Source organism: Amycolatopsis pittospori (genome assembly GCF_013870525.1).
In the GTDB taxonomy this organism is placed as follows: Bacteria; Actinomycetota; Actinomycetes; order Mycobacteriales; family Pseudonocardiaceae; genus Amycolatopsis; species Amycolatopsis pittospori.
In genome coordinates this window covers 1-55130 of sequence record NZ_JACBXD010000035.1, presented here as the reverse complement: position 1 = coordinate 55130, position 55130 = coordinate 1, and the positions used below count along the sequence as shown (strand labels likewise).

Annotated in this window: 61 protein-coding genes (1 of these 61 running past the window's edge); 36 read left to right on the top strand and 25 right to left on the bottom strand. The window is 68.5% G+C overall.

The genetic code is table 11. The features are described from left to right. Both H5J31_RS20740 and H5J31_RS20735 read right to left on the bottom strand, forming a co-directional pair. Positions 1–944, bottom strand: partial view of a helix-turn-helix domain-containing protein gene (locus tag H5J31_RS20740; RefSeq protein ID WP_181774269.1) — the 5' portion only. 388 nt of this gene lie to the left of the window's left edge; the window shows 944 of its 1332 coding nt (coding positions 1–944); its start codon is at positions 942–944; its stop codon lies beyond the left edge, outside the window. Positions 945–981: 37 nt separating this feature from the next. Continuing rightward, complete coding sequence (locus H5J31_RS20735) at positions 982–1191, bottom strand: DUF397 domain-containing protein (protein ID WP_181774268.1); 210 nt, start codon at positions 1189–1191, stop codon at positions 982–984. Positions 1192–1379: 188 nt separating this feature from the next. On the opposite strand from H5J31_RS20735, the gene H5J31_RS20730 reads away from it, so the two are divergent. From H5J31_RS20730 to H5J31_RS20720, 3 genes are all read left to right on the top strand, one after another. Beyond that, positions 1380–3242, top strand: coding sequence for a glycoside hydrolase family 9 protein (locus tag H5J31_RS20730; protein WP_181774287.1), 1863 nt, complete (start codon positions 1380–1382; stop codon positions 3240–3242). Positions 3243–3354: 112 nt separating this feature from the next. Continuing rightward, entirely contained in the window at positions 3355–4140 is a 786-nt protein-coding gene (locus tag H5J31_RS20725; RefSeq protein ID WP_181774267.1) for an LOG family protein, read from the top strand. Further along, a complete protein-coding gene (locus H5J31_RS20720; protein WP_181774286.1) occupies positions 4140–4718 on the top strand; it encodes an LOG family protein in 579 nt (192 codons plus the stop codon). The genes H5J31_RS20725 and H5J31_RS20720 overlap by 1 nt, the downstream gene beginning before the upstream one ends. Before the next feature lie 354 nt (positions 4719–5072). Here the strand turns inward: H5J31_RS20720 and H5J31_RS20715 are convergent, their stop codons facing one another. Further along, positions 5073–5747 (bottom strand): lysophospholipid acyltransferase family protein, encoded by a 675-nt coding sequence (locus H5J31_RS20715; protein ID WP_181774266.1) that lies wholly within the window; start codon positions 5745–5747, stop codon positions 5073–5075. Positions 5748–5798: 51 nt separating this feature from the next. On the opposite strand from H5J31_RS20715, the gene H5J31_RS20710 reads away from it, so the two are divergent. After that, the gene (locus H5J31_RS20710) at positions 5799–6743 is read left to right on the top strand and encodes a glucosyl-3-phosphoglycerate synthase (protein WP_181774265.1); all 945 of its coding nucleotides are present in this window, start codon (positions 5799–5801) and stop codon (positions 6741–6743) included. On the opposite strand, the gene cydC is transcribed toward H5J31_RS20710, so the two are convergent. From cydC to H5J31_RS20690, 4 genes are read right to left on the bottom strand one after another with little or no spacing between them, the layout of a single operon-like run. Further along, positions 6729–8282: a thiol reductant ABC exporter subunit CydC gene (cydC, locus tag H5J31_RS20705; RefSeq protein WP_181774264.1), complete on the bottom strand. Its 1554-nt coding sequence runs from the start codon at positions 8280–8282 to the stop codon at positions 6729–6731. The two genes, H5J31_RS20710 and cydC, sit on opposite strands and share 15 nt — an antisense overlap. Then, positions 8279–9838: a thiol reductant ABC exporter subunit CydD gene (cydD, locus tag H5J31_RS20700; protein ID WP_181774263.1), complete on the bottom strand. Its 1560-nt coding sequence runs from the start codon at positions 9836–9838 to the stop codon at positions 8279–8281. The genes cydC and cydD overlap by 4 nt, the downstream gene beginning before the upstream one ends. 9 nt (positions 9839–9847) lie before the next feature. Then, the gene (locus tag H5J31_RS20695) at positions 9848–10840 is read right to left on the bottom strand and encodes a cytochrome d ubiquinol oxidase subunit II (protein WP_181774262.1); all 993 of its coding nucleotides are present in this window, start codon (positions 10838–10840) and stop codon (positions 9848–9850) included. 3 nt (positions 10841–10843) lie between these two features. After that, positions 10844–12022, bottom strand: coding sequence for a cytochrome ubiquinol oxidase subunit I (locus tag H5J31_RS20690; RefSeq protein WP_181774261.1), 1179 nt, complete (start codon positions 12020–12022; stop codon positions 10844–10846). 140 nt (positions 12023–12162) lie between these two features. On the opposite strand from H5J31_RS20690, the gene H5J31_RS20685 reads away from it, so the two are divergent. From H5J31_RS20685 to H5J31_RS20655, 7 genes are read left to right on the top strand one after another with little or no spacing between them, the layout of a single operon-like run. After that, positions 12163–12489, top strand: a complete 327-nt coding sequence (locus H5J31_RS20685) for a helix-turn-helix transcriptional regulator (protein WP_005155407.1) — start codon at positions 12163–12165, stop codon at positions 12487–12489. Then, positions 12486–13160 carry a permease prefix domain 1-containing protein gene (locus H5J31_RS20680; protein ID WP_181774260.1) on the top strand — a complete coding sequence of 225 codons (675 nt, stop codon included), beginning with the start codon at positions 12486–12488 and terminating at the stop codon, positions 13158–13160. The genes H5J31_RS20685 and H5J31_RS20680 overlap by 4 nt, the downstream gene beginning before the upstream one ends. Beyond that, complete coding sequence (locus H5J31_RS20675) at positions 13157–13831, top strand: permease prefix domain 1-containing protein (RefSeq protein ID WP_181774259.1); 675 nt, start codon at positions 13157–13159, stop codon at positions 13829–13831. The genes H5J31_RS20680 and H5J31_RS20675 overlap by 4 nt, the downstream gene beginning before the upstream one ends. Then, entirely contained in the window at positions 13828–14499 is a 672-nt protein-coding gene (locus H5J31_RS20670) for a permease prefix domain 1-containing protein (protein WP_181774258.1), read from the top strand. Before H5J31_RS20675 ends, H5J31_RS20670 begins: the two co-directional genes overlap by 4 nt. Next, entirely contained in the window at positions 14496–14798 is a 303-nt protein-coding gene (locus H5J31_RS20665; RefSeq protein ID WP_181774257.1) for a DivIVA domain-containing protein, read from the top strand. The genes H5J31_RS20670 and H5J31_RS20665 overlap by 4 nt, the downstream gene beginning before the upstream one ends. Next, the gene (locus H5J31_RS20660) at positions 14795–15244 is read left to right on the top strand and encodes an SRPBCC family protein (RefSeq protein ID WP_181774256.1); all 450 of its coding nucleotides are present in this window, start codon (positions 14795–14797) and stop codon (positions 15242–15244) included. The genes H5J31_RS20665 and H5J31_RS20660 overlap by 4 nt, the downstream gene beginning before the upstream one ends. Then, on the top strand, positions 15237–15803 hold the full coding sequence (locus H5J31_RS20655; protein ID WP_181774255.1) for a DNA-3-methyladenine glycosylase I: 567 nt from the start codon (positions 15237–15239) through the stop codon (positions 15801–15803). Before H5J31_RS20660 ends, H5J31_RS20655 begins: the two co-directional genes overlap by 8 nt. Positions 15804–16046: 243 nt before the next feature. Here the strand turns inward: H5J31_RS20655 and H5J31_RS20650 are convergent, their stop codons facing one another. Further along, positions 16047–16841 carry an enoyl-CoA hydratase-related protein gene (locus H5J31_RS20650; protein ID WP_181774254.1) on the bottom strand — a complete coding sequence of 265 codons (795 nt, stop codon included), beginning with the start codon at positions 16839–16841 and terminating at the stop codon, positions 16047–16049. Positions 16842–17036: 195 nt separating this feature from the next. On the opposite strand from H5J31_RS20650, the gene H5J31_RS20645 reads away from it, so the two are divergent. Both H5J31_RS20645 and H5J31_RS20640 read left to right on the top strand, forming a co-directional pair. Further along, positions 17037–17204 (top strand): DUF3117 domain-containing protein, encoded by a 168-nt coding sequence (locus tag H5J31_RS20645; RefSeq protein ID WP_005155393.1) that lies wholly within the window; start codon positions 17037–17039, stop codon positions 17202–17204. Positions 17205–17294: 90 nt separating this feature from the next. Next, the gene (locus tag H5J31_RS20640; RefSeq protein ID WP_181774253.1) at positions 17295–18770 is read left to right on the top strand and encodes a leucyl aminopeptidase family protein; all 1476 of its coding nucleotides are present in this window, start codon (positions 17295–17297) and stop codon (positions 18768–18770) included. Positions 18771–18778: 8 nt separating this feature from the next. On the opposite strand, the gene H5J31_RS20635 is transcribed toward H5J31_RS20640, so the two are convergent. Together H5J31_RS20635 and H5J31_RS20630 are read right to left on the bottom strand one after the other, a co-directional pair. Next, positions 18779–19390, bottom strand: coding sequence for a phosphatase PAP2 family protein (locus H5J31_RS20635; RefSeq protein WP_181774252.1), 612 nt, complete (start codon positions 19388–19390; stop codon positions 18779–18781). A 73-nt stretch (positions 19391–19463) separates the two neighbouring features. Then, on the bottom strand, positions 19464–20345 hold the full coding sequence (locus H5J31_RS20630; RefSeq protein WP_181774251.1) for a LysR family transcriptional regulator: 882 nt from the start codon (positions 20343–20345) through the stop codon (positions 19464–19466). 105 nt (positions 20346–20450) lie between these two features. Here H5J31_RS20630 and H5J31_RS20625 point away from each other — a divergent pair, with 105 nt between their 5' ends. Beyond that, positions 20451–21689: an MFS transporter gene (locus H5J31_RS20625; protein WP_181774285.1), complete on the top strand. Its 1239-nt coding sequence runs from the start codon at positions 20451–20453 to the stop codon at positions 21687–21689. Positions 21690–21721: 32 nt separating this feature from the next. On the opposite strand, the gene H5J31_RS20620 is transcribed toward H5J31_RS20625, so the two are convergent. Continuing rightward, positions 21722–22372, bottom strand: coding sequence for an O-methyltransferase (locus tag H5J31_RS20620; protein WP_181774250.1), 651 nt, complete (start codon positions 22370–22372; stop codon positions 21722–21724). 178 nt (positions 22373–22550) lie between these two features. Here H5J31_RS20620 and sigE point away from each other — a divergent pair, with 178 nt between their 5' ends. Beyond that, the gene (sigE, locus tag H5J31_RS20615) at positions 22551–23174 is read left to right on the top strand and encodes an RNA polymerase sigma factor SigE (RefSeq protein WP_407925053.1); all 624 of its coding nucleotides are present in this window, start codon (positions 22551–22553) and stop codon (positions 23172–23174) included. Then, positions 23171–23851, top strand: coding sequence for an anti-sigma factor family protein (locus H5J31_RS20610; RefSeq protein ID WP_181774249.1), 681 nt, complete (start codon positions 23171–23173; stop codon positions 23849–23851). Before sigE ends, H5J31_RS20610 begins: the two co-directional genes overlap by 4 nt. A gap of 9 nt (positions 23852–23860) precedes the next feature. Here H5J31_RS20610 and H5J31_RS20605 read toward each other — a convergent pair whose 3' ends face one another. After that, complete coding sequence (locus H5J31_RS20605) at positions 23861–24517, bottom strand: LppU/SCO3897 family protein (protein ID WP_181774248.1); 657 nt, start codon at positions 24515–24517, stop codon at positions 23861–23863. A 161-nt stretch (positions 24518–24678) separates the two neighbouring features. Between H5J31_RS20605 and H5J31_RS20600 the strand changes: the two genes are divergently transcribed. After that, entirely contained in the window at positions 24679–26220 is a 1542-nt protein-coding gene (locus tag H5J31_RS20600) for a S1C family serine protease (RefSeq protein ID WP_181774247.1), read from the top strand. A 56-nt stretch (positions 26221–26276) separates the two neighbouring features. Beyond that, positions 26277–26702: a Sec-independent protein translocase protein TatB gene (gene tatB / locus H5J31_RS20595; RefSeq protein ID WP_181774246.1), complete on the top strand. Its 426-nt coding sequence runs from the start codon at positions 26277–26279 to the stop codon at positions 26700–26702. A gap of 124 nt (positions 26703–26826) precedes the next feature. Here tatB and H5J31_RS20590 read toward each other — a convergent pair whose 3' ends face one another. The 4 genes from H5J31_RS20590 to H5J31_RS20575 are packed head-to-tail and all read right to left on the bottom strand — an operon-like array spanning position 26827 to position 30747. Then, positions 26827–27972 (bottom strand): Mrp/NBP35 family ATP-binding protein, encoded by a 1146-nt coding sequence (locus tag H5J31_RS20590; protein ID WP_181774245.1) that lies wholly within the window; start codon positions 27970–27972, stop codon positions 26827–26829. A 9-nt stretch (positions 27973–27981) separates the two neighbouring features. Beyond that, a complete protein-coding gene (locus H5J31_RS20585; protein ID WP_181774244.1) occupies positions 27982–28491 on the bottom strand; it encodes a DUF1003 domain-containing protein in 510 nt (169 codons plus the stop codon). After that, positions 28484–29791 (bottom strand): magnesium transporter MgtE N-terminal domain-containing protein, encoded by a 1308-nt coding sequence (locus tag H5J31_RS20580; protein ID WP_181774243.1) that lies wholly within the window; start codon positions 29789–29791, stop codon positions 28484–28486. Before H5J31_RS20580 ends, H5J31_RS20585 begins: the two co-directional genes overlap by 8 nt. Before the next feature lie 44 nt (positions 29792–29835). Beyond that, positions 29836–30747 (bottom strand): aminoglycoside phosphotransferase family protein, encoded by a 912-nt coding sequence (locus H5J31_RS20575; RefSeq protein WP_181774242.1) that lies wholly within the window; start codon positions 30745–30747, stop codon positions 29836–29838. Positions 30748–30837: 90 nt separating this feature from the next. Between H5J31_RS20575 and H5J31_RS20570 the strand changes: the two genes are divergently transcribed. Next, positions 30838–31683: an SPFH domain-containing protein gene (locus H5J31_RS20570; RefSeq protein ID WP_181774241.1), complete on the top strand. Its 846-nt coding sequence runs from the start codon at positions 30838–30840 to the stop codon at positions 31681–31683. A 176-nt stretch (positions 31684–31859) separates the two neighbouring features. On the opposite strand, the gene H5J31_RS20565 is transcribed toward H5J31_RS20570, so the two are convergent. Further along, a complete protein-coding gene (locus H5J31_RS20565) occupies positions 31860–32573 on the bottom strand; it encodes a DUF4190 domain-containing protein (protein ID WP_181774240.1) in 714 nt (237 codons plus the stop codon). A 48-nt stretch (positions 32574–32621) separates the two neighbouring features. Then, a complete protein-coding gene (locus tag H5J31_RS20560; protein WP_181774239.1) occupies positions 32622–32999 on the bottom strand; it encodes a DUF4190 domain-containing protein in 378 nt (125 codons plus the stop codon). A 198-nt stretch (positions 33000–33197) separates the two neighbouring features. Here H5J31_RS20560 and H5J31_RS20555 point away from each other — a divergent pair, with 198 nt between their 5' ends. From H5J31_RS20555 to H5J31_RS20530, 6 genes are all read left to right on the top strand, one after another. Further along, positions 33198–34394 carry an acyl-CoA dehydrogenase family protein gene (locus H5J31_RS20555; protein ID WP_181774238.1) on the top strand — a complete coding sequence of 399 codons (1197 nt, stop codon included), beginning with the start codon at positions 33198–33200 and terminating at the stop codon, positions 34392–34394. A 65-nt stretch (positions 34395–34459) separates the two neighbouring features. Then, positions 34460–34978: a general stress protein gene (locus H5J31_RS20550; protein ID WP_181774237.1), complete on the top strand. Its 519-nt coding sequence runs from the start codon at positions 34460–34462 to the stop codon at positions 34976–34978. A gap of 259 nt (positions 34979–35237) precedes the next feature. Next, entirely contained in the window at positions 35238–36560 is a 1323-nt protein-coding gene (locus tag H5J31_RS20545) for an ABC transporter substrate-binding protein (RefSeq protein ID WP_181774236.1), read from the top strand. Next, complete coding sequence (locus H5J31_RS20540; RefSeq protein WP_181774235.1) at positions 36557–37507, top strand: carbohydrate ABC transporter permease; 951 nt, start codon at positions 36557–36559, stop codon at positions 37505–37507. The genes H5J31_RS20545 and H5J31_RS20540 overlap by 4 nt, the downstream gene beginning before the upstream one ends. Continuing rightward, positions 37507–38349, top strand: coding sequence for a carbohydrate ABC transporter permease (locus H5J31_RS20535; protein ID WP_181774234.1), 843 nt, complete (start codon positions 37507–37509; stop codon positions 38347–38349). Before H5J31_RS20540 ends, H5J31_RS20535 begins: the two co-directional genes overlap by 1 nt. Before the next feature lie 3 nt (positions 38350–38352). Beyond that, a complete protein-coding gene (locus H5J31_RS20530; RefSeq protein WP_181774233.1) occupies positions 38353–39531 on the top strand; it encodes an ABC transporter ATP-binding protein in 1179 nt (392 codons plus the stop codon). A gap of 77 nt (positions 39532–39608) precedes the next feature. On the opposite strand, the gene H5J31_RS20525 is transcribed toward H5J31_RS20530, so the two are convergent. After that, positions 39609–39809 carry a PspC domain-containing protein gene (locus H5J31_RS20525; RefSeq protein WP_181774232.1) on the bottom strand — a complete coding sequence of 67 codons (201 nt, stop codon included), beginning with the start codon at positions 39807–39809 and terminating at the stop codon, positions 39609–39611. Between the two features lie 228 nt (positions 39810–40037). Here H5J31_RS20525 and H5J31_RS20520 point away from each other — a divergent pair, with 228 nt between their 5' ends. Next, positions 40038–40961, top strand: coding sequence for a hypothetical protein (locus H5J31_RS20520; protein ID WP_181774231.1), 924 nt, complete (start codon positions 40038–40040; stop codon positions 40959–40961). 71 nt (positions 40962–41032) lie between these two features. Here the strand turns inward: H5J31_RS20520 and H5J31_RS20515 are convergent, their stop codons facing one another. Then, the gene (locus tag H5J31_RS20515; protein ID WP_181774230.1) at positions 41033–41710 is read right to left on the bottom strand and encodes a TetR/AcrR family transcriptional regulator; all 678 of its coding nucleotides are present in this window, start codon (positions 41708–41710) and stop codon (positions 41033–41035) included. A 122-nt stretch (positions 41711–41832) separates the two neighbouring features. Here H5J31_RS20515 and H5J31_RS20510 point away from each other — a divergent pair, with 122 nt between their 5' ends. After that, entirely contained in the window at positions 41833–43356 is a 1524-nt protein-coding gene (locus H5J31_RS20510; protein WP_181774229.1) for an MFS transporter, read from the top strand. Between the two features lie 212 nt (positions 43357–43568). Here H5J31_RS20510 and H5J31_RS20505 read toward each other — a convergent pair whose 3' ends face one another. The 3 genes from H5J31_RS20505 to corA form a co-directional block, all read right to left on the bottom strand. After that, entirely contained in the window at positions 43569–44408 is an 840-nt protein-coding gene (locus H5J31_RS20505) for a ParB N-terminal domain-containing protein (protein WP_181774228.1), read from the bottom strand. Next, entirely contained in the window at positions 44405–45052 is a 648-nt protein-coding gene (locus tag H5J31_RS20500) for a metallophosphoesterase family protein (protein WP_181774227.1), read from the bottom strand. Before H5J31_RS20500 ends, H5J31_RS20505 begins: the two co-directional genes overlap by 4 nt. A 177-nt stretch (positions 45053–45229) precedes the next feature. Next, positions 45230–46318 carry a magnesium/cobalt transporter CorA gene (gene corA / locus H5J31_RS20495; protein ID WP_181774226.1) on the bottom strand — a complete coding sequence of 363 codons (1089 nt, stop codon included), beginning with the start codon at positions 46316–46318 and terminating at the stop codon, positions 45230–45232. Between the two features lie 249 nt (positions 46319–46567). Here corA and H5J31_RS20490 point away from each other — a divergent pair, with 249 nt between their 5' ends. After that, positions 46568–47146, top strand: a complete 579-nt coding sequence (locus tag H5J31_RS20490) for a MaoC family dehydratase (protein ID WP_236005303.1) — start codon at positions 46568–46570, stop codon at positions 47144–47146. Between the two features lie 32 nt (positions 47147–47178). Next, a complete protein-coding gene (locus tag H5J31_RS20485; protein WP_181774225.1) occupies positions 47179–48285 on the top strand; it encodes a DUF2332 domain-containing protein in 1107 nt (368 codons plus the stop codon). A gap of 106 nt (positions 48286–48391) precedes the next feature. On the opposite strand, the gene H5J31_RS20480 is transcribed toward H5J31_RS20485, so the two are convergent. After that, complete coding sequence (locus H5J31_RS20480) at positions 48392–48820, bottom strand: NUDIX hydrolase (protein ID WP_181774224.1); 429 nt, start codon at positions 48818–48820, stop codon at positions 48392–48394. A 186-nt stretch (positions 48821–49006) separates the two neighbouring features. Here H5J31_RS20480 and H5J31_RS20475 point away from each other — a divergent pair, with 186 nt between their 5' ends. The 7 genes from H5J31_RS20475 (at position 49007) to H5J31_RS20445 (ending at position 53505) form a co-directional block, all read left to right on the top strand. Then, positions 49007–49168, top strand: a complete 162-nt coding sequence (locus H5J31_RS20475; protein ID WP_005167589.1) for a hypothetical protein — start codon at positions 49007–49009, stop codon at positions 49166–49168. A 23-nt stretch (positions 49169–49191) separates the two neighbouring features. After that, positions 49192–49752, top strand: a complete 561-nt coding sequence (locus tag H5J31_RS20470; protein WP_181774223.1) for a PH domain-containing protein — start codon at positions 49192–49194, stop codon at positions 49750–49752. Positions 49753–49803: 51 nt separating this feature from the next. Next, the gene (locus H5J31_RS20465) at positions 49804–50667 is read left to right on the top strand and encodes a PHP domain-containing protein (RefSeq protein ID WP_181774222.1); all 864 of its coding nucleotides are present in this window, start codon (positions 49804–49806) and stop codon (positions 50665–50667) included. Then, positions 50664–51293, top strand: a complete 630-nt coding sequence (locus tag H5J31_RS20460) for a MarC family protein (RefSeq protein WP_181774221.1) — start codon at positions 50664–50666, stop codon at positions 51291–51293. Before H5J31_RS20465 ends, H5J31_RS20460 begins: the two co-directional genes overlap by 4 nt. A 230-nt stretch (positions 51294–51523) precedes the next feature. Beyond that, positions 51524–52393: a RecB family exonuclease gene (locus H5J31_RS20455; protein ID WP_181774220.1), complete on the top strand. Its 870-nt coding sequence runs from the start codon at positions 51524–51526 to the stop codon at positions 52391–52393. Positions 52394–52419: 26 nt separating this feature from the next. Further along, positions 52420–52764: a hypothetical protein gene (locus tag H5J31_RS20450; RefSeq protein ID WP_181774219.1), complete on the top strand. Its 345-nt coding sequence runs from the start codon at positions 52420–52422 to the stop codon at positions 52762–52764. Positions 52765–52866: 102 nt separating this feature from the next. Continuing rightward, the gene (locus tag H5J31_RS20445) at positions 52867–53505 is read left to right on the top strand and encodes a flagellar basal body-associated FliL family protein (protein WP_181774218.1); all 639 of its coding nucleotides are present in this window, start codon (positions 52867–52869) and stop codon (positions 53503–53505) included. Positions 53506–53555: 50 nt separating this feature from the next. On the opposite strand, the gene H5J31_RS20440 is transcribed toward H5J31_RS20445, so the two are convergent. Further along, positions 53556–54986, bottom strand: coding sequence for an Rv3212 family protein (locus H5J31_RS20440; RefSeq protein ID WP_181774217.1), 1431 nt, complete (start codon positions 54984–54986; stop codon positions 53556–53558). Positions 54987–55130 lie beyond the last annotated feature (144 nt).

Below are 55130 nucleotides of genomic sequence, written 5' to 3'. Positions count from 1 at the left end.
GCCAGCAGGTCACGGGCGAGCCGCAGTTCGGCGTGCGCGTCGTCGAGCTTGCCCAGCCGTCGCCAGAGGAACCCGCGTGCCCAGCGGCTTCGAGCGGCGTCGCGGTCGTAGCCGATGGAGGTGAACAGCCGAAGTGCCCGCGAGAGGTCCTTTTCGGCGCGGTCTGCCAGGCCGATCGCCTGCCACAACTGGGCGGCCTGCCGGTGGTAGCGCGCGGAGATGTCCTTGCGGTGCGCCGAAGCGAGAGTGCGCCTGCCCTCCTCGGCGGCGCGCCGGGCACGGCGGAGGGCGCCCATTTCGATGAGCGGATGGATCAGCGCGGTCAGCAGGGCGAGTTCGGCGTCGGGGTCGACGGGGCCGGCGGCACGGAGTCCGGCGAGCGCGGTTTCGACGAGTGCGACCGACGCGCCCAGGTCGCCCGACAGTGCGCGGCAGGCGGCGACCCGGTTGACGATCATCGCGGACAACCGTGGTGACGCGGCTTCGGAAAGTTCGAGCGCGTGCGCGAATCCCTTTGCCGCCGAGGGGATGTCGTAGCGTTGCCACTGGACTTCGCCGAGGTAGAAACGCGCGTGACATTGGACGTCCGGGAGCCGGTACGCCGCCGCTCGCCGCTCCACCTGGGCGAATTCACGCTCGGCGGTTTCGAGGCCGCCTTGTTGCAACTTGCGATATGCGGTTTCGAGCGCCTCGGTCAGTTCCTCGGCGGCACCGGGTGGTCGCCCGAACCGGAGTTCGTCCGCGGTCAGCCCGAGCCGCCGCGCGAGATGGTCCAGCACCTCGTCCGAGGGCGCGCGATCGCCGGATTCGACCTTGGCGAGGAAACCGCGGTCGTACCGGGGCTCGGCGAGCTCACGCTGGGTCAGCCCGCGAGCCTTGCGCAACCGCCGGATCCGCGCGCCGAGCGGTTCGGCCTCGGTCGGTGCGGGCGGCGAGGGCGGCATCGAACCACGGTAGACGATTTCCCGGCGGTATCCGGGGTCAGCCGGTCAAGTGGGTGAGCAACGCGGCGAATCCGGTCGCCGTCACGACGAGAACCGGCCTGACCTCGGACGGGAGTTCGCGCTGCTTGGTGTCGCGGATGCCGACGAGTGTGCCGTCGGTGCCGACTTCCACGCAGGCGTTCTCCTCCCAGTGCGTATGTCTCGATTTGTGCCAGCCGGTCATGCGCTCGTGCCAGGTCGTGGTCATCGGAGCTCCGTTCCGTCGGTCCAGGAGGGTTTCCTGGTGGGATACCCGCTAACAGCCGTTCGAACCCTGTGACTATCACCCGGCGAATCGGACATATTGACTGGTGGCGGTCCGGGCGCTAGCGTCTTGCGCCATAAAAAGGAAACTTTCTTAACTAATTCTCCAACTCCTTCATGAGCGGGGCGCCGATGATGGTGAGTTCCTGGTCCCGGGCGGTGGCGGCGGTTTCGGCACTGGTCCTCGGGGGTTTGACGGTTCCGGCGGTTTCGGCCGTGGCCGCGGTGCAAGGGGAGGTCCGGGTCGATCAAGTCGGCTACGGGATCACCGAAACCAAGTACGCCTACCTGCTTTCCAGCGCGCCGGGATCGTTCTCGGTGGTCGACGAGCGCGGCCGGACGGTCCATCGTGGACGGACCGGGCCGTCGCTCGGCGCCTGGAACGCGAAATACCCGGCGGTGTACCAGCTCGACCTGTCGAAGGTCTGGCTGCCGGGGAAGTACCGGATCGAGGTCGGCGGCGAGACCAAGGCGACGTCGCCGACGTTCCGAGTGGACACGAAACAGCGGCTCTTCACGCCGCTGGTCCGTGCCACCAACGAGTTCTTCCAGGCACAGCGCGACGGTGACGACATCGTCCCCGGTCGTCTCGACCGCAAACCGTCGCATCTGGCGGACAAGCAGGCCACCGTCTACGACTGGCCGGTGTTCGTCGGCGAGGGTGGCGACGAGATCGCCGAACCGCTGAAGCCGATCGCTGGCCCGATCGACGTCGAGGGCGGCTGGGTCGACGCGGGCGACTTCGTCAAGTTCACCTCGAACACGGCGTACTCGCTGGCGGAGATGGGTTACGTGCTCCGCGAGGGCTACGACCCGGTGCTGGCGAAGGAGGTCAAGCTCGGTCTCGACTGGCTGGACAAGATGTGGGACCAGCGGAACAAGACGCTCTACGCCCAGGTCGGGATCGGGACGGGCAGCGACAAGTTCGGGTTCCTCGGCGACCACGACGTCTGGCGGAACCCGCACGACGACGACCCGCTCGACGTGAAACCCGGTGACCCCAAGTACTTCGTCAAGCATCGACCGGTCTTCCCGGCCAACCCCGGCGGTTCGGCGCTCAGCCCGAATCTCGCCGGCCGCGTCGCCGCCGCGTTCGCGCTCGGCGCGCAGGTCGAAGCGAAGCGGAATCCGGAGCTGGCAAAGAAGTACCTCGCCGAGGGCGCTTCGATCTTCGCCCAGGCCAAGACCGAGGACGTCGGCGAACTGGTCACCGCGTTCCCGCACGCGTACTACCCGGAATCGTCCTGGCGGGACGACATGGAACTCGGCGCGACGCAGCTCGCTCTGGCGGGTAAGGCGTTGCGGGATCAGCGCGCCGTCGAATGGACGCGGCAGGCGGCGCACTGGGCGAAGGCCTACATCGATCTCGAGGAGAAGAGCACGCTCAACCTGTACGACACCAGCGCGCTGGCACACGCCGAACTGGCGAAGCTCCTGCGTCATGGTGTCCCGGGTGCCGCGCTCGGTCCCAGGGAACTGATCGGCGACCTTCGCCGTCAGCTCGACGAAGGCGTCGCGAACGCGGCCAAGAGTCCTTTCCGGACCGCCGTCTCCGTCACCGACTTCGACGCGGCCAGCAAGAGCTTCGGCTTCGCCGCCACCGAGCGGCTGTACGCGGACCTGACCGGCGACCGCCGGTACGCCGCGTTCGGTTCGCAGCAGCGGAACTTCACCCTCGGCGCCAACGCCTGGGGCATCTCGCTGGTGGTCGGCGTCGGCACGACGTTCCCGAAGTGCCCGCACCACCAGGCGGCGAACCTCGCCGGTGAGCAGAAGCTGCTCTACGGCGCTGTCGTGAATGGACCGAACGGGGCGGAGCACTTCGCCGACCTGCCGTTCCCGGCCGGGGCGAAGGAGTGCACGAAGCCGTACGACGCCTTCGACACGACCGAGTCCCGCTACACCGACGACCTCGCCTCCTGGCCGAGCAACGAGCCCGCCATCGACTTCACCTCGACGGCCATGCTCGCCTTCTCGCTGGCAGGCCGGTCCTAGTCCGCTTTCGCGGGGTCCGCTTCGCGGCGGACCCCGCGTTCGCGAATCCGACAACTCCTGTTCGCGGCGATGCTGCCGCTCCGGACGGTGACGACGTCGTAGTCTTGGCGGGGTGAGTGAGACAAGCGAGTTCCCCGACGGCCAGTACCCGGAACGTCCGATCGAGCGCCACAAGGGCCCGGTCGTGCTGCGGCGGGATCGCCGTGACCAGGGCAGCACCACCGACCAGCGGCTGCTGGACTCACGCGGGCCGAGTGACTGGGTGCACACCGACCCGTGGCGGGTGCTGCGGATCCAGGCCGAGTTCGTCGAGGGCTTCGGCGCGCTGGCCGAGGTGCCGCGCGCGGTGACGGTGTTCGGTTCGGCACGGACCAAGCGGGACAACCCCGAATACGAACTCGGCCGCAAGATCGGCGCCGCGCTCGCGAACGCGGGCTTCGCGGTGATGACCGGCGGTGGCCCGGGCGCGATGGAGGCCGTGAACCGCGGCGCGAACGAGGCGGGCGGGTTCTCCGTCGGCCTCGGCATCGAGCTGCCGTTCGAGCAGGGCCTGAACCCTTGGGTGGACCTCGGCGTCAACTTCCGGTACTTCTTCGCCCGCAAGACGATGTTCATCAAGTACTCGCAGGCGTTCATCTGCCTGCCCGGCGGTTTCGGCACCCTCGACGAGCTGTTCGAAGCGCTCACCCTGGTGCAGACGAAGAAGGTCACGAAGTTCCCGGTCGTGCTGTTCGGCAGCGAATACTGGGGCGGGCTGTACGACTGGATCGCCAAGACGCTGCTCGCCGAGGGGAAGATCGGCGAGAAGGACCTCGACCTGCTGCACGTCACCGACGACATCGACGACGCCGTGCGCGTCGTCGAGGAGTCGTACCAGGCATGGGAGGACACCCACTGATGGCGGCGCCGCGCAGGGTGTGCGTCTTCTGTGGATCGTCGATGGGCTTCGACCCGCGGTACGCCGACGAGGCCCGCGCGCTGGGCACGCTGCTGGCTTCGCGCGGGATCGGGCTCGTCTACGGCGGCGCTTCGGTCGGGACCATGGGGGTCGTCGCGGACGCCGCGCTGGCTGCGGGCGGCGAGGTGATCGGCGTGATCCCGGAGGCACTGGGAAGCGTCGAGATCGCGCACGCCGGCCTGACCGAACTGCACGTCGTCGCCGACATGCACCAGCGCAAGGCGAAGATGGCCGCGCTCTCCGACGCGTTCCTCACACTGCCCGGCGGCGCCGGGACGCTGGAGGAACTCTTCGAGGTCTGGACGTGGGCGCAACTCGGGCTGCACGAGAAGCCGATCGGGCTGGTCGACGTCGGCGGGTACTACGCGCCGCTGCTGAAGTTCGCCGACCACATGGTCTCGGAGGGCTTCCTTTCGGCGGGGTACCGGGACATGCTCTCGATCGACTCGGACGCTTCGGTCCTTCTGGACGGCTTCGCGGACTACGTGCCGCCTCCGCGCCCTAAGTGGGCCAAGTAGCTCTGCTGCAAGTCCGTGAAGGCCTCCTTCACTACCTTGAGGGTAGGGAAGGAGGCCTTCACGGCATGTGGAGGTCGCCCGGGGGAGCAAGGGACCTTTGCTATCGCCCGCCGGTGGGCCTTGCGTCCGGTGGTCGTGAGTGATTTGGGTCGTTAGAACGACCCAAATCACTCACGACCACCGGACCGGCCGGCCAGCCGTCGCCTCCCCGCTCTCGCGCGCTATGAACGGCCCGTTACTTGCAAAATTTGCAAGTAACGCGTCGTTCATAGCACCGGGAGGGGGCTACGAGGGGGCAGCAAGGGGGCACCAGGGCCGAGAAGGGAGCAAGGGACCTTTGCTATCGCCCCACCGTCAGGCGGCGCTCTGATCAGGGCGTTTGTGGTACGAGTCGACGTACTCCTGCCCTGAGAGCTCCAGGATCGCGTACATGATCTCGTCGGTCACCGAGCGCCGGATCGCCGGCGAGGAGTCCTGGCCCTCGTAGCGCGAGAAGTCCAGAGGCGCGCCGTAGGTGACGGTGATCTTCGCCCGCCGCGGGATCCGTTTCCCCTCGGGCTGCAGGCCCTCGGTGCCGGACAGCGCGACGGGGACGACCTTCGCGCCGGTCGCCAGGGCGAGGGCCGCGACGCCGGTGTGGCCACGGTGCAGCCGTCCGTCGAGGGAGCGGGTGCCTTCGGGGTAGATCGCGAACGCGCCGCCCGCGTCGAGCACCTTCCGCGCCGCCTCCAGTGCGGCGAGGCCGGCCTGCGCGTTGCCGCGTTCGACCGGGACGTAGCCGAGGCCGCCGAGGAAACCGGCCATCAGTTTGCCCTTGAGCCCGCGGCCGGTGAAGTACTCCGCTTTGCCGAGGAACTTGACCTGCCGCATCGCCGTGAAAGTGATCACGCCGGTGTCCAGGGCCGCCCGGTGGTTGGGTGCCAGGAGCACCGGTCCTTCGGCGGGGATGTTCTCCACGCCGCGGATCTCGGGGCGGTACAGCGCCCTGACCAGCGGGCCCAGCACGAAACGGACGAGTAGCGGTAGCAAGGTTCCTCCATCGACGGGGTGTCGGACTCCAGCATGGCACGATCACTACTCATGAGTTGGTTCGAGCGGCGTACGTGGCAGAACCCCGATTGGACGCTCGACGACATCGTCGCTGCGAAGGGTGACCGGACGGTTTCGGTCGTGCTACCGGCACTCGACGAAGAGGACACCGTCGCCGAGGTCGTCGGCTCGGTCCGGCCGTTGCTGGGCACGGTCGTCGACGAGCTGGTCGTGATGGACTCCGGGTCCACCGACGCCACCGCCGAGCTGGCCGAACGAGCCGGCGCGCGGGTGGTGCACCGTGAGGACGTCGTTCCGGAGCTGCCGCCGGTGCCGGGCAAGGGCGAGGTGCTGTGGCGGTCGCTGGCCGCGACGACCGGCGATGTGATCGTGTTCCTCGACTCCGACCTGGTCGAACCGGATCCGGCATTCGTGCCGACCTTGCTCGGCCCGCTGCTCTGCGAGGACGACGTTCACCTGGTCAAGGGTTTCTACCGGCGTCCGCTGCGGCTGGAGAGCTCTGACCATGAGCCCTCGGCGGGACCACGAACCTCGAGCAGTGGCGGCGGGCGGGTCACCGAACTGCTGGCGCGACCGGTCCTCTCGGCGCTGCGCCCGTCGCTGTCCGGGCTCATCCAGCCCCTGGGCGGCGAGTACGCCGCGACGCGCGAGTTCCTCGAGTCTGTGCCCTTCGCGGCCGGGTACGGCGTCGAGATCGGGCTCATCCTCGACGCCGAAGCGCGCTACGGCCTCGAAGGGCTCGCACAGGTCAACCTCGGCGTACGCAAGCATCGCAACCGTTCGCTGCTTCAGCTCGGCGTGATGGCGCGGCAGATCCTCGGGACCGCCCTCGCGCGCTGCGGCATCAAGTCGGACGACCCGGCGCAGCTCACCCAGTTCCTGCAAGTAGAGGGCGAATGGCTGCCGGAGGTCGCCGAGGTATCGGTCAGCGACCGGCCGCCGATGCGGGAAGTACGCGGCCTAACCGAGTCGTAGTACCTCGTCGAAACCGGCCACTTGCGCCTCACGATGCGTCACCAGGACGACGGTGCCGTGCGTAGCGGCGAGGACGTCGGCCAGGACGGCGTCGCCGTGTTCCGGATCCAGTCCTTCGACAGGCTCGTCCAACACCAGGACCGGCGGCGCGGCCAGCACCGCCCGCGCGAGCACCAGCCGCTGACGCTGCCCACCGGACAACGCGTCCCCGTCGGAGCCGACTTCGCGATCCAGCGGCAGATCGAAACCCGCCGTTTCACAAGCCGAGAGCAGCTCCGCGTCGGTCGCGCCGGGTTTCGCGAGCCGCAGGTTCTCCCGGACAGTCGTGTGGAAGACGTGCGCGTCGGCGAGCGCGCCGGAAATCACCGTCGGCAGCAGCACCGGGTCGTAGGCGTCCAGCGGCTTTTCGTTCAGCAGGGCGCGCCCGGACGTCGGCGCCACGGTCCCCAGCAGCACGTTCAGCAGCGTCGTCTTCCCGGCCCCGCTCGGCCCCAGGATCCCGACCCGCTTACCCGGCGGCAGATCGAGGTCGACGCCTTCGAATGCCGGAGCCCGGCCCGCGAAATGGACGCCGACTCCTTCCAGCCGCAGGCGTCCCGGTTCGGGGACCGCGGTTCCACGCGCGGGTGGCGTCTCGGTCAGCAGAGCGCGTACACGTCCGGCCGACGCCCGGACTTCGACCCAGCGCTGAGCCGCCGCGGTCAGGGGAAGGACCAGCTCGAACACGGTCAGCGCACCGAGCGCCAGCGCCGCTGTCACGGGTACGGAAACCCCGGCGGTCAAAGCGATCGTGACGCAGGTGAGCAGCTGGACGAGCATCCCGGCCGAGGTCAGCAGACTGGTCCGGTTCGTCGTCGTCCGCTCTCGCGCGGCGAGTGCGTCGACGGCGGTGTGCGCTGCGTCCACAGTGGACTCGTGGACGCCGTAGGCGATCAGTTCGCGACGTCCGGTGATCAGCTCGACCGACCGTTCGGCGAGATCCGCCCGCGCCGGAGCGCTCTTTTCGGCCGCCGCGCGAGTGATCCGGACGCACAGCCAAGGCAAGCCGATCCCGGCGACGGCGAGGCCGAGAGCCAGTACCAGACCGGCGACCGGGCTGGCGACGAGCGCGACCGTGGTCGACACGACGCCCACCGAAGCGGCGACCCCGGCGGGCAGCAGGCAGCGCAGGATCGCGTCCTGCACGGCGTCCACATCGGACACCAGCCTGGTCACCAGGTCGCCACCGGAATGCCGGGAACCCCGGTGCGGCAGCAACGACGTGTACACGCGGGTCCGCAACGCGCCGAGATACCGCAGGACGACCTCGTGCCCGGCGAGCCGCTCGGCGTAACGCAGGCCACCGCGCAGCAAGGCCAGCGTGCGGACGGCGACGATCGCCACGGTCAGCGACGCCAGCGGCGGCTGCTCGGCCGCCTTCAGCAGCAGCCATGCGGCAGTGGCCATCAGCGCCAGGCCCGCCAGTTCCGCCCCGGCCGCGATCAGCCCGGCACGCACCAGCCGGACGACGTCCTTTGTGGATACTCCCCAGACGTTCACACCAGTTCCCGTTCTCTCACCGTTCCATCGCGGACTTCGAGGACGCGGACGGCGAGCGCGGCCATCGCCGGCCGGTGGGCCACGAGGACCGCGGTCCGGCCGGTGAGCAGTTCGCGGGTCGCGTCGAGCACCGCGGTTTCGGTGCCCGCGTCGAGTCGCGCGGTCGGTTCGTCGAGCAGCACGAGCCCCGCTTCGGTGCGGGCCAGCGCCCGCGCCAGGCCGAGGCGTTGCCGCTGCCCGGCCGAAAGCGGCGCGCCCAGTTCCCCGATCCGCGTGGAGTAGCCGTCCGGCAGGCCCCGTACGACCTCGTCGAACGCCGCCGCGCGGGCGGCCGTCCGGACGTCCGGTACCTGGCCCATCGCGATGTTCTCCTCGACGGTCCCGGTGAACAGCGTCGGCCGCTGCGGCACCCACGCCGTTCCGGCCCGCCACGGCCCCGGGTCCAGTTCGCGCAGGTCGACGCCGTCGACGAGGACCCGGCCGGATGTCGGCGTCACGAAGCCCAGCAGCACCGCCAGCAGCGTGCTCTTCCCGGAACCGCTGGGGCCGACGAGCGCGACGTGTTCGCCCGGCTCGATCGTCATGTCCACTTCGGACAGAGCGACCTGGTCGCCATACGCGACGCTCACCTTCTCCAGCACGAGTCGCGGCGCCCCGCGACGGGGCACCTGCGATCCCCGGACGGTCTCCTCCGAAGGGACGGCCAACGCCTCCCTCAGCGTCGCGAGCCCTTCCGCGCTGGCGTGGAACTTCGCGCCCGCCGCGCGCAGCGGCAGATAGGCCTCGGGTGCGAGCAGCAGCACCAGGACGGCGGTGTGCACGACCATCCCGCCTTCCAGCAACCGGAAACCGATCGGTACCGCGACCAGCGCCACCGACAGCGTCGCCACCAGCTCCAGGACCAGCGCGGAAAGGAACGCGACCCGCAGCGTGCGCATCGTCGCGTCGGTATACGCGTCCGCCATCGCCCGCACGGTCTTCGCCTGCGCCTCGGCGCGGCCGAAAACCTTGAGCGTGCCGAGTCCGCGCACGACGTCGAGGAAATGCCCGCCCAGCTTGGAAAGCAGCTGCCACTGCTGGGCCGTCTTCGCCTTGGTGTGCTGGCCGACCAGGATCGCGAACACCGGGATCAGCGGCAGCGTCGCGGTGATGATCAGCGCCGACGCCAGATCCGCGGTGAACAGCCGGACGAGCACGGCGACCGGCACGATCGCCGACGTCACCAGCGTCGGCAGGTATCCGGTCAGATACGCGTCGCCGGCGTCGATCCCCTTGGTCACCAGGGTCGCGACCTCGCCGGGGTTCTCGGCTTCGGCGCCCAGGAGCCGCTTGCGCAGCCCGGCCTTGACCGTCGCGGCGAACCGGCCGCCGAGAGAGCCCTGGACGCCCGTGAGCAGCACCCGGACCGCGATGGCGGCCGCGAGCGTCCAGGTCACGCCACCGCCGGTGAGCAGCGTCGCGAGGCCGTCCGCTTGGACGAGGATCGCGACGGCGGTCAGCGTGCCGAGTAGGGCCAGGACGCCGAAATGGCGCCGCAGTCCGGGAAGGGGAGGCATCTCAGGCTCCTAGAAGTGCAGCAGTGAACGCTGGTCGACGCGCTCGCCGTGCCGCCGCCAGGTCACCCACTGCACGGCGGCGATCGCGACCAGCGCGGGCGGCAGGACGAACGTGAGCACGCTCAGCATTTCGGCGGTGGTGGCCGCTTCCGTCAGGCTCAACGAGAATCCGCCGTCCACAGAGGACACAAGAGTGTCCGGCAGGCGCATCGTCCCGACGGCCAGGACCGGAGAGGCGGACAGGAGCATCGTGGCGAACAGCGCCGTCCGATGCCGCCCCGCGCGCAGGGCGGACGCCGCGACGGCCAGCGCGCCGAACGCGCACACGATCGCCGGCAGCACCGTCCAGGACGCGGTGGTCTCGAAGGCACCCCAGACGACGGCCACGATCAGGAAGGCCAGCGCGGGCGTGAGCAGGGCCTTGGCGACGCGGTTCGCGCGGGCGGCGAACTCGGCCGGCGCCCGGACGGCGAGGAAAGCCGCTCCCTGCAAGGTGAACAGCGCGACGAACCCGGCACCCCAGAGCACCGTGTACGGGGTGAACGCGGCCAGGGCGCCGCCGGCCGGGCGCCCCGCGGCGTCGAGCGGAAGCCCGAGGACGAGGTTGCCGAGGAACACGCCCCAGGACACCGCCGTCACCCAGGCTCCGACGGTGATCGCCAGCGTCCACGTACCGCGCCGGGCGTCCGGCCGCCTGCTGCGCAACTGCACCGCCGCGGTGAACGTGACCAGCCCGAGCAGGAGGGCCACGACCGGGAGATAGGCCCCGGAGAACACTTTCCCTTCCAGATGCGGGAAAGCGCCGAACAGGACGCCGACCGCGGCCACCAGCCAGACCTCGTTGGCCAGGAAGAACGGCCCGAAGGCGCCGAGCACGCGCCGTCGTTCGGTCTCGTCACGGCTGAGCCTGCCGAGCAGCATCCCGACGCCGTAGTCGTAGCCGGCCAGCGCGAAATAGCCCGAGATCAGGAAACCGAGCACACACCACCACAAGATCACCATGGGTCAGACTCCGCTCAGGACGGGAAGTTCGGCACGCGGTGCCGCCGGCTCGTCTTCGGGTTCGGGGCCGCGTTTGGCGACCCGCGACATCAGCACCCAGTCGGCGATCGCGAGTACCGCGAACAGCAGCGTGAAAGCGATGAAGGAGAACAGGATCTGGCCCGCCGGGATCGACGCGACGGCGTCGGCGGTGGTCAGTTGCCCGCGGATCAGCCACGGCTGGCGGCCGATCTCGCGCACCAGCCAGCCGGAGATCGCGGCGAAGAACGGCAGCGGGATGGCCAGCACCATCAGGTACAGCAACGGCCGCACCTTGGTGATCCAGTTCCGGAACAGCAACAGCGTGCCGAGGAGCGAAGCAAGGAAGGCGATGAACCCGATCTGGATCATGAGCCCCAGCGGCGCGCCGACCAGCGGTTCCGGTGATTCGAGCTTGCCCGGGTGATACTCCCCGAGCGGGCCGAACTGGGCGAAGCCGAAGCCGATCACCATCGTGCTGCCCACCAATGAGGCGAGTACGCCGATCCGCATCGAGCGACGGAAGAACTCGATCTCCTTCGTGCGCTTGATGAAGTGGTACGCGCTGACGCCGACCACGAAGAAACCGCCGGTCATCAACGCCGCGCTGAGCACGTGCGGCAGCGACATCGTGAGCGCCGGATTGGTGAAGAGCGCACCGAAGTCGTCGAGTTTCAGCACGCCGTTCTCGTTATGCGTGCCGACCGGGTTCTGGAGGAACGAATTGGCCACCATGATGAACAGCGCCGAGGCGTACGCGGTCAGCGTGACCAGCCAGATCAGCGTCAGGTGGACCCATTTGCCGAGCCGTCCCCAGCCGAAGATCCACAGCCCCAGGAAGGTCGATTCGGCGAAGAACGCCACCAGCGTCTCGATGGCCAGCGGTGCGCCGAAGACGTCGCCCGCCACCGAGGACAAACCGGTCCAGGTGAGTCCGAACTGGAATTCCATCACGATTCCGGTGACGATTCCCAGCGCGTAGTTGATCACATAAAGCCTGCCCCAGAAGCGGGTCATCCGCATCGTTTCCGGCTTGTCGCCGAATGCGGAGCGTGTCTGCATCACCGCGACGAGTGTCACGAGCCCCAGTGTGAGCACCACGAACAGGAAGTGGAACGAGGTCGTCGTCGCGAACTGGAGTCTCGCGATCGGGAGTGCGTCCATGCCGATGCACTGTATACGTAGGCTGGCTACATGTAGCCACAAAATCTATGAAATCGGGGTGATATGGGGGACATTCCCTGAGGTGGCCATGGGAAAGACCCGACTACCCTGATGGTCGGCGATGTGTAGACTGTCTATCTATGAAGGCCGACAGCCTGCGCGGGCACCTCGACGCGTTGCTCCTCGCCGTCCTCGACGGCCGGAAGCTGCACGGGTACGCCATCATCGAGGCGCTCCAGCTCCGCAGTGACGGTGCGCTCGACCTGCCGACGGGCACCGTCTACCCGGCGCTTCGCCGATTGGAACGGGCAGGCTTCCTCGCCAGCGAGTGGGATGTCGTGTCCGGTCGCAAACGTCGTACGTACAAGCTCACCCGCTCCGGGCAGAAGGCGCTGGCGGCGGAACGAGCGGAGTGGCAGGAGTTCACCACCGTGATCGGTGGTGTCCTCGGGGGGAGCACCGCATGAGCGCGATCGAGGCCTACGTCTCGGACCTGGACAGACGGTTGAGCGGGTCGGCGGGGGCCAAGGCCGATCTGCTCACCGAGGCGAGGGACGGTCTGCGAGACGCGGCCGAGGCGTACCGCGAAGGCGGGGCCGGCGAGCTTGAGGCCGAGCTCAAGGCCGTCGCCGATTTCGGCCCGGCGCCCGAGATCGCGAGCGCGTATCAGCAGGAATTGGCGCTACGCGGCGACATCGGCACCCTCTGGAAGGTCATCGTCGGCGTTCCGCTGTTCCAGCTGAGCTGGGAACTGGCGCGGATCTGGACCTATGGCGGCTGGGACAAGATGGGGAAGCCGACCCCGGAGTGGTATCTGTCCGTCGTCGATCTCTCCGGTGTCTTCGTCGTCGTCTCACCGGTGATCGGGGTGGCCGCGCTGCTGGGCACCCGCTGGCTGGGGCGGCGGCTCGACGGCGGGAGGCTGGGGAAGGTGACGCGGTGGACCGTGGGCGCCGCGGCGATCGCGAACCTCGTGGCGATGCTGCTGCTCGCCGTCGGCACCGTCGTCCTCGACCCGGCCAGGATGAACATGAGCCTGCTGTGCAACGTGCTGGCCGTGGGCTGGGCGGCGTTCAGCTTCTGGCTGGTCCCGCTGGCGTTCCGGTCCTGGCGGCCACGAGCCCTGGTGGCCGCATGAGCGCGATCGAGACCTACATCGCGGAGCTGGACAGACGGTTGAGCGGGTCGGCGGGGGCCAAGGCCGATCTGCTCACCGAGGCGAGGGACGGTCTGCACGACGCGGCCGACGCGTACCGCGAAGGCGGGGTCGACGAGGCGGAGGCCGAACGCCGGGCCGTCGCCGATTTCGGCCCGGTCGACGTGATCGCCCCCGCCTACCAGGCCGAATTGGGGCTGCGGCGCGACATCCGCGTCCTGTGGGAACTGATCGTCGGGGTCCCGCTGCTGATCCTCTCGTGGGACCTCGCGCGGACGCTGAGCCTCGGCGACTGGTCGCGGTTCGGTGACCCGCCGCCGTCCTGGTACCACCACGCGATCGGCGCGGCCGACACGGTGGCGGCGCTGTCGCCGGTGGTCGCGGTCGCCGGCGTGATCGCGGCGCGGCTGCTCTCACGGCGGACGGACGGCCCGCGAGCCGCCCGCTCCGTCTCGCTGTCCGTGGCCGTGGCGCTGGGGCTGAACCTCATCGCGGTCGCGCTCTACGGCGGAGCGACCGGGCTGCTGGAGCCCGCGCGCCTGATCATCAGCGTGCCGTGCGCCGTCCTCTCCGCGACCTGGATCCTGTTCAGCATGCGGCTCACGGTCGCCGCGCGCCGCCATCGCCGGCCGGGGATGGCGATCGCGGCATGACGGTGATCGAGGCCTATCTCGGTGACCTGCGCGCGCGGCTGGACGGCCCGGCGTCGGCGAAGCGGGATCTGCTGCGTGAGGCGCGGGACGGCCTCAACGACGCCGCCGACGCCTACCGTGAAGGCGGCTGGAGCGAGCACGAGGCGCAGCGCCGGGCTGTCGACGACTTCGGCCCGGTGCATCTGATCGCACAGGGCTACCAGGCCGAACTCGGTATGCACAGCGGGACCCGCACCCTCTGGAAGCTCGTCCTCGGCGTCCCGTTGATGCAGCTGGCCTGGGAATTCGCGCGGAAGTGGACCTTCGGGGACTGGTCGCAGCTCGCGCCGGCGCCGGGCTGGTACAAGTACGTCGCCCAGTTCACCCACGGCTCGGTGTTCATCGTGCCGGTGCTCGGCCTGTTCGCGCTCGTCTGCATGCGCTGGCTCTCGCGGCGGATGGACGGGGTCCGGCTGGTCCGCACCGTCGGCGTGCTGATCGGCGAGGCCGTCGGGCTGAATCTGCTCTCGGTGGCGCTGCTGGTGTTCGCGACCGGGTTCCTCGACGCGTCGCGGCTGTTCCTGTCGGTGCCGTGCGGGATCTTGATGGTGCTCTGGGTGGTGGTCAGCGTGCGACTCGCGTTGCTGGCGAGACGATCGTGGCGTTCGTGTGCCACGATCGTCGCGTGACGACCGCCCTGATCTACCTCGTAGTCATGCTGCTGGTGGCCGCTGTGGTGTTTCTGCTGGCCGCCGTGGTGTTCGGCCGGGGTGAGGAACTGGCCCCGCTGCCCCCGGGCAGCTCGCCGACCAGGCTGCCCGCCGAGGACATCACCGCCGAAGACGTCTACGCCGTCCGCTATCAGATGGTGGTGCGCGGCTACAAGATGTCCGAAGTGGACTGGGTGATGCGGCGTCTCGGCGTCGAGATCGACGAACTGCGGTCGAAGGTCGCCGAGCTGGAGGCCGAACGCGAGGGTGTCAGGTGACCGATGTCGTCGTCTCCGTCGACGTCGCGGTACCGGCCGGGACGGCCTGGCTCGCCCTGACCGACTGGGAACGCCAGGGCGAATGGATGCTCGGTACCGAGGTCAAGGTCGTCGAGGGCAACGGCCGCAGCGTCGGCTCGAAGCTGTCGGCGTTCACCGGCGTCGCCGGGATCGGGTTCACCGACACCATGGAGATCACCAGCTGGGAACCGCCGCTGCGCTGCGTCGTGCGGCACGTGGGGAAGATCGTGCAGGGCACCGGGGTGTTCCAGGTCATCGAGAAGGGCCCGCATTCGTCGACGTTCGTCTGGGCGGAGCATCTGCGGCCGCCGTTCGGCGTCGTCGGACGGCTCGGCTGGCCGATCGCGAAACCAGGGTTCGAGCTGGGACTGCGGATGTCCCTGCAGAAGTTCGTGAAGTACGCGGAGGGGTACCGGGTTGGCTGAGCTGCTGGGGTCCGACGGGATCAAGCGGTGTTCGTGGGGCAATTCGGCCCCGGACTACGTCGAGTACCACGACACCGAATGGGGAGTCCCGCTCCACGGCGACGAAGAGCTGTACGAACGCCTGTGCCTGGAGTCGTTCCAGTCCGGGCTGTCGTGGATCACGATCCTGCGCAAACGGGAGTCGTTCCGGAAGGCGTTCAAGCGGTTCAAACCGAAGAAGGTCGCCGTCTTCACCGACGACGACGTCGCCCGTCTCATGGAAGACGCGTCGATCGTGCGGAACCGGGCCAAGATCCTCGCCGCGATCAACAACGCCCGCGCGATCCAGGATCTGGACATCTCGCTGGACGACCTGCTGTGGTCGTTCGCGCCGGTGCGGCACAGGCGGCCCCGCACGATGGCCGACGTCCCGGCGATCACGGACGAGTCGAAGGCGATGGCCAAGGAACTCAAGAAACGCGGATTCGTCTTCCTGGGGCCGACGACCTGCTACGCGCTGATGCAGGCGACGGGCATGGTCGACGACCACGTGAAGGACTGCTTCCGGGCGAAGGGCTAGTCCTTGGCTTGGTCGTGAGTGGCGATTCGGGTTCTAACCCGAATCGCCACTCACGACCAACCCGGGCCGAGTCGGTCACGCTTGCCGTCCGCCCAGTCACGCTTGCCGTGCCGCCGGCCACGCGAAACGGTCGGTACCTGAGACACGGTTCGCCCCTGACCGGCTCGCGCCCCGGACGCAATGAACGACCCGTTCCTTGCGAAATTTGCAAGGAACGGGTCGTTCATTGCGCGCTTGGGGCGGCTACTTGCCCTGGAAGTTCGGACGGCGCTTGCCCACGAAGGCCTCGACGGCCTCGGTGTGGTCGGCGGTCGCGCCGAGCGCGGCCTGAGCGGCGTCCTCGGCGGCCAGCGCGTCCGTGAGCGAGGACTCGGCGGCCACGGAGAGGACGTTCTTGATCTTCGCGTAGGCGACCGTCGGGCCCGCCGCCAGTTTCGCGGCGATCTCCTGTGCCCGGCCCGCCAGCTCCTCGTCCGGCACGACCTCGCCGACCAGGCCGAGCGTCAACGCCTCGGCCGAGTCGACCGTGCGGGCCAGCAGCATCAGTTCGGCCGCTCGGCCGAGGCCGATCAGGCGCTGCAGCGTCCAGGAGGCGCCGGAGTCCGGGCCCAGGCCGACATTCGCGAACGCCATCAGGAAGTTCGCCGACGTCGCGGCGATCCGGAGATCACTGGCGTAGGCGAAGGCGGCGCCCGCACCCGCCGCGGGACCGTTCACCGCGGCGATGACCGGCTTCGGCATCCCGACGATGGTCTCGACGATCGGGTTGTAATGCTCCTTGACCGTGTGTAGCGGCGCCGGGTCACCCGCTTGCAGCAGTCCGACGTGCTCCTTCAGATCCTGCCCGGCGCAGAAGGCTTTGCCCGAGCCGGTCAGCACGACGGCGCGGACGCTGTCGTCCGCAGCGGCCTCGCGCAACCCCGCCAGCAGCAGTTCCTTGAGTTCGACGGTCAGCGAGTTGTACGCCTGCGGCCGGTTCAGCGTGAAGGTGCGCACGCCATCGGCGTCGGCGGTCAGCAGAACGTCGGATGTGGTCACGGGATCTCCTAGTCGGCGAAACTGCGGTCTGAGGGGAGTCTTTCAGCCTCGCGAGCCGCATACCAGCACCGATACGGCGGCAAAAGATCGGTCCGCGTTCGCGCTCGGCCGCTGATGAGGGACAATGGACAGTAGACCCGGCTGGCTTTGACGAGCGCGACCCGGGCGCGCCGGTTGAGACGGAGGGAGCACGCTATGGCGGCCATGAAGCCCCGGACCGGAGATGGTCCCCTCGAAGTGACTAAGGAGGGGCGGGGCCTCGTGATGCGCGTACCACTGGAGGGTGGTGGGCGCCTGGTCGTCGAGCTCTCCGCGGAAGAAGCGAAAGATCTCGGCGCGGCCTTGCAGGAGGTCACCGGCTGAGCCGGACCAGCACCTACGTTCAACCACCCGCACCCCGGTCTCCTTTGGAGGCCGGGGTCGCGGTTCATCTGCGCCCGGAGGTCGCTCACTGTGCGTAACCCGCTACCCCCCGTTCCGGGGAAGCTGCTCGAACTCGAGGTCTCGGACGATCTGCGGCGCGGCACGCCGCTGGCCACGCTGATCGCGGCGCCGTCCGAAGAGGACGGTGACGCCGGACTCGAGGAGATCGAGGGTGTGCGGCCCACCGGCAAGGCCGGCGACGTGCAGACCGTGCCGACCGGCGGCACCCGCTGGCTGGCGGGCGTCGGCGACGGCGAACCGCGCCAGTACCGCAAGGCCGGCGCCGCGCTGATCCGCGCCGTCTCCTCGGCACTGGACGAAGACGTGAAGGCCGGCCTGAAGGCGTTCCGCACCTTCGCCGTCGAACTGCCCGAAGACGCGGGCGCCGAGCACATCGAGGAGCTGGCCTTCGGGCTGCTGCTCGGCGGCTACCGCTTCACGGTGACGGCCGAGGAGCCGAAGCCGAGCCCTCGGACCGTCCGGCTGCTGACCCGCTACGAGCGCGCCGTGCCCGCGTACGAGAAGGCGCTGGAGCGCGTCCGCGAACTCGCCGCGGCCGCCGCGTTCGCCCGCGACCTGGCCAACGCGCCCTCGAACATCAAGACCCCCGCCTGGCTCGCCGACACCGCCGCGCGCGTGGCGGGCGATCTGCCGAACCTGACCGTCGCGGTCCGGGACGAGAAGTGGCTCGCGGAGCAGGGCTTCGGCGGCGTCCTGGCCGTCGGTGGCGGCTCGGCCTCACCGCCGCGGCTGATCGAGATGGAATACCGGCCGCGCGGGGCGAGCACGCATCTGCTGCTGGTCGGCAAGGGAATCACCTTCGACACCGGTGGCCTCTCGATCAAACCGGCCGACGGCATGCACCTCATGCGTACCGACATGGCGGGCGGCGCGGCGATCATCGCCGCCGTCCGCGCGATCGCCGCGCTGCGCCTGCCGGTCCGCGTGACCGGGCTGGTGCCCGCCGCCGAGAACCACGTCTCCGGCTCGTCGTACCGGCCAGGCGACATCGTCCGGCACTACGGCGGCAAGACGACCGAGGTGGGCAACACCGACGCCGAGGGCCGCATGGTCCTGGCCGACGCGCTCGTCTACGGCATCAAGAAGCACAAGCCGGACGTCGTGGTGGACGCCGCGACGCTGACCGGTGCGATGAAGGTCTCGCTCGGCGTCCGCACCGGCGGCGTGTTCGCCACCGACGACTCGCTCGCGGAGCGGGTCACGAAGGCGGGCGAGCGGGTCGGCGAGGCGTGGTGGCGGATGCCGCTGCTGGAGGATCTGGCCGAGACCGTGCAGGGTTCGCTCGGCGACGTCCGACAGGCGCCCGGCGGCCCCGGTGGCATCGTCGCGGCACTGTTCCTGCGGGAGTTCGTCGGCGACGTGCCGTGGGCGCACCTCGACATCGCCGGACCCGCGCGAGCAGACAAGACCTACGCCGACGTCGTGCCAGGAGCCACCGGATTCGCCGCGCGGACGCTGGTCGAGCTGGTCGCTTCCTACGTCTGACCTGCGGATCACCTGCGGGGCGGTAGCAAGGGACCTTTGCTATCGCCCTGCGGGCGCACCCGGGGCATGGGCTGGGTCGGCGCGTCACCGGCGTGCGCGGTGAGCCGTCGGGCGAACGCGGTCGCGGGGCCCGTCAGGTACCGGAAGACGAGCCACGCCGTCACGGAGCCGAGGACGAGACCGGCGAGGACGTCGTGCGGGTAATGCGCGCCGACGAAGACCCGCGAGAAGCCCATCAGCAGGGCGCCTGGGAGCACCCACGGCGCGAGCCGTCGCCAGGCGAGCGCCAGCCCGACGGCGGCGGCCGCGGCGATCGTGGAGTGGTTGCTCGGGAAGGACCAATCACCGACGGGCGGGCAATCGACGAGCGTGACGAGGTCCCGGCACGGCCGGTCTTCGCGGATCACCGTCTTCGCCCCTTCGCTGATCACGTACGCGATCACGGTCGCGGCTGGCACCAGCAGCGACACCGCGAGCCGGGTGGGCGAGGGGCGAGCCCGCCAGAAGACCCAGACCATCAAAGCGGCGAAGATCAGCATTCCCGCGTCGGTGAACAGGACGGCTGATGCCTGAAGCCAGCTCGGGCTCTCGCCCGCCAGCTCCACGATGTCGTCGTACATTCACCCTAAGTTAGCGAAACCGACATCGATGCCGCCTTGCACCATCGTCAAGGGCCACCCCTGACGATCGTCACTAGCGCTCGGCGCGGACCCGTTCCCGGAACCGCGCGACGGCGGGCGGCAGGACGACGTCCCTGCGCCACGTCAGGCCGATGGTCCGGCCGACCGGCGGCACGAGCGGGACCTCGGCGACGCCCGCCGGGCTGCCGGGTTCGAAGCGGGGGAGCAGCGCCACCCCGAGGCCGGCCGCGACCAGGCCGCGCACGGTGTCGGACTCTTGGCCTTCGAAGGCGATCTTCGGCTCGAAGCCCGCTTCGGCGCACAGTTCGTCCGTGATGGTGCGGAGGCCGTAGCCGGTTTCGAGAAGGACGAACTCCTCGTCCTTGAGGTCCTCGATGGCGGCGCTGGGCCGGTCGGCGAGGCGATGCGAGGTCGGGACGGAGAGGAAGATCTCCTGCTCGGCGAGCACGGCGGTGTCGAGGAGCGGGTCGTCGACGGGCGCGGGCGCGAGCAGCGCGAGGTCGAGTTCGCCGCTGGTCAGCCGGTCCACCATGTCCTGACGCGAGCCTTGGACCAGGGTGAACCGCACGTGGGGATGGTCGGCGCGGTAGCCGCGGAGCAGCGTGGGGACCAGTGACCGGCCGAGCAGGTGCAGGAAGCCGAGGACGATGTGGCCGGAACCGGGATCGACCTCTTCGCGGGCTTGCCGGACTCCGGCGTCGACACTGGAGAGAGCACGCTCGGCGGCGTCGGCCAGGAGTTCGGCGGCGCGGGTGAGCCGGATGCCCCGGCCGTCCGGGATGGTCAGCGGGGCGCCGAGGGCCTCGCCCAACGCCGCGATCCGGCGGCTTACCGTGGGCTGCGGGACACCGAGCAGTTCGGCCGCGCGTGTGACGTTCGTCGTGCGGCGCAGTGCGGTGAGCAGAGCGAGCTGGGGAGCTAGCTGGGCGGTCATCCTTTCATTCAGCACAGTATCAATTGTGGCAGATGAGCGTATTAGACGTATTGGTTAGCCAGGCTTAGCTTCAGCATCGTGCCTGCCGTCGGAACCACACGCCGCGTGACGATCGCCGTCGCCGCGGCCGGGATCTCCTCCTTCGCCCTGCTCTACGCGCCGCAGCCGGTGCTGCCGCAACTGGCGGAGCAGTACCACCTCGATCCCGGCGGCGCTTCGCTCGCGGTGAGCGTCGCGACCGGCGCGCTCGCTGTCGCCGTGCTGCCGATCGCGGTGCTCTCGGAGGTGGTGGGACGGCGTCCGGTGATCGTCGCCTCGGTGGTCGCGTCGGTCGTGTTCGGTTTCCTGCTGCCGCTGGCGCCGAGTTACCCGGCGCTGCTGGTGCTACGGGCGCTGCAGGGGGTCGCCATCGCCGGGTTCCCCGGAGTGGCCGCGGCCTACCTCGCGGAACGGCTCGGCAAGGCCGGGATCGCGGCGGCGGTGGGCGCGATGATCGCCGGGAACACCCTCGGCGGCATGATCGGCAGGCTCTCCGCCGGATTCACCGCCGGTCCCTTCGGCTACCACGGCGCGCTGGTGGTGGTCGCGGTGATCGGGCTGGTCTGCACGGTGGTCACGGTGCTGGCCCTGCCGCCGGGGGAGCAAGGGACCTTTGCTCTCACTTTTGCGAATCGCCGCAGGTCAGCGGTACTGCGCGAGCAGGGGCGAGCGGTCCTCGCGGGGCTCGGCGCGGCCGTGCGGAAGCCGATCCTGCTGGTCCAGTACGCGGTCGCGCTGCTCGCGATGGGTTCGTTCGTCGCGCTGTACAACGCCGCCGGATTCCGGCTGACCGGAGAGCCGCTGGACCTGTCGCCCGCGATCGCTTCGCTGGTCTTCCTCGCCTACGCGATGGGCTCGGTCTCGTCGGCGACCGCGGGCAGGCTCGTCGGCCGCTTCGGACGTCGCCGGTCGCTCGTCGGCGCCCTGCTGCTCACGATCGCCGGCACCGCGCTGACCCTCCCCGACAGCCTGCCGCTGGTCATCGCCGGGTTCGTCGTCCTGACCGGCGCGTTCTTCGCCGCCCACGCCGTCGCCAACGGCTGGGCCGCCGCGGAGGCGCCCGAGAACGCCCGCGGCCAGGTCGGCGGGCTCTACACGCTCTCGTACTACCTCGGCAGCAGCATCGGCGGCGCCGTCGGCGCGACCGTCTACGGGCACGCGGGCTGGACCTGGCTGATCGTGCTCACCGCCTGCTGGCTGGCCCTGGCGATCGTCACCGTGGTCCCGAAGTCCGTGAAGGCCTCCTTGAGGGACCCTGGGTCCCTCAAGGAGGCCTTCACGGACCAGGAACGGGCGCTCAGGTGATGGCGCGCTCAGGTGATAGCAAAGGTCCCTTGCTACGCGATGGCGGCGACCAGCAGCCCGCCACCGACCGGCAACAGGGCCGGGACCAGGCGTTCGTCCTCCCGGAAGGCCCGCGCGACCTCGCGCAGCGCGAGGGTGTCCGGATCGCGTCGTGAGGGATCGGTCACCCGGGTGCCCGAAACGTTGTGGAACGCCAGTATCCCGCCGGGTCGCAGCAGCGCGACGGCCTTCTCGTAGCAACTCGGGTACTCGACCGGCGCCGAATCGACGAACACCAGGTCGTAGCCGCCGGGGGTGAGCCGGGGGAGGACGTCGAGCGCGCGGCCCATGATCAGCCGCGTCCGCCCCGGCGGATAGCCGGCCTCGCGGAACGACGCCCTGGCCGCCCGGTGGTATTCGGGTTCGATGTCGATCGAGGTCAGGATCCCGTCGTCGACCATGCCGCGGAGCAGGCACAACCCGCTCACCCCGGCCCCGGTCCCGACCTCGACGACTGCTCTCGCGCGCAGCGTCGTGGCCAGGAATCGCAGAGTCGCACCCGCGCCCGCGCTCAGCGGACCGCACCCCAGATCGGCCGACCGCGCCCGCGCGGTGGCCAGAACCTCGTCGTCGGGGAGGTACCCGTCGACGAGGTCGGCGTCGGCGGTCTCGGCAGGCGAGCCCGCATGCGTCCCGGAATTCACACGCGGAGGTTAGCGCTGCTTATCGACAAAAGAGCGAAGACTCCCTGGTACCGACTTCTCAGGGTCTTCTCAGTCCAGTCTCACTAGAAACATAAGCAGGCCCGACAGACTGGGTCTCGACAACGGGAACACCGTGCACATCGCCCGCGTTGGGTGGAGTAGTTGGGAGAAGACGCTGATGGAGGTGCCTACTTCCCCGATGCAGGAAACGATGCAGGACGACCAGCTCGCGGACCAGGTCACGCCGGTGACCGTGGACGAGGCCGCATGGACCCCGCCCTCTTGGGACGAGGTCGTGCGCGAACACGCCGACCGCGTGTACCGGCTCGCGTACCGCTTGACCGGTAACGCCCACGACGCCGAGGACCTGACGCAGGAGACCTTCATCCGGGTCTTCCGCTCCCTCGCGTCCTACAAGCCCGGCACCTTCGAAGGCTGGCTGCACCGCATCACCACGAACCTGTTCCTCGACATGGCCCGCCGCCGCTCCCGCGTGCGGATGGAAGGCCTGCCCGAGGACACCGACCGCATCGTCGGCGACGACCCGAGCCCGGAGCAGGTGTACTCGGACACGCACCTCGACCCGGATCTGCAGGCCGCGCTCGACGAGCTGCCGCCCGAGTTCCGCGCCGCGGTCGTGCTGTGCGACGTCGAAGGCCTCTCGTACGAGGAGATCGGCGCCACCCTCGGTGTCAAACTCGGCACCGTGCGCAGCCGGATCCACCGCGGCCGCCAGGCGCTTCGCGCTTCTTTGGAGCGTCGTCGCGCCGCGGCGCAGGAGTCTGCGAAGGTGGGGGTATGACCGCACCGCGAGGCTGGGGACTCCCCGAGTCGCATCTGCTTCCGGACGCCATCGTCGCCTTCGTCGACGGAGAGCTGACCCTCGGCGCCCAGGACAGGGCGTCGGCGCATATCGCCCGTTGTCAGTCGTGCGCGGCCGAGGTCGCGGCGCAGCGGCAGGCGGTCACCGCCGTGAAGCAGGCGGGAGCCCCGTCGATGTCGGCGGGTTTCCTGGCGAGCCTCTGCTCCATCCCGCAGAACACCGAGCTTCCCAGCACGCCGGACAACCTGGCGATGACCGCCGACGGTCAGCTGGTGGCCATCCAGCGGCCCGACAGGGTCGCCGGCCTTCGTGACACCGGAGTCCTGGGTGGTGCCGCGCCGTTGGGCTCGTCGGCGCCACTGGGCCAGTCGCCGAACGTCCTCGGCGGCGGGCGGTTCGGTCTCGCCCGGCGGAAGTACGCGCAGGGCGCCGGAGTCGTCGTTTCGGGTCTGGTGCTGAGCGCCCTGGCCCTCGTCGCGACCTCGGGTGAGGGCGCCGAAGACCAGCCGAATCCCGCTTTGGTCCCGCCGCAAGGGGTCAACGCCGGTCTGCTGCCCGCGCAGCTGGGTGGTGGCGCCCGGCCGGAGCCGCCGCGCAGCAGTCCCGCGCCGGCTCCGAGCACGTCGAGCGCTCCCATGCCCGTCTCCGCTCGCTGATCCGCTTCGTCAGGGTTTGACGAAGCAGATCGTCGCGCTCTTGAATTTCGTGGTCCCGTAGCTGGAGTAGGAAATGACCTCTTCGGTGCCCTCCTTGCACGGGCTTTTCACGATGCTCGCCTGAGGGAAGACCTCGCTGATCCTCAACCGCGCGGAGCCGCAGTCCTTCAGCGGCGGTGGGGTCTTCGCTTCGATGTCGTCGAAACACAACCCGACCTGGGCGTTGATCGCCAGGCACAGGGCGACGCCGTCCCCGCGCATCGGCCTTGGGACGGCGTACTTGTAGAACCCTTCCTTGCAGTTCCAGTCGCCCTTGTCGACTCCGGTGAGGCTCACCGCGTAGGGCGCTTGCGGGGACTCGCACGGCGTCTTGGCCGCGTCGGCCTCCTTGCCCGAGCCGGTCAGCACGACGCAGTCGCCCTCGACCAGTTTCGCCGCCTGCTTCTCCGGCCCGGCGGCCGACTTCGCCACGAAGATCAGCCCGATCCCGCCGCCGACCACGACGAGCGCGCCGACCAGCAACAGCACCTTCACCTTGGTCGACAGGCCCTTCTTCTTGGGTGGCTGGTGCGGCCAGCCCTGCTGCTGGGGCCATTGCTGCTGCGGGTGCGGTTGCTGTGGCCACTGCTGCTGAGGCGGGAACTGTCCCCCGTGATTCTCCGACATGGTCCTTAGACTGCCAGAGGTGGGACATGGTTGCCTCAAGTGTCACATTTATGTCCGGCTCCGGGGAATCAACGCGCACTTCACCATGGTCGCGGCAGAATCAGGGCACAGGCTTGGCGTACTCTCGCGTCCGGCCAACCTGATCTCAGCCCCGGGGAATGATGACCGAGCAGCCGAACGCGAATCCGCAGCAGCCTGGTGACCCGGCGGGGGATCGGCTCGCGCCGCGCCCGCTGGCCAGGCCCGCCGTCGATCCGGCGCAGGCGGCCACGTTCGGCAGGCCGCGTGGCGTCGATGGTGCCTTCGACAAGCTGTACCGGCCCGGGACCAACGGGCAGACCGCGCCGGGCTTGAATCTGGCGCCGCCGACCCCGGAATCGCTCGCCGAGGCCTTCCGCCGCCCGCCGGGCGCCGAGGGCGTCGTGCTGGAGCGGCCGTATGGGACCAACGGCTCCGAGTCGTCCGCCGACGGCGCCGAAGACCCGCTCTGGACCAAGACCTCGGATCCGTGGCGCGACCCCGCCTCCGGCGCCGTGCTCGCCGGGCCGGCGATGCAATCGGAGCCGGAAGACGAGAAAGACGCGAAGCGCCCGCAAGGCGCGCTGCTGAGCTTGCCGGAAGTCCTCTTCGGACGTCGTGTGCAGACGAAGGCGCTGGCGATGCTCGCCGCCGTCGCGCTGGTCATCGGCGCCGCGGGCGGGCTGATCGGCTGGTGGTTCGCCGACACCGGCACCGAACTGACCGGTGAGGCCAGCATCTCCGAGGCCGACGCCGCCAAGGAACGCCCGGCCGGTTCGATCTCCGACATCGCCCACCGGGTGGCGCCCGCCGTCGTCTCGCTCGAGGTGTTCAAACCCGGCGCCGACGCCGGTCAGCAGGGCTCCGGCGTCGTGATCGACACCCAGGGCTACGTGCTCACGAACGAACACGTGATCTCGGCGGCGACGGCCGACGCGGCCACCAAGGTCACCGCCGTGTTCTTCGACGGCAGGCGCGTCGAGGCCAAGGTCGTCGGCGCCGACCCGAAGACCGACCTCGCCGTGGTCAAGGTCAACGTCGACAACCTGACGGCGTTGCAGGTCGGGAAGTCGTCCGACCTGGCCGTCGGCGATTCGGTGATCGCCGTCGGTTCGCCGCTGGCCCTGCAGAACTCGGTCACCGCCGGCATCGTCAGCGCGCTGAACCGTCCGGTGACCGCGGGTGGCGACGGCGGCAGTGCCCCGGTGATCTACGAGGCCATCCAGACCGACGCCGCGATCAACCACGGCAACTCGGGCGGCGCGCTCGTCGACGCGACCGGCGCGCTGGTCGGGATCAACTCGGCGATCCGTTCGTCCAGTGCCGAAGGCGGCAGCATCGGCATCGGCTTCGCCATCCCGAGTGACTACGCGGTGAAGATCGCGAAAACCCTGATCAAGGACGGCAAGGTCGTCCACCCCGACATCGGCATCAACGCCTCGTCGACCGTCGCGGGCTCCAGCACCATGGGCGCCCAGGTCCGCAATGTCGCTCCCGGAGGCCCGGCCGCGTCCGCCGGGATCAAGGAAGGCGACGTCATCACCGAGGTCGGTGGCCGGCTCGTCCGCGACTCCGCGGAACTGCTCGTCGCGGTCCGCGCGCGCGAAGTCGGCGAAGTGGTTCCTGTCCGGCTTGTCCGCGATGGGTCTTCGCTTGTGGTGGACGTGAAACTGGCTTCGGACTGACCAGGTCCGGGCGGGTACCCTGAACGGGGAAGACGCCGAGGCGGAGGTTCACACAGGTGTTCGAGAGTGTCGGCTGGGGCGAAATCCTCATCATCATCGTCGCGGGTCTTTTCATCCTCGGTCCGGAACGGCTGCCCGAAGCGGCGTCGTGGGTGGCCAAGAGCGTGAAGAAGGTCCGGGATTTCGCGACCGGCGCCAAGACGCAACTGCGTGAGGAGATGGGCCCGGAGTTCGACCAGTTGCGCAAGCCGCTGGAGGACCTGCGCGGTCTGCGCAACTTCGACCCGAAGCGGGTCGTCACCCAGCACCTGTTCGACGGTGACTCCGATCCGCTGGGGCTCAACAACGTCAACGGCACCACGAACGGCGGCACCAACGGCTCCAACGGAGCTTCCAAGCCCAACGGCTACCCGGCGACCGCCGCGCAGCCCGAGCCGCTGAAGCCGGGCGAGCGTCCTCCGGTCGACCCCGACGCCACCTGAGGGCCCTCTGGAGCACGCATTTAGTCCTCTGAATGCGGTCCGTGCACGCGCATCTATCGCATTTAGTCCTCTACTTGCGGGCGCCTAGTGCCCGCAAGTAGAGGACTAAATGCGTAAGGGTGGATCAGCGGCCCGCGGGGGTCACGTTCAGCATCATCCCGGCCAGCCCGCGCGCCCGGACGGTCAGCTTCTTCGCCGCCTCCTTGAGCACGAGCGACGCCGGCGCGTCCGGCTCCGCCAGCACGATCGGCGTGCCCGCGTCGCCGAAGGAGACCACACGCGGGTCCATCGGGATCTGCCCGAGCAGCGGCACGGTCGAGCCGACCGACTTCGTCAGCGAGTCGGCCACGGACTGCCCGCCGCCTGAGCCGAAGATCTCCATCCGCTCGCCGGCGGGCGTTTCGAGCCACGACATGTTCTCGATGACGCCGGCCACCCGCTGCCGCGTCTGCAGCGCGATCGCGCCCGCGCGCTCGGCGACCTCGGCGGCCGCCTGCTGCGGGGTGGTGACGACCAGGATCTCCGCGTTCGGGATGAGCTGCGCCACCGAGATCGCGATGTCGCCGGTGCCCGGCGGCAGGTCCAGCAGCAGGATGTCGAGGTCGCCCCAGAACACGTCGGCGAGGAACTGCTGCAGCGCGCGGTGCAGCATCGGCCCGCGCCACACGACGGGCTCGTTGCCCGGGGTGAACATGCCGATCGAGATGACCTTCACGCCATGCGCCTGCGGCGGCATGATCATGGTGTCGACCTTGGTCGGCTTCTCCCGCGCACCGAGCATCCGCGGCACCGAGTGGCCGTAGATGTCCGCGTCCACCACGCCGACGGAAAGCCCGCGTTCGGCCATCGCGGCCGCGAGGTTCACCGTCACCGAGGACTTGCCGACGCCGCCCTTGCCGGACGCGACGCAGTAGACCCGCGTCATCGAACCCGGCTGCGCGAACGGGATCACCGGCTCCGTGGCGTCGCCGCGCAGCGATTTTCGCAGTTCCGTACGTTGCTCGTCGTTCATGACGTCGAGCTCGACCTTGACGTCGCTGACGCCGGGGAGCTTCGCGACGGCGTCGGTGGTGTCCTTGGTCAGCGTCGCCTTCAACGGGCAGCCGGCGACCGTCAGGTAGATCCCGACGGTGACGACGCCGTCCGAGCCCACTTCCACGCCCTTGACCATGCCGAGGTCGGTGATCGGTTTCTTGATCTCCGGGTCGTACACGGCCTTCAGCGCGGTGCGGACATCTTCGACGCTGGGGAGTTGCTGCGTACTGGTCACGCCTCCATGTTACGTACCGGTAGCGGCCCGGTCGGGTTTGCCCTTGCGCGGCTTGGCATCAAGATCCTCACGGAGGCGGTCGAGTTCGCTCCGCAGGAAGTCGCGGGTGGCGACCTCGCCGAGCGCGATCCGCAGTGACGCGAGCTCCCGCGCGAGGTATTCGGTGTCCGCCTTGGTCTGTTCGGCCCGATTCCGGTCTTCCTCCAGCGAGACGCGGTCGCGGTCGTCCTGGCGGTTCTGCGCCAGGAGAATGAGCGGTGCGGCGTACGCGGCCTGTGTCGAGAAGGCCAGGTTCAGCAGGATGAACGGGTACGGGTCCCAGCGCAGTGAGACCGCCACCAGGTTCAGCACGATCCAGACGATGACGGTCAGGGTCTGCCAGAACAGGTACTTGCCGGTGCCGAGGAACCGCGCGACCCGTTCGGTGAGCCTGCCGAAGGTGTCCGGATCCAGGTTCAGCCTGAACCGGCCTTGGCCGCGGGGCTGGTCCAGCCGCCGCCCGGACGTCAGTTCAGGCACGTTCGGCCTCCTCGCTTTCTCTCGTGGTTTCGCCGGTGATGTCGTGCAGACCGGTCTCGCGCCAGTCCTCCGGGAGCAGGTGGTCGAGTACGTCGTCGACGGTGACCGCGCCCAGCAGGTGGTCTTCGGCGTCCACCACCGGCCCGCAGGTGAGGTTGTAGGCGGCGAAGTAGCGCGTGACCTCGGACAAGGTGGCCCTGGGGCGCAACGCGGGCAGCTGGGTGTCGACGGCGCTCGCCACCATCTCCGCCGGCGGCTCGCGCAGGAGCCGCTGGAAGTGGACGACGCCGACGAAGCGCCCTGTCGGCGTCTCGGTGGGCGGGCGGCAGACGAACACCATGCTCGCCAGCGCCACCGGGAGGTCGGCGTTGCGGATGTGCGCGAGCGCCTCCGCGACCGTGGCGTCCGGCGTCAGCACCACCGGCTCGGGTGTCATCAGACCACCGGCGGTGTCGGAGGAGTACTCCAGCAGCCGCTTCACCGGCGCCGACTCCTCGGGTTCCATCAGTTCCAGGAACCGGCTCTGCTCGGCGGGCGCCAGTTCGGCCAGCAGGTCGGCGGCGTCGTCGGGGTTCATCGCTTCGAGGATGTCCGCGGCCCGTTCCTCGGCGAGGTAGGACAGCAGTTCCTTCTGGTCGTCGTCGGGCAGCTCTTCGAGGAGATCTGCGAGATGCTCGTCGTCCATCGCGTCGGCGACCTCGTGCCGTCGTTTCAGCGGGAGGTCCCGCACCGTGGCGGCGACGTCGGCCGCGCGCATGGTGTCGAACAGCATCAGCAGCTGCGCGGCGCCCTGCGTCTGGCCGGTGAGGTCGGTGAGCCCGAGTCCGGACACCTCCGACCACGGCAGCACCTGCATCGGCGCGCGACGCCTGCCGAGGCCGAGCCTGCTCGACCGCTCCCGGATCGCGAGTTTCGCGAGTACCCAGTCCCGGGTCCTCGTCGGCTCCATCCCGGCATCGACGACGGTGACGCGGGTGTCCGAGCCGGTCAGCGTCGCGTACGCGTCGAAGAGCTGCCCGACCACCAGAACCTCGTTGGGCCGCTGGTGGAAGCGCCGCATGTTGACCGAACCGGTGGCCAGGGTGATGGCCGAGGGCTCGATCGAGGTCACGCGCAACATCGGCACGAACACGCGGCGCCTCGTGGTCAGCTCGACGACGATGCCCAGGATCCGCGGCGGCTGCTGATCCAGCCGGAGGCCCGCCACCAGGTCCCGCACCTTGCCGATCGATTCACCGTCGGGTCCGAAAACCGGCAAACCGGCCAGCTGAGCTGCGAATACCCTGTTCAAGGTGGCCATGCCCGAAGGTTATCGGCTCCCGGCGCGGGAGACGATTCGTGTGATCACCGCAATGCCCAGGCGGCGATCTCCGGGACGGCGGCGTAGGCGGGATCTTCGGCGATGTCTTCGGGTGAAGCGCCCTCGGCGAGGTCTTCGTGGAGCCAGAGCCAGTTCTCCACCGCACGCACGAGAGTCCACGCGCGCGTGCGTTCGACGTCCACGGCCGCCGCGGCGGCGAACCATGCGATCTTTTCGTCCATTGTGGACTCGTTCGCGCGGTTCCAGAGGATCGAGATCGCGCCGAACTCGAGATCACCCGAAAGCGGCTTCGGGTCGATCACCAGCCAGGGTTCACGCTCGCCGGCGAGGACGTTCTCGAAGTGCAGGTCCTCGTTCACCATCAGCTCGCCGGCCGTGGGCCCGAGGTTCACGCAGATCTCCACCGCCGCGTCGATGTACTTGCGGTCGAACGGCTCACCGAGTTCGCTCCAGGACTCCGGAAGTTCGGTGACCAGCTTCGCGGCATCTTGGCGAAGGGACCGTTGCAGTGCTTCGGGAGCCGGGACGGCCAGCCGTCGCGCCATCGCGCCGATGGTCTCGACGGCCTCCTGGATCGGCTCGGTTTCGAGCGACCGCGAGGCGTCGAGCCGCTCCAGGAGCAGCACACCGTCCTCGGGCACGTGGTCGTACATCAGCACCGCGCCCTGACCGGCCCAAGTGGACAGTGCGAGCGGTTCGTCGGTGGATTCCTCATGTGGCCAGCCGAGTTTCAGGATCGCGGGGGAGCCGTCGGCGCGGCGGACGGGCTGCGCGACACCGACGAAACCGTGCATCGCCTCGCCGTCGTAGTCGAGCTTCCACTTGGTCGTGTACTTCTCGGCGAGGAACGGGAGCGAGTCGAGCCATTCGGCGGCTCCGGGGCCGAGTCCGGGGGCGCGGTCGAGGAACTTGGGCGGGATCTTGAAACCGGTCACGATCCCACCTTGGCAGCCCTGTCCACCGTGTTTCCCTCGTGACCCACCGGGCGTACCGTGAGCAGGGAGAACACAACCCCGGGAGCAGTCATGGTGGTGGAGATTCTCGGTATCGTCGCCGTCGCGGGCGGCGCTTGGCTCGCGGCCAGTCTGCGCGTGGTGAAACAGTACGAACGAGGCCTGGTCTTCCGGTTCGGGCGGGTACGCGCGAACATCCGGGAGCCGGGGCTCGCGCTGCTGGTGCCCTTCGCGGACAGGCTGCAGAAGGTCAACATGCAGATCATCACGATGCCGATCCCGGCGCAGGACGGCATCACGCGGGACAACGTCAGCGTGCGGGTGGACGCGGTCGTGTACTTCAAGGTGATCGACCCGGTCCTGGCCGCGGTGAACGTGCAGGACTACCGCTCGGCCGTCGGCCAGGTCGCGCAGACGTCGCCGCGGTCCATCATCGGCAAGAGCGAGCTGGACGACCTGCTGTCCAACCGCGAACGGCTCAACGAGGGCCTGGAGCTGATGATCGACAACCCGGCGCTGGACTGGGGCATCCACATCGACCGGGTCGAGATCAAGGACGTCGCGCTGCCCGAGTCGATGAAGCGCTCGATGTCACGCCAGGCCGAAGCCGAACGCGAGCGGCGCGCTCGGGTCATCTCGGCCGACGGTGAACTGCAGGCGTCGTACAAGCTTTCGCAGGCGGCCGCGACCATGGCCGACACCCCGGCGGCGATGCAGTTGCGGCTGCTGGAGACCGTCGTGCAGGTTTCGGCGGAGAAGAACTCGACGCTCGTCCTGCCGTTCCCGGTGGAACTGCTGCGCTTCCTCGACGCGAACACGCCGAAGGCCGCTCCGGCTCCTGCTGAAGCTGCTTCGGAAGCGAACGGTCAGGTGGCGCCGGCGCCGCGGGAACCGGATGACGCGGACCTGCGCCCCTGAAGTGATAGCAAAGGTCCCTTGCTCTCTTTCCGCAGGTAGGCGAGGGACTGTGTGGATTTTGGGACGTCAGACGTCCCGAAATCCACACAGTCGGGGTCCTGTCGTCAGCGGCCACGGACAAGACGGCAGGTCAGCGGCGGTCAGGAGAGCAAAGGTCCCTTGCTCCCCCGGCGGTGCTAGTCGAGTTCGCCGTTGACGCCCAGCACGATCAGCGTGCCGAAGAAACCGGTGTACAGCGCGAGCACGACGTAGCCGATGATCACCGCCGCGAGCGCCATGCCGCGGCCGCCCGCCTCGCCGCGGTTCGCCTTGGCCAGGCCGATGTGCCCGAGGATCAGCCCGACGATCACGGTCACGCAGGAGCAGATCCCGACGATCGAGCACACCAATCCGGCGATCGCCATCCCGTTGTCCTGCGGAGGGCGCCGCGCCGCAGCGGGCGCGTACGGGTTGTACGGCTGGCCGTAGGGCTGCATCGGGTAGGCGATCGGCTGGGGCGTGTACACCGACGAAGGTGACGAAGCGTCCGGAGCCGCGAAGCCGGGGCTGGGCGAAGGGACGGGCTCGGCGGTCAGCGGGTCGATGGCCTGCGCGAACGGCGGCTCGCCCGAAGCGGGACCCGGCTCGACAGCGGGACCCGGCTCGGCGAAAGGACCAGGTTCACCAGGAGCAGGAGCGTCCTCGGCGGCCTTCGGATCGAACGGCGCCGGAGGCTCGAAAGGCGCGGGCGGTTCGAACGGGGCAGGAGGCTGGAACTGCTGCGGTTCCACCGGAGACGGGCTCGACACCGTTTCGGACGAGGGCGAAGACGCCGACGTCGGGTCCGAGAAGGTGTTCGAGTCGGAGTAGGACGACGTCGACGGTGTGTCCTGCGAGTCGGAACTGCTCATCCGGTTGCCCCCTGGTTCGTGCGGGACACCACCGTATCCGGGAACGGGTCACGCGACGCCCGCGGCACCGATCGCCAGCACCACGAACACGAACCACAGGATGAGCGGGATCAGCCACAGCGCGGTGATGACATAACCGATGATCATTCCCGCCTGCGCCATGCCCTGGCCACCCGCTTCACCGCGTTTGGCCTTCGAGAGCGCGATGTGGCCGAAGACGATCCCGAGGATCGCGGGAAAGCACATGACCAGGCCGATCAGCGAGCACACCAGCGACGCCACCGCCATGCCCTGGTCCGGCGGGCGCACGTAGGCGTACGGCTGGGGGATGTAGACCGGCGGCGGCTGATACGGCTGGAGACCGTACGGCTGCTCGAAGTGCCCGGACGGCTGCTGCTGTCCGTACGGGTCGTGCGGATTCGTCATGCGGGTCCCCTCGTCGGACGAGGACGGTATCGCTACCGGAAACCCCCGCGTTTCGCGGCGGCGTTCAGCCGGACGGGGTCACGGATGGCGTACGCGTGACTGCGCTCATAGCGAGGTCCCTGCGTTCGCGTCATACTCACCGGTAACCCAGCGCCGGGTGCCCGGTGCGCGCGACACAGCGACACATAGGGAGCAGCGATGGCTCGCCTCGCCCAGACGGCCGGCTTGACCGAAGTCCAATCCGAAATCCTGGCCACGGTCCGCCAGTTCGTGGACAAGGAGGTCATCCCCCGCGCGCAGGAACTCGAGCACTCCGACACCTACCCCACCGACATCGTCGAGGGGATGAAGGAGATGGGGCTGTTCGGCCTCACCATCCCGGAGGAGTACGGCGGCCTCGGCGAATCGCTGCTGACCTACGCGCTCGTGGTCGAAGAGATCGCACGCGGCTGGATGAGCGTCTCGGGTGTGATCAACACGCATTTCATCGTGGCGCACATGATCTCCCGCCACGGGACGCCGGAGCAGAAGCAGCACTTCCTGCCGCGGATGGCGACCGGCGAGGTCCGCGGCTCGTTCTCGATGTCCGAGCCGGACCTCGGTTCCGACGTCGCCGCGATCAAGACCCGCGCTCGTAAGACCGACGACGGTTACGTCATCGACGGTTCGAAGATGTGGCTGACCAACGGCGGCAGTTCCAACCTGATCGCCCTGCTCGTCAAGACCGACGAGGGCGCCGAGAAGGCCCACCAGAACCTGACCACGTTCCTGGTCGAGAAGCCCGAGGGCTTCGGCGAGGTCGCGCCCGGGCTCACCATCCCCGGCAAGATCGACAAAATGGGGTACAAGGGCGTCGACACCACCGAAGCCGTTTTCGACGGCTACAAGATCGGCGCGGACATGGTCCTCGGCGAGGCCCCGGGCAAGGGCTTCGCGTACATGATGGACGGTGTCGAGGTCGGCCGCGTGAACGTCGCCGCGCGGGCGTGCGGGATCGCGATCCGCGCGTTCGAACTGGCGGTGGACTACGCCCAGCAGCGCAAGACCTTCGGCAAGGCGATCGCCGAACACCAGGCGGTGGCGTTCAAACTCGCCGAGATGGCCACCAAGGTCGAGGCCGCGCACCTGATGATGGTCAACGCCGCCCGGCTCAAGGACTCCGGCGAGCGCAACGACGTCGAGGCCGGGATGGCGAAGCTGATCGCGAGCGAATACTGCGCCGAGGTCACCCAGGACTCCTTCCGCATCCACGGCGGCTACGGCTACTCGAAGGAGTACGAGATCGAGCGCCTGATGCGCGAGGCGCCGTTCCTGCTCATCGGCGAGGGCACCAGCGAGATCCAGAAGACCATCATCAGCCGGGGTCTTCTCCGCGAGTACAAGTCCCGCTCCTGACGCTCACGTTCGCGCCTTTCGCCCGTCCTTGAGAAGATGGACCGGGACGGGCGAGAGGTGATTACGTGAGTGCTCCCTTTGGCGGAGGCGGACGCGCGGCGGGCGGACTGCCCAGGCTGCCGACACCGCCTTCAGGCTGGCCGATCGGCTCCTACGCGACCTACGGCGAGGCACAGCAGGCCGTCGGTTTCCTCGCGGAGAAGGAGTTCGGGGTCGCCGACGTGACGATCGTCGGCGTCGACCTGATGCTCGTGGAACGCGTCGTCGGCAGGCTGAGCTGGGGCCGCGTGCTGGGTACCGGTGCCGTCACGGGAGCGTGGTTCGGCCTGATCATCGGCCTGCTGCTGGGGATGTTCAACAACCAGGGCTTCGCGTGGCAGCCCCTGATCGGCGGGCTCGTGCTCGGCGTTCTGGCGTGGACGGTCTTCGCGGCCATCAGCTACAGCATGTCCCGGCGCGACTTCTCGTCCGCGAGCCAGCTGGTCGCCGGCCGCTACGACGTCCTGTGCCAGCCGCGTTCGGCCGAGCAGGCCCGCGAGCTTCTCGCGCAGCTCGCACTGCGTCCGCACCGCCCCGATCGGTGACGACGAGAGGCCCAGGGGGACCGGACCAGTGACATTCGGTGGTACGGGTACCCCTATTCGCCGTGCGATCCGCTGAATCGTTACCGATACTGCTTGCGGGCGATGATCGCCCGGAATAGGTTGCACAACACCAGTCGGGCGGACGCGTACTCCATCGTGTCCGCCCGAGCACTAGCACGTCGGGGTGCTGGCGCGCGGCTTCTTCAACGCGTCCTAGCGCCGCCACATCCCGGGCGTGCGCGCGGGTGAGGAGGCCCTCATGGGGAAGAGGATGAGCGCGAGCCGGAGCGGCCGCTCGCCGGGCCGCGCCGCCGCGCTACTCGGCGCGACAGCGCTGACGGCCGGCCTGCTGGCCGGCTGCGGATCCGGTTCCGGATTGAAGATCAATGTGTATTACGCGCCCGAGGACAATTTCCAGTCCGTTGTGGACGATTGCACCAAGGCCGCGGGCGGCCGCTACGAGGTGGTTTACAACAAGCTCCCCCGGGGAGCGGACGGCCAGCGCGAACAGATGGTGCGCCGTCTGGCGGCCGGAGATGATTCACTCGACGTACTGGGGCTGGACGTCACCTGGGTTTCCGAGTTCGCCGAGGCGGGCTGGGCCGAGGAATGGACGGGCCAGGCGAAGACCGAGGCCACCGAAGGAGTTCTGCCTGGGCCGCTCGAAACCGCCACGTGGAACGGAAAGCTCTACGCGGCGACCAAGAACACCAACGTCCAGCTGCTCTGGTACGACGACAGGCTGACCCCGACGCCGCCGAAGACCTGGGACGAGATGATCCAGCAGGCGCAGGCACTCAAGGCGCAGGGCAAACCGGCGAACGTCGTGTTCACCGGCGCGCAGTACGAAGGCCTCGTCGTCATCTACAACACCCTCGTCGAATCGGCGGGCGGCAAGATCCTCTCCGACGACGGCAAATCCGTGGTGATGGACGCGGGCGCGGTCAAGGCGCTGGAGATGCTCAAGAAGGTCACCTCGGCCGGCATCACCGACCCGTCGCTGACCAACTCGAAGGAGGACGAGGTCCGCCAGTCCTTCCAGCGCGGGAACGCCGCCTTCGAATTGAACTGGCCGTTCGTCTACGCCTCCTACGCCAAGGAGAAGAAGGACGAACTGCAGCATTTCAAGTGGACCACCTATCCGGAGTTCGAAGCGGGCAAGCCCGCCAAGACCACCATCGGTGGCTACAACATGGCGGTGAGCTCGACTTCGAAGCACAAGCCGGAGGCCTTCGAGGCCGCGCTGTGCCTGCGCAGCGCGAAGAACCAGAAGTTCTCCGCGCTCAAGGACGGTGTCCCGCCGACGCTCGAATCGCTTTACACGGACACGCTGCCGCTCGACGCGACGGCACCGCAGAGCGACGACAACCCGAGCATGGACACGAAGTACCCGATGCGGGAAACGATTCTGGACGCGCTCAAGGACGCTGCGGTGCGCCCGCTGACCCCGGCGTACCAGAACGCTTCGACGGTGTTGTCGAAGGTGCTTTCCCCGCCTTCTGAAATCGATCCGCAGAAGACGGCGGAGAAGCTGCGGGAGCAGCTCGCCGACGCGCTCCAGTCGAAGGGAGTGATCCCGTGACCGTGCAGGAAACCGCCGCTTCGGCGACGAAGAGCGGGGCGGGCAAGAAAGCCAAACCCGTTCTCAGTGAAGGAAAGAAGGCCGAGCGCAGGCTCGGGCTGTGGTTGTGCGCTCCGGCGGCGTTCGTGATGATCGCGGTGACCGGGTATCCGATCATCTACTCGATCTGGCTTTCGCTGCAGCGCTACGACCTCCGGTTCCCCGCGCAGCAGGAGTTCGTCGGGCTCGACAACTACATCGCGGTGCTGTCCAACGGTTACTGGTGGACGGCGTTCGGGACGACGATGGGGTTGACCATCGTTTCGGTGGTGATCGAGTTCGTCCTCGGGATGGGCCTGGCGCTGATCATGCACCGGACGCTGGTCGGCCGGGGACTCGTGCGGACGGTCGCCCTGATCCCGTACGGCATCGTGACGGTGGTCGCGGCGTTCTCCTGGTACTACGCCTGGACGCCGGACACGGGATATCTGGCCAACCTGTTCTTCCCCGACACCGCGCCGCTGACCGAGTACTGGCCGTCGATGGGGATCATCGTGCTCGCCGAGGTGTGGAAGACGACGCCGTTCATGGCGCTGCTGCTGATGGCCGGTCTGGCACTGGTGCCGGACGATCTGCTGAAGGCCGCGGCGATGGACGGAGCGACCGCGTGGCAGCGGTTCACCAAGGTGATGCTGCCGGTGATGAAGCCGGCGATCCTGGTCGCGTTGCTGTTCCGCACCCTGGACGCGTTCCGCATCTTCGACAACATCTTCGTGCTCACCAACGGAGCACAGGATACGTCATCGGTGTCGATGCAGACCTACAACAACCTGGTCAAGGGATTGAACCTCGGTATCGGGTCGACGATGGCCGTGCTGATCTTCATCACGGTGGCGATCATCGCGTTCCTCTTCATCAAGGTGTTCGGCACGGCCGCACCGGGTAGTGACAATGGGGGTAAGCGCTGATGGTGATGGGTGGAGCGGTCACTTCCGGCCGCAAACTCAAATGGGGCCTGGTCGACATCCTGGTCCTGGTCTTCGCGCTGGTCCCGGTGCTGTGGGTGGTTTCGCTTTCGTTCAAGACCAAGGAGACCTTGGACGACGGGAACTTCATCCCGTCGGAGTGGACGTTGCAGAACTACGCCGACATCTTCGAGACCACGGAGTTCATCCGCGCGCTGGTGAACTCGATCGGGATCGCGATCATCGCGACGGTGATCGCGGTCGTGCTCGGCACGATGGCGGCGTACGCGATCGCGCGGCTGGACTTCCCCGGCAAGCAGCTGCTGGTCGGGATGTCCCTGCTGATCGCGATGTTCCCGCAGGTGTCGCTGGTGACGCCCCTGTTCAACATCGAACGTGAGCTGGGACTGTTCGACACCTGGCCCGGGTTGATCCTGCCGTACATCACGTTCGCGCTGCCGCTGTCGATCTACACGCTTTCCGCGTTCTTCCGGGAAATCCCGTGGGAGCTGGAAAAGGCGGCGAAGATGGACGGTGCGACACCGGCGCAGGCGTTCCGGAAGGTGATCGCGCCACTGGCGGCACCGGGGGTGTTCACCACCGCGATCCTGGTGTTCATCTTCTGCTGGAACGACTTCCTGTTCGCGATCTCGCTGACCTCGACCGAAGCCTCGCGCACGGTCCCGGCGGCGTTGTCGTTCTTCACCGGGTCCTCGCAGTTCGAAGACCCCACCGGGACGATCTCCGCGGCCGCCGTGGTGATCACCGTCCCGATCATCCTGTTCGTGTTGTTCTTCCAGCGTCGCATTGTGGCGGGGCTGACGTCTGGTGCGGTGAAGGGCTGACCCATGGCTGAAATTGTGCTCGAGAAGGTGTCCAAGAAGTACCCCGACGGTGCCCTCGCCGTGTCCGAAGTGGATATCACCATCGCCGACGGCGAGTTCATCATCCTGGTCGGCCCGTCCGGCTGCGGGAAGTCCACGACGCTCAACATGGTCGCCGGCCTGGAGGACATCTCCTCCGGCGAACTGCGGATCGACGGCAAGCGCGTCAACGAAAAGGCGCCCAAGGACCGCGACATCGCGATGGTGTTCCAGTCCTACGCCCTCTACCCGCATATGAGCGTGCGGGAGAACATGGCGTTCCCGCTGCGGCTGGCGAAGGTCGCCGACAGCACCGTGCGCGCGAAGGTCGAGGAGGCGGCGCAGATCCTGGATCTGACCGGGCATCTCGACCGCAAACCGGCGAACCTCTCCGGTGGGCAGCGGCAGCGTGTCGCGATGGGACGTGCGATCGTCCGTAACCCCAAGGCGTTCCTGATGGACGAGCCACTGTCCAACTTGGACGCGAAGCTCCGCGGCCAGATGCGGACGTCGGTCTCGAAGATCCAGAAACAGCTCGGCACCACGACGCTCTACGTCACGCACGACCAGACCGAGGCGATGACCCTCGGCGACCGGGTCGTCGTGCTGCGCGGGGGCTTCGTGCAGCAGATCGGGTCGCCGCAGTTCCTCTACGACAACCCGGCGAACCTGTTCGTGGCCGGCTTCATCGGCAGCCCGTCGATGAACTTCGTGGCGGCGACGCTGGAGAACGGCGTCGCGCGCAGCGCGCTCGGCGAGATCCCGCTCACCGACCGCGTCCGGCAACTGGTCGAGGCCGCAGACGCGCCGCGTGAGGTCATCGTCGGCATCCGGCCGGAGCATTTCGAAGACGCCGCACTGGTGGACGCCTCCGCTCGTCAGGGCGCGACGTTCACCGCCCACGTGGACGTCCTCGAATCGATGGGATCGGAGAAGTTCGCGCACTTCTCCGTCGAGGGGGAGGCCGCGTCGTCGTCCGACCTCGCGGATCTCGCCGCGGACAGCGGATCCTCGGACGTCCCGGGCTCCGAGTCACAGATCGTGGCCCGGCTCTCCGCGTCGTCCTCGGCCGCGGAGAACCAGAACGTAGAACTCTGGTTCGACGCCGACAAGATCAAGCTGTTCGACGGGGCCAGCGGCAAGAATCTGACCTACACCGATTAGTCCATCCATGCTCCCGCCGCCGTCCTCCACGGAGGAGCTGCGGTCCGGGGGCTTGTCTCACATCGTCCTGCCCGGGATCAGTACTCGGTCTCGGGCAGGGCGAGCCACAGCACGATGTAGATCAGGAACTGCGGGCCCGGCAGCAGGCAGGAGAGCACGGCGAGCAGGCGGACCTTGCCCGGCGTGGTGCCGAAGCGTTTGGCGAGACCGGCGCAGACGCCGCCGATCATGCGGCCCTGGCGCGGGCGGGTCAGGCGGGTGGCCACGGGGTTACTCACGGGTTCGTCCCTCTCGGTCGTCACGGTGGGTCAGAATCGGTGGATCCGATCCGGTCCGTGAAACCCATTTTCGCCGCGTGGCGCCGTGGGCGCATCACGCCGCAGGACGAAACGCACCCTTAAGGGCGTGAAATCGACGTCAAGTACCCACCTGGGAAAACGTCGATCCCCCTGTGTTCTTCGCCCGTAAGGGGTGGTGTTCCGGGCGCTTTTGACGATACTGCTCCGGTGCCCCCGAAGAGTCTGATCGCAGTCCTCTGTGGCCTGTTCCTCGTAGCGGCTTGTTCCACGCCGGAGCCGGTCGCGACGCCGTCGCCGAGTACGGACCGCGACGAGGCCCTGACCGCCGCCGAGGCGCTCGGGGAGTACTCGTCGCTCGATTACTGCAGTCTGGTCGACCGGCAAAAGGTGATCGGCGGCGGAAACGCGGTCAAACCGCCGCTTTCCTCATTCGAGTTCTGCCGTCTCGAATTCGTCGAGGGTGCCAATCGCTACACCGTCAGCACCGGCCCGATCGTTTCCGGGCAGGATCCGAACAACCAGCCCTACGAGTACGGGGGGACCCTGCCGGAGGGCATCAGCGTCCAGCAGTCGACGTTCAACGCCGACACCGCCTGCACGCGGATGCTGACCTTCACCGACGGCATCCGGCTGTCCATCGTCGTCACCTCCGACAACAAGGATCCCGTCGACCAGGTCAATCGCTGCCGGATCGCCGACACGACGATCGGTGGCGCGGTGGAGGCGGTCACCGCGCACAAGGTGGGGCGGCTGAACCTCGACCAGCGCTCGTGGGGGCGTGTCGCCCCGTGCGCACTGCTCGACCAGCACGAACTCGACGCCGCGGCCGGTCCTGAGACCACCCCGGCCCCGGCGCTCTCCGGGCACAGCTGCATCCGCGGCAAGGTCAGCGTCGCGTTGTCGGTCGGCGCGGACACCACGCCCGGCGCGACCGAGGCACTGGGCGGGCGGCAGGTCCAGGTGACGACGTCGGGCGCGTTCTGCCAGGTGACCACGCACCGGCCGATCCCGGGCACGCCGGACCGCGTCGAACAGGCGATGCTCTCGGTCGTCGGCGTCGACGGCGCGGGCGACGCCGGATGCGCCGCGGCCCGTGAGGTCGCCGTGGCGGTGTTCCCGAAACTCCCCTGACCGCATTCAGTCCTCTGGTTGCGGTCCTTGCACGCGCAACTACCGCAACCAGAGGACTGAATGCGAGGCCGTCAGCGCAGCTTCGGCAGCCTGAAGGAGCACATCACTTCGTCCAGTGCCTCGAAGTTCAGCGGCGGATGCGGCAGCGGGGTGGCGCGGCCGGGTTCGGCTCGGAGGCCGTCCAGCAGCAGTGCGAGGCACCGGCGCCACAGATCCGGTTGGATACCGTGCGTGAACTCGATGACCGAGCCGACCATCTGGTGCAGGAGCGGCATGTCCGTCGGCACGATGTCCGCTCGGAGGGCGCCGGCGGTCTGAGCCCGCTCGACGAGCCGTGTGATCAACGGCACCATCCGCGCTTTCGCCTCGGCGACGCGCTCCTGGCCGAAGACATTCGAAAGCATGACCTCGCGTAACCCGCGGTCGCCGGCGTGCAGTTCGGCCGCGCGCCACGTGAAGCTGGTGAAGCCTTCCCACGGGTCTTCGGCGCGAAGTGCTTCTTCGGCGAACTCTCGGATCGTGTCGAACTGGTCGACGAACATGGCCTCGACCAGGTGTTCCTTACTCGGGAACCGGCGGTAGACGGTTCCGACGCCGACGCCCGCGTGATGCGCCACGTCGTCGAGGGTCGCTTCGAGCCCGCGCTCGCCGAAGACATCGCGTGCCGCCGCGATGATGCGCTGCCGATTGAGTTCAGCGTCGCGCCGCAGCGGCCGCGCCGGTGCGGCGGGAGCAAGGTCCCGAGCCATTCGTCCAGCTTAACAAACAAAGTAGAGGACGCTTCTCCGCTTTTCGGGTACGTTGGCCGACGAAAGGGGAGATACCTACTCCACATAGCTTCTTCGTCACTATCGGTGAGGAAACCGCCTTCATGTCTGAGTCATCCACCGCTGTCGTCACGCCGCCGGGGGACGCGGCCGCGCAGCACACCAACCCGCACCACGCCAGGAGATGGCTGATCCTGGTGATGATCGGTCTCGCCCAGCTGATGGTGGTACTCGACGCCACCGTCGTGAACATCGCGCTTCCGTCGGCGCAGCAGGACCTCGGCTTCTCGAACGACGCCCGCCAGTGGGTCGTCACCGCGTACGCGCTCGCGTTCGGCAGCCTGCTCCTGCTGGGCGGACGGCTCGCGGACCTCTTCGGCCGCAAACGCGCGTTCCTCGTCGGCCTGGCCGGCTTCGCGATCGTTTCGGCGATCGGTGGCGCCGCGACCAGCATCGAAATGCTGCTCGTCGCCCGTGCCGCGCAAGGTGTCTTCGGTGCCCTTCTCGCCCCGGCGGCCCTTTCGCTGCTGACGACGACCTTCACCGACCCGAAGGAACGCGGCAAGGCCTTCGGTGTCTTCGGCGCCATCGGTGGTGGCGGCGCGGCGATCGGCCTGCTGCTCGGCGGTGTGCTGACCGAGTACCTCGACTGGCGCTGGTCGATGTACGTCAACATCATCTTCGCCGTGATCGCGTTCGCCGGTTCGGCCGTGCTGCTGAAGAACGCCGAAAGCGACGGCCCGCGCCCGAAGCTCGACATCCCGGGCACGATCACCGCGTCGGCCGGTCTCTTCGGCCTCGTCTACGGTTTCGCGAACGCCGAACGCGACTCGTGGTCCTCGATCTCGGTGTGGGGCTTCCTCGCCGCCGGTGTCGTGCTGCTGACCGCGTTCGTACTGATCCAGCAGCGGGCCGAACATCCGCTCCTGCCGCTGCGTGTCCTGCTCGACCGCGACCGCGGCGGCTCCTACCTCGCGATGTTCCTGCTCGCCATCGGAATGTTCTCGATCTTCCTGTTCCTCACCTTCTACATCCAGCTGAACCTCGCGTTCACGCCGGTGCAGAGCGGGGTCGCGTTCCTGCCGATGGTCGCCACCCTGATGGCCAGCGCGACGTCGGCGACAGCCGTACTGCTGCCGAAGTTCGGCGCGAAACCGTTGGTGTCGCTGGGAATGCTGATCGCCGGACTGGGTCTGTTCTGGCTCTCGGCCATCGACACCACCAGCACCTACGCCAGCGGCGTGCTGTTCCCGCTGATGGTGATGGGCGTCGGTATCGGCCTCGCGATGGCGCCCGCGATGAGCGTCGCGACCTTCGGTGTCGACACGCACGACGCCGGTGTCGCGTCGGCGGCGGTCAACACCGCGCAGCAGGTCGGCGGCTCGATCGGGACCGCGCTGCTGAGCACGCTGGCCGGAAACGCGGCGGTGTCGTTCGCGGCCGGAAAGGTCCCCACGCCGCAACTCGCGGCCGAAGCGGCCGTGCACAGTTACACGACCGCTTTCGTGTGGGGCGGGTGGATCTTCGTGGCCGGTGCGGTGATCTGTGGGCTGCTTCTTCGGTCCGGTGCCCCGGCGAAGGCGCCTGAAGGCGCTTCGGAAGGCGCTCCGGTCGCCGTCCACATGTAGTCACCGGTGCTATGAACGGCCCGTTACTTGCAAAATTTGCAAGTAACGGGCCGTTCATTGCACGAGGGTTCTGGGAGGACGACTTCCCGGTTGAGCGGCCGGGCAGGGAGACGGTGTTGCGAAAGCCACTTTCGCAACGTTGAAGGTTGCGAAAGTGGCTTTCGCAACACCACCAGTGAGCCGAGACGCATGACGCGCACGCGGGGGAGACGTCAGCGGGACTGTGAACGCACGGCTTCGAAGACCTCGTCGTCCCACCGGTGCGTCCGGATCAGCCGGTACCGTTCGCAGGCCACCCACAGGTACGCCTCGGCGTCGGTGCGGTCGCCGATCATGTCCGCCTGCCGCAGCATCGCGAGCACCGGCACGAACTCCTCGTCGAACCACCGCTGCGCCAGCGACGCACGGTCGGAGTACTGACCCTCGTCCTGCATCAGCCGGAAACCCCATGCCTCCACGTGTTCCCCGAGCCGCGCGTAGTCCCACGGATCCGTGAACACCACCGAAGCGCGCGAGTGCCCGGAAAGCGGGACGCGGTCCAGGAACAGCCGCCGGTAGTCCTTGACGATCAGGTCGCCGCGGTACCGGATCCCGCTCGGGTCCAGTTTGGTCCGGACCTCGGTGACCATCGCTTCGATTGTGGACAGTGCCATCGCGTGTGCCACGGAAACCCGGTGGTGGCCGTCGATGATGAAATGCAGTTCGCCGACCCGGTACACCTCGATCGGCGGGATCGATTCGCCGCGCCTCGTCGCGAGCGCCAGGCGTTCCCAGCGTTCGCGGACGCGGCCGGACGTCGGCCGGAAGCGGCGGTCGAAGTCGCGGCCGCGGTCGACGCTGCCGACGATCGAATCGAGCCGGATCACGCGCGGCCCGATCTTCCGTTCGCCGAGGTAGCCGAGCGCGTCGACCACCTCGTGGAACGGCAGCATGATGTTGACGTCGTCGGGTTCGCCGCGCAGCCAGTTGGCCAGCCGCGACAACACCTGACGCCGTCGCGCGCGGAGGAAGTCGTGTTCCGCGTCAGCGCGGGGAAAACCGGTGTCCTTCATAGGAACTCCATGATCCGGTGCCCGACCACGTTGCGTACCGTGGTCCCGCCGACCACCCGGTCCGGCACGGGTTCACCGTGCGGGTGGATATGTCCGTGCAGCAACCATTTCGGCCGCAACAACTCGATCGTGCGATGGAGACAGTCGAACCCGCGGTGCGGCGGGTCCTCGCGGTCGCCGCAATGCCGCGGCGGCGCGTGGGTGAGCAGTACATCGACGTCCCGCCCGTCACGCCAACGGCGGAACCGTGCCCGGCGCACCAGACGCCGCGCACGCCGCGCCTGCTGCCGCTGTGTCCACTGGTTGGGGCCGTCGTTATAGCGGACCGAACCGCCGAGTCCGGCGAACCGGAGTCCGCCGACGTCGACGATCCGGCCGTCCGCGTTCACCCCGCCCGCCGGCCCCGGCCACACCGCCGGGAAACCGTCCTTCATGGACAGTCCCCCGTAGCGGGTGTAGCCGGACAGGTCGGGATCGTGGTTGCCGGGGACGAACACGCAGGGCACGTCGAGCGCGCCCGCCAGGAACTCCAGGTACTCGTACGGCAGGTCGCCTGCGCCGATGACGAGGTCGGCCGGGTGGTTGTGGACCGCGGAGGTCCACAACCGCTCTTCGACCTCGTCCGCGACGACCAGCGCTTTCATAGGCCCCAGCGTAAGGCCCCGGGCGCTACTTGACGCCGTGTGCGAACGCGGGGTCCTTGGCGATGATCGCGACGACGATGCCCAGCCAGACGAGGCAGAAGGCGAGCGCCCAGAACTTCAGGTTGGTCAGGATCCTTGGCATGAGGGACTCCATTGCTACCGAAAGGGGAAGAAAGGTCAGAGCCAGCGGTTCTTCCTGAATATTCGGTAGAGCAGGATGCAGACGCCGAAGATGATCGTCATCGCCATCGGATAGCCGAAGCGCCAGTGGAGCTCCGGCATGTAGTCGAAGTTCATCCCGTAGATGCCGGCGAGTGCCGTCGGGACCGCGATGATCGCCGCCCAGGCGGTGATCTTGCGCATGTCGGTGTTCTGCTGGAGCGTGATCTTCGCCAGCGTCGCGTCCACCAGGGTGGTCAGCAGTTCGTCGAAGTTCGCGACCCGCTCCGCGACGGTCGTCAAGTGGTCGGAGACGTCGCGGAAGTACGAGCGGACCTCGTCCGGGATCAGCCGCGTGTAGCCCTCGGCGAGGCGCTGCAGCGGAGTACCCAGCGGCATGACCGCGCGGCGCAGTTCCAGCACCTCGCGCTTCATGAAGTAGATCTGCTCGGCGCTCACCTTGGAGCGCGGCGCGAAGACGTGCGTCTCCATTTCGTCGATGTCCGACTCGATCGCCGTGGTGACGTCGAGGTAGTGGTCGACGACGTGGTCGGCGATCGCGTGCAGTACCGCGGACGGCCCCAGGTCGAGCCGTTCCGGGTCCTGGTCGAGTTCGCGGCGCAGCCGGGCCAGCCCCGAGTGGTTCCCGTGCCGCACGGTGATCACGAAGTCGCGGCCGAGGAACGCCATCAGCTCGCCGGTCTCGACGATCTCGTTCGCCGTCGCGGGCGACTCGTGTTCGACGTAGCGAACCGTCTTCAGCACCATGAACAGCGTGTCGTCGTAGCGTTCGAGCTTGGGCCGCTGGTGCGCTTCGAGCGCGTCCTCGACGGCCAGTTCGTGCAGGCCGAAGGTCTCCGCGATGCCCTGGATCTGCACCGCGTCCGGCTCGTGCAGGCCGATCCAGACGAACCCCGCGTGCCGCTTGCGCACCTCTTTGATGGCCTCGGCGTGCGTCCAGCGGCCGGGCAGGCGCTTGCCCTCCACGTACACCGCGCAGTCGACGACGTACGCCGAAAGGGGGACTGGGATGGGGCGCTCGGGGACGCCTTTGGCGCGGCCGTTGCTCCGGCCGCGAAGGCCTCCGAGCGAGGGAATGGCAGGCATGGGATCTCCTGGGCAGACGTCGTGCGTTGTGCGCGAAGACGACGGGCCAAGCGGTCGGGGGGCCGCTCGGCTAGGCCAGCGTTCCCGGTTTCGTCAGCCCTGCCAGGTGGGGATCCGGCGAGATGTGAAGGCGGAAACGCTGCGACTACTAGGAAGCGGACTATCGCCACTGGACATCGGGTTCCTCACCTCCTTCGGCTCGGCGGACGGTTACGCAGTGGTGTGGGTCGCGTTGACGACCCGACACCAATGGTCGAGGGTACTCCTCAACACGAAAGCCTGTCGTTCCAGGCTCACGCCGCGTTACTCGTGCAGGAGGAATGGGTGCAGTTCGGTCGCTATTACGAAGAGTTCGAGGTCGGCGCGGTCTACAAGCACTGGCCGGGCAAAACGGTCACCGAGTACGACGACCACCTGTTCTGCCTGATCACCATGAACCACCATCCGCTGCACCTCGACGCGCACTACGCCGAGGAGACCACCGATTTCGGCAAGAACGTCGTGGTCGGGAACTACATCTACTCGCTGCTGCTCGGGATGTCGGTGCCGGACGTGTCCGGCAAGGCGATCGCGAATCTCGAGGTCGAATCGCTGAAACACGTGAAGCCGACCTTCCACGGTGACACCATCTACGGCGAGACCGAGGTGCTGGACAAGACGCCGTCGAAGTCGAAGGACGATCGCGGCGTCGTCTACGTCGAGACCCGCGGTTACAAGCAGGACGGCACGATCGTGTGTGTGTTCCGCCGCAAGGTGATGGTGCCGAAGCGGTCCTACGGTGACACCCGGGGCGGTGAACAGCCCGGCCGTCCCGTGCCGCACGAATAGCCGGGTGTCACGAACGGAAGAGGAGCGCGTCGATGCCCATCGGGCTGGATGAGATCAAGAGCCGGCTGCGGAAGTTCGCGGCGGTCGAAGCGGCCGGTGTTTCGCCGCTGTACGAGCACCTGACGTCGAAGGCGGGCGAGGACGACGACGTCGCGGGGCTGCTCACCGACGCCCGCGGCGGCGAAGCTCGCGGCACGTTGCTCATGGCGACGGCGCATCGGCTCATCCAGGCCGACCCGATCCACCCGCTCTCGCGGTACTACCCGTCCGTCGGCGGGTTCGACGGCGTGGACTCGGAGACGTGGCCGCTGTTCCGCTCGTTCCTGCTGGAGCGGGCCGACCGGGCGCGCGCGATCATCTCTTCGCGCTATACCCAGACCAACGAGGTCCGCCGGGCCGCGCTGCTCTACCCCGCGGTCACGACGGCGGCGAAGGAAGCGGGCGGCAAGGTCGCGTTGCTGGAGGTCGGCTGCAGCGCAGGCCTGCTGCTCGGGCTGGACAAATTCGCCTACCGCTACCAGTGCGACGGCGGCGAGCAGCTCACCGCCGGCCCCGCGAAGGCCGCTGTCGGCCTGCACTGCGCGCTCGACCTCGCACCCGGCGCCGTCACGCCGAAGGTGCCGAAGAAGCTCACCGTCACCGCCCGCGCCGGCCTCGACCGCGCGCCGGTTGACCTGGCCGACGAGGACGAACTCGCCTGGCTCGAAGCCTGCGTCTGGGCCGACCAGCCGGACCGGATCCGGCTCCTGCGCACCGCCGCGGCCGCGCAGGGCAAGCAGCGGCCGGACCTGATCACCGGCGACGCCGTCGACGATCTCGCCTCGGCGGCCGCCACCCTGCCCGCCGACGCGCCCCTGGTCGTACTGACCAGCCACGTGCTGGCGTATCTGGGGGACCGGCGGGCGGACTTCCTCGACGCGCTGCGCGCCCTCGCCGGCGAGCGGCCGCTGTGGTGGGTCAGCGAGGAGTTCTACGGCGCGGCGCTGGAGCCGTTGCTGCCCGGGCGCGCCGAGCTGGCCGACACGAACGGCGGAACCGCGGTCCTCGGTCTCGTCCGCTGGGAAGGTGGCGGCCCGGACGTCCGCGCGCTGGCCAGGACGGCGCCTCACGGACAGCGGATGACCTGGCTCCCGGTTTAGCCTTTTCGCAGTCGGCGAAGATGTCGGGAATGCATCGGTACGGACGCCTTTCCCCTCTTGGCCTGCTTTATCGGCACGTCATTTGCCAAATCGGGCACGGCATTTGTCACGCCGACGGGACATCCCCGGTCGGCAGTACTCCCCAATCGCGGAGAGTGACGAACAGAAGTTCGGCCAGACAGCCGTCTTTGTCGAGTTCGATCAAGGTTTCGACGTCCATCCAGCGGGCATCGGTGGCGTCGTCCCCGGCACGGAGAGTGCCCCCGGCGACCGCGCAGGCGTAATCGTGGATGTCGTACCGCCCGCGGCGTGCGTGGCCGACGAATGTGCCCGGTATCACGTCGAGTCCGGTCTCTTCGCGCATCTCGCGAATCACAGCCGCTTCGTCCGTTTCGCCGGGTTCGACTCGTCCGCCGGGCACCGACCAGAGTCCCCGTCCGGGTTCATTCGCGCGCCGGATCAGCAGGATTCGCCCGTGCTCGTCGTGGACGATGCCGCCGACACAGCGGACGGTGCTGTCCGAAACGGTGTTCATTCCCGAATGGTAGACGCGGGCTTCCTGACAACGCCTGTCCTGTACACGGAGAGTAGCCGTACGGTACACTTCTCCTCGCCCACTGACCCAAGCGCGGGACTTACGTACCGCGCCGCTGTCCGGTGCGGTACAAAATGAATAGTCAGTATCCGCAGTCAGTCACCGTAAGAGACAGGATTGATCGCTGTGAACGCGAAAAAGCTCCTCACTTTCGCAGGAATCGCGTTGGTGCTGTTCTTCGTGATCGCGCAGCCTGGTCAGGCCGCGGGCCTCGTGGGAAACATCATCGGCTTCCTGCGTGACTCGGCAGAATCGGTGATCACCTTCGTCAGCAACGTCTTCAGCTAGCGGGGAGCGGATACTCTATCGGTATGTTCGCCCCACGCGATCCAGACGAGTATCTACTCGACACCGAGCGACGGGTCATCCGGATCCGCCGGCACTGGGCTGTGCTGTTGTGGGACACCTTCGAGGCGGTCGCCCTCCTGGCGATCTGCGTCCTGGTGTCCTACCTCCTGCCGCCCGCGGCGTGGGTGATCCAGAACATCCTTTGGTACGCGGCGCTCCTGGTCGTCCTGCGCTTCGCGTACATCGTGATGGAGTGGTGGGTTGAGCGGCTGGTCGTCACGGACAAACGCTTCGTGATGACCACCGGCGTCTACACCACCAAGGTGCTGATGATGCCGATCACCAAGGTCACCGACCTCACCTACGAACGTTCGGCGTGGGGCCGGATGTGGGGTTACGGGACGATGGTGGTCGAGTCGGCCGGTCAGATCCAGGCGCTGAACCGCATCGACTACCTGCCCCGGCCGGAAGAGTTCTACGACACGATCTCCGAGCTCGTCTTCGGCGACAAGCAGAAGCAGGCCGAGCGCTTCTCGATGGTCAAGGCCCAGCGTGCCGCCCGCGGCAAGAAGAAGGTCGGTTAGCGCAGGTCCCGGGGTCGCTGTGACCTGGAGCATCATCGATACTGAGCGGCGATGCGCATCGACCTGCACGCCCACTCCACCGCCTCCGACGGCACCGACAGCCCTGCCGGGCTGGTCGCCGCCGCCGCCAAGGCGGGCCTCGACGTAGTCGCGATCACCGATCACGACACCACGGCCGGCTGGGCCCCGGCCGCCGAGGCACTCCCACCAGGGCTCTCCCTGGTCCCCGGCGCCGAGCTGTCCACGATCTCCATCGATCCGGAGACCGGGCGGCACGTCAGCGTCCATCTGCTCGCGTATCTCTTCGACCCGGACTCGGCCGCGCTCGTCGCCGAGCAGACCCGGCTGCGCTCGGAGCGGCGATGGCGCTTGCGCGTGATGGCCGAGCGGATGGCGGCCGACGGGCTGCCGGTCGACCCGGACGAGATCATGGCGCTGCTGCCGGAGGACGGCTCGGCCGGACGGCCGCATCTGGCGCAGGCGCTGGTGCGCGGCGGCGTCGTCTCGTCGGTGAACGAGGCCTTCGGAAGCTATCTGGGCAACGGGAGCGGGTACTTCGTGGCGCGGCAGGACACACTCGTGGAGACGGCGATCGACATGATCGCGGACGCGGGCGGCGTGACCGTGATCGCGCATCCGTTCGCCTACACGCGCGGCGCGACCATCACCGTCGACGTGCTCGCGTCGCTGGCCTCCCATGGGCTCACCGGTGTCGAGGTCGACCACCCGAACCACGACGAGGAGACCCGCGTCCGGCTGCACGGGCTGGCGGGGGAGCTGGGGCTCGTGCGGACCGGGTCGAGCGACTACCACGGCACGAACAAGACCATCGAACTCGGCGACGAGACCACCGACCCGCTCGCGCTCGAAGAGCTCGTCTCGCGGTCGACCGGCTACGAGGTCGTGTCCCGGTGACGATCACGGACTTCTTCGACGCGCGCCTGTTCATGAGCGCGACGATCACGCTGATTGTCATCATGGACCCGCCCGGCACGGTGCCGGTGTTCCTGAGCCTGACCGGGCGGAAGTCGGTGGCGTTCCGCGCCAAGGCCGCGCGGCAGGCGGTGCTGGTCTCGCTGCTGGTGATCTCGCTGTTCGCCGTCGCGGGACAGGCGATCCTTTCGTATCTCGGCATCGGCATCCCCGCGCTGCAGGGCGCGGGCGGCCTGTTGCTGCTGCTGATCGCGCTGCAACTGCTGACCGGCAACACCGGCGGCGAGGCCGAGGCGGCCGGCGATGACGTCAACGTCGCCCTCGTGCCGCTCGGGACGCCGCTGCTCGCCGGCCCGGGCGCGATCGCAGCGACCATCGTGTTCGTACGCCAGGCCGACGGGCACGTCGGCGCGTACGTCGCTCTTGCGCTTTCGATCGTGACGGTGCACTTCGTGCTGTACCTGTGCATGCGGTACTCGGGCGTGGTCATCCGGCTGATCAAGGAAAGCGGGATCACGCTGCTCGCGAAGATCGCCGGTCTGCTGCTGGCCGCGATCGCCGTCGAACTGGTGGCGAACTCGGTGAAGGGCTTCATCGCGGGCACCTGACCGGCGGGGACGGATCGCGTTCAGCGGGCTAAACGCGATCCGCGCGCGGGGCGGCGGGGTGAAGTGCCGTGAAGGCCTCCTTCCCTACCTTGAGCGTAGGGAAGGAGGCCTTCACGGACCGGCGACGACCGGCGGGGTGAGGTGATAGCAAAGGTCCCTTGCTCTCTTCCTGGGGCTCCCCTCGGAAAAGTGTCGGTGGGGGTGCGTAGCGTTGCGGGCGGGGTGATCCGATGGAGCAGATTGGTTTCGACTTCGGCGTCGAAGCGCCGCGCAAGCTGACGAAGGTCTCGCCCGCGCGCCTCGCCACGTTCGAAGACTGCCCGCGCCGCTACCGCATGTCGTATCTCGACCGCCCGTCCCCGACACGCACCGGGGCGTGGGCGCACAGCACGCTGGGTGCGGTGGTGCACAACGCTTTGCGGGCGTTGTTCGACCTGCCGGTGATCAAACGCGTGCCGCAGCGCGCGATGGCGCTCGTCGCCGAGCACTGGAAGGACGCCGGGTTCGAGGACACCGACCAGGCCGCCAGGTATCGCGCCCGGGCCAAGGCCTGGGTCGCGGAGTACGTCGAGCACAACGACGTCAGTGTCGAGCCGGTCGGGCTGGAGCGGTGGGTTTCGGCGCCCGTCACGCTCGAACCGGGCAGCGGGCCCAGTCTCATCATCGAGGGCCGCGCCGACCGCATCGACCAGCGCGGCCGCGAACTGGTGATCATCGACTACAAGACCGGCCGCCGTGAGCCGGACGAGTACGAGGCGCGCTCTTCGCAGGCCCTGGCGCTGTACGCCGTCGCGGCCGCCAGAACGCTGCGTACGCCGTGCTATCAGGTCGAGCTGCATCACGTGCCCAGCGGGACCATCGCGGCCGCCGAGCACACCGAAGAGAGCCTCAAACGCCATCTCCAGCGTGCCGACGAGACCGCCGGAGATCTGCGGCTGGCAACGGATACCCTGGACGCGGGCGGCGACGAGGACGTGCTGTTCCCGGCCCGCCCGGGCCGCCGTTGCTCATGGTGCGACTTCCGGCCCAGCTGCGCCGCGGGCCAGGAGGCCGGGACCGCGGCTCAGCCGTGGGAGCTGCTGGCGCCCCTGAACTCCTGAGACCCGACGATTGGACAGGCGAGGACGTGTCGTCACCGGACACCGAAGAGCTCGCGACCGCACCGCCGCCCGAAGAGCCGACCGCCTCTCCCGTGGCTGAGCGCGGGCGCTTCTGGCGCGGGCTGACCGGTTCGCTCGCCGCCGGGATGGTCGTGCTGGCGGGATGTGTCCTCGTGATCGCCGCGATCTGCCTGTTCACCGGGTCGCCCGGGCCGGGACCGCTGATGCTGATCGGGCATCCGGTCGCGGCGGTGGTCGCTCTCTTGTCCCAGCGGGTCGTCGACAAGCGCAATGGCCGCGTCGCGGGCTTCGCGGGTCTCGCGGTCGTCGTGAGCGTGACCGCCGCTTTGAGTCTTTTCTGGTGGAGCTGACCACGGCAGGAAAGTGCCAATGACCGGAAAAGTGGTCTGACACGGCGAAAACTATGACTCGCTGGGCATGTTGCCGCCCAGCGAGGACGAAAGGCGCCGTTGATGACCTACCCACCCCAGCCAGAGCAGCCCCAGTACGGCCATGGCGGGCAGCAGTACCCAGAGCAGCAGCCGTACCCGCAGGGCGGTTACGACCAGAGCGGCGCGTACCCCCAGCAGCAGCAACCCCAGCAGCAGTACCCCGGCTACGGCCAGCAGCCCTACGGTCAGCAGCAGTACGGGCAGGGCTTCGGCGGGCCGCCTGTGCCGCCGAAGAACGGCAAGACCGGCCTGCTGGTGGGCATCGCCGCCGCTGTCGTGGTGCTGGTCACGCTCGGCATCACCGGGTTCGTCGCTCCGGGGTTCTTCCTCGGCGACGACAAGGCCGAAAAAGCGGCCAGCCCTGAAGGGACCGCGCAGGCGATCGTCGCCGGCATCAACGCCCACGACAAGACCGCGTTGACGGCGCTCAAATGCGGGAACGCGGAAAAGGACATCGATCAGATCATCGATCGAGTCGGCGACGCGTCGGACGCCGCGCTCGGCGAGGTCACGAAGGTCTCCGAAACCGAGTACAAGGTGGCCGTCACGGTGAGCATCGAAGGGCGACCCGCTACCGGCACCGGCACGATCGTCGACGCGGGCGGCAACTGGTGCTGGAAAGAAGTCAGCCGCCTGCGCACCAAATCCTCGACGCGGTGACCGTATCCACCGAGCCGGGGGAGCAAGGGACCTTTGCTATCGCCTCGCGGTCACTTGAGGGCGGCCAGCGTGGCGCCGCGCTGCTCGAGTAGCACCGGCCCGACCGAAGACAGCTGCACCGGGCCGGTGTAGCCGTGCCTGTCGACGCCGACGGTGCGGATCGTGGTGCCGGTCAGCTCATCGAGGACGGCGAGGCCGCCCTGGATCGGCACGACCAGCTGGTCCCCGAAGGTGACGCCGGGGCCGACGGAGTTGTCGAGCGTCCATCGCGGCGTGAGGTCGTCGCGCGAGAACGCCATCGTTTTCGAGCCGGTGGACCAATAAACGCCCTGTGCGGTCCACGCGGTCGTCATGATGCCGCCCACCGGGTCCTGCGCGATGTCCGCGGCCGGGACGTCGAGCGGGTACGCCGACTTCTGCATTCCGTCACCGCCGTAGATGACCAGCAGTTTCTGTTCCGGCAGCACGATCAGCGCGAGATCGCCGGACATCGCGACGACTTTCGCGTTCTTCCCGGCGAGCACGGTGCTGTAGTCGACCTTCGGCTCGTCGGCCTCGTCGTTGGTCGCGCTGTAGACGGTGAAGCGGTCGGCCGGGTCGCCGGGGCAGCGTTCGATCACGCCGATCTTGCCCGACGCGGCGGCCACGGTGCCGTACGTGCAGCCCGTCCGGGGCTGCTTGTTCGGCTGGACGACGGCCGGGACCTCGCCGTATTCCATGCTCTTGACCAGGTCGTCGCGCCAGGTGTTGAGCAGCTTCTTGCCGGTCGTGGTGACGTGCGAGCCGTCGACGACCAGCCGCGTGCCGAGTTCGGCGTCACCGTTGCGCTGCGCGGTGCGGCGGCCGGTGCCCGAGTCGAGCTGGGTGACCTCGCTGCAGCCGGTTTCCTTGCGGTACACCGCGTCCACCTTGATCCCGGTGAGCGCGACGGTGCACAGCTCGAGATCGCGGGAGTAGCGCCACCGGACGTCCCCGGTGTACGGGTCCCGTCCCAGCACTTCGCCCTTGTCGGCGGTGACGACGTTGTTGGCCTCGCCGATCGGGACCGGCGTCGCCGAACTGGGCGCCTGCCACAGTTCGGTCAGTGAGCCGGGTACCTCGGCCGGCGCCGGGGGGAGGCCGGGCGGCTGGGTGGCGGCGACCTGCGCGACCGTCGCCGCGTTGTCGCTGTTCACGCCGATGACCACGCCGGTGACGGCGACGACCACCACGATCACCGCGACGATCACGCGATCCCGGCCGCGGTTCCACGGAGAGCGCCGGGCGCGCTTCCCGCCCAGCGGCGGCTCGGTGGCCACCGGCGGGACGGGTTCCGCGTCCAGCACGTCTTCGGTGCCGATCGTGGCCGCGGACTCGGTGGCCCCGGAATTCTCGGTGTCTTCCGAGGTCACCGGCTCGCGGCCGTTCGACGTCCGTTCGGGTTCAGCGGGCACGGGCCGCACCGGATCCTTGTCCGGCGCGGCGTCCCAAGGTTCGCTCACGTGCCCCTAGCTCCCCACGTCTGCGCTGAAGATGCTCAGTCTGCCGACGCAGGTGTATCAGAAGTCGCCGAGGGACGGCGACGGCGGCGTCGGCGAGCGGGGCGTTCGGCGCTGTCGCCGGACTCCTTTTCGGCGGCCGGACCG

Bases quoted from the DNA above. Each gene is read 5' to 3' on its own strand.
- H5J31_RS20735 (WP_181774268.1), bottom strand. From the start codon at position 1,191: ATGACCACGACCTGGCACGAGCGCATGACCGGCTGGCACAAATCGAGA.
- H5J31_RS20730 (WP_181774287.1), top strand. From the start codon at position 1,380: ATGATGGTGAGTTCCTGGTCCCGGGCGGTGGCGGCGGTTTCGGCACTG.
- H5J31_RS20720 (WP_181774286.1), top strand. From the start codon at position 4,140: ATGGCGGCGCCGCGCAGGGTGTGCGTCTTCTGTGGATCGTCGATGGGC.
- H5J31_RS20710 (WP_181774265.1), top strand. From the start codon at position 5,799: ATGAGTTGGTTCGAGCGGCGTACGTGGCAGAACCCCGATTGGACGCTC.
- cydD (WP_181774263.1), bottom strand. From the start codon at position 9,838: ATGCCTCCCCTTCCCGGACTGCGGCGCCATTTCGGCGTCCTGGCCCTA.
- H5J31_RS20695 (WP_181774262.1), bottom strand. From the start codon at position 10,840: ATGGTGATCTTGTGGTGGTGTGTGCTCGGTTTCCTGATCTCGGGCTAT.
- H5J31_RS20690 (WP_181774261.1), bottom strand. From the start codon at position 12,022: ATGGACGCACTCCCGATCGCGAGACTCCAGTTCGCGACGACGACCTCG.
- H5J31_RS20685 (WP_005155407.1), top strand. From the start codon at position 12,163: ATGAAGGCCGACAGCCTGCGCGGGCACCTCGACGCGTTGCTCCTCGCC.
- H5J31_RS20680 (WP_181774260.1), top strand. From the start codon at position 12,486: ATGAGCGCGATCGAGGCCTACGTCTCGGACCTGGACAGACGGTTGAGC.
- H5J31_RS20675 (WP_181774259.1), top strand. From the start codon at position 13,157: ATGAGCGCGATCGAGACCTACATCGCGGAGCTGGACAGACGGTTGAGC.
- H5J31_RS20670 (WP_181774258.1), top strand. From the start codon at position 13,828: ATGACGGTGATCGAGGCCTATCTCGGTGACCTGCGCGCGCGGCTGGAC.
- H5J31_RS20645 (WP_005155393.1), top strand. From the start codon at position 17,037: ATGGCGGCCATGAAGCCCCGGACCGGAGATGGTCCCCTCGAAGTGACT.
- H5J31_RS20635 (WP_181774252.1), bottom strand. From the start codon at position 19,390: ATGTACGACGACATCGTGGAGCTGGCGGGCGAGAGCCCGAGCTGGCTT.
- H5J31_RS20630 (WP_181774251.1), bottom strand. From the start codon at position 20,345: ATGACCGCCCAGCTAGCTCCCCAGCTCGCTCTGCTCACCGCACTGCGC.
- sigE (WP_407925053.1), top strand. From the start codon at position 22,551: ATGGAGGTGCCTACTTCCCCGATGCAGGAAACGATGCAGGACGACCAG.
- H5J31_RS20610 (WP_181774249.1), top strand. From the start codon at position 23,171: ATGACCGCACCGCGAGGCTGGGGACTCCCCGAGTCGCATCTGCTTCCG.
- H5J31_RS20605 (WP_181774248.1), bottom strand. From the start codon at position 24,517: ATGTCGGAGAATCACGGGGGACAGTTCCCGCCTCAGCAGCAGTGGCCA.
- H5J31_RS20600 (WP_181774247.1), top strand. From the start codon at position 24,679: ATGACCGAGCAGCCGAACGCGAATCCGCAGCAGCCTGGTGACCCGGCG.
- H5J31_RS20580 (WP_181774243.1), bottom strand. From the start codon at position 29,791: ATGGCCACCTTGAACAGGGTATTCGCAGCTCAGCTGGCCGGTTTGCCG.
- H5J31_RS20570 (WP_181774241.1), top strand. From the start codon at position 30,838: ATGGTGGTGGAGATTCTCGGTATCGTCGCCGTCGCGGGCGGCGCTTGG.
- H5J31_RS20565 (WP_181774240.1), bottom strand. From the start codon at position 32,573: ATGAGCAGTTCCGACTCGCAGGACACACCGTCGACGTCGTCCTACTCC.
- H5J31_RS20560 (WP_181774239.1), bottom strand. From the start codon at position 32,999: ATGACGAATCCGCACGACCCGTACGGACAGCAGCAGCCGTCCGGGCAC.
- H5J31_RS20555 (WP_181774238.1), top strand. From the start codon at position 33,198: ATGGCTCGCCTCGCCCAGACGGCCGGCTTGACCGAAGTCCAATCCGAA.
- H5J31_RS20545 (WP_181774236.1), top strand. From the start codon at position 35,238: ATGGGGAAGAGGATGAGCGCGAGCCGGAGCGGCCGCTCGCCGGGCCGC.
- H5J31_RS20535 (WP_181774234.1), top strand. From the start codon at position 37,507: ATGGTGATGGGTGGAGCGGTCACTTCCGGCCGCAAACTCAAATGGGGC.
- H5J31_RS20530 (WP_181774233.1), top strand. From the start codon at position 38,353: ATGGCTGAAATTGTGCTCGAGAAGGTGTCCAAGAAGTACCCCGACGGT.
- H5J31_RS20515 (WP_181774230.1), bottom strand. From the start codon at position 41,710: ATGGCTCGGGACCTTGCTCCCGCCGCACCGGCGCGGCCGCTGCGGCGC.
- H5J31_RS20510 (WP_181774229.1), top strand. From the start codon at position 41,833: ATGTCTGAGTCATCCACCGCTGTCGTCACGCCGCCGGGGGACGCGGCC.
- H5J31_RS20505 (WP_181774228.1), bottom strand. From the start codon at position 44,408: ATGAAGGACACCGGTTTTCCCCGCGCTGACGCGGAACACGACTTCCTC.
- H5J31_RS20500 (WP_181774227.1), bottom strand. From the start codon at position 45,052: ATGAAAGCGCTGGTCGTCGCGGACGAGGTCGAAGAGCGGTTGTGGACC.
- corA (WP_181774226.1), bottom strand. From the start codon at position 46,318: ATGCCTGCCATTCCCTCGCTCGGAGGCCTTCGCGGCCGGAGCAACGGC.
- H5J31_RS20490 (WP_236005303.1), top strand. From the start codon at position 46,568: ATGGTCGAGGGTACTCCTCAACACGAAAGCCTGTCGTTCCAGGCTCAC.
- H5J31_RS20485 (WP_181774225.1), top strand. From the start codon at position 47,179: ATGCCCATCGGGCTGGATGAGATCAAGAGCCGGCTGCGGAAGTTCGCG.
- H5J31_RS20480 (WP_181774224.1), bottom strand. From the start codon at position 48,820: ATGAACACCGTTTCGGACAGCACCGTCCGCTGTGTCGGCGGCATCGTC.
- H5J31_RS20470 (WP_181774223.1), top strand. From the start codon at position 49,192: ATGTTCGCCCCACGCGATCCAGACGAGTATCTACTCGACACCGAGCGA.
- H5J31_RS20465 (WP_181774222.1), top strand. From the start codon at position 49,804: ATGCGCATCGACCTGCACGCCCACTCCACCGCCTCCGACGGCACCGAC.
- H5J31_RS20455 (WP_181774220.1), top strand. From the start codon at position 51,524: ATGGAGCAGATTGGTTTCGACTTCGGCGTCGAAGCGCCGCGCAAGCTG.
- H5J31_RS20445 (WP_181774218.1), top strand. From the start codon at position 52,867: ATGACCTACCCACCCCAGCCAGAGCAGCCCCAGTACGGCCATGGCGGG.